The organism is Nostoc sp. (assembly GCF_036917755.1).
Classification (GTDB): Bacteria; Cyanobacteriota; Cyanobacteriia; order Cyanobacteriales; family Nostocaceae; genus Nostoc.
Genome location: NZ_JBALFC010000001.1, coordinates 115,343 through 169,050 on the forward strand (window position 1 = coordinate 115,343; position 53,708 = coordinate 169,050).

At 42.0% G+C, this 53,708-nt stretch carries 45 protein-coding genes and 2 pseudogenes; 26 read left to right on the forward strand and 21 right to left on the reverse strand.

Annotated elements, in window-relative coordinates:
- Nucleotides 1-453: 453 nt before the first annotated feature.
- The 3 genes from V7L05_RS00600 to V7L05_RS00610 form a co-directional block, all read right to left on the reverse strand.
- On the reverse strand, nucleotides 454-1,422 hold the full coding sequence (locus V7L05_RS00600) for a glycosyltransferase family 10 domain-containing protein (protein WP_335160814.1): 969 nt from the start codon (nucleotides 1,420-1,422) through the stop codon (nucleotides 454-456).
- A gap of 1,219 nt (nucleotides 1,423-2,641) precedes the next feature.
- Nucleotides 2,642-3,241 (reverse strand): MBL fold metallo-hydrolase, encoded by a 600-nt coding sequence (locus V7L05_RS00605; protein WP_335160816.1) that lies wholly within the window; start codon nucleotides 3,239-3,241, stop codon nucleotides 2,642-2,644.
- Nucleotides 3,210-3,419 (reverse strand): hypothetical protein, encoded by a 210-nt coding sequence (locus V7L05_RS00610; protein WP_335160818.1) that lies wholly within the window; start codon nucleotides 3,417-3,419, stop codon nucleotides 3,210-3,212. Before V7L05_RS00610 ends, V7L05_RS00605 begins: the two co-directional genes overlap by 32 nt.
- A gap of 187 nt (nucleotides 3,420-3,606) precedes the next feature.
- Between V7L05_RS00610 and V7L05_RS00615 the strand changes: the two genes are divergently transcribed.
- From V7L05_RS00615 to V7L05_RS00630, 4 genes are all read left to right on the forward strand, one after another.
- Nucleotides 3,607-4,797: a pyridoxal phosphate-dependent aminotransferase gene (locus V7L05_RS00615; protein ID WP_335160820.1), complete on the forward strand. Its 1,191-nt coding sequence runs from the start codon at nucleotides 3,607-3,609 to the stop codon at nucleotides 4,795-4,797.
- Between the two features lie 120 nt (nucleotides 4,798-4,917).
- The gene (locus V7L05_RS00620; protein WP_335160822.1) at nucleotides 4,918-6,279 is read left to right on the forward strand and encodes a cystathionine beta-synthase; all 1,362 of its coding nucleotides are present in this window, start codon (nucleotides 4,918-4,920) and stop codon (nucleotides 6,277-6,279) included.
- 13 nt (nucleotides 6,280-6,292) lie between these two features.
- Nucleotides 6,293-7,429 carry a cystathionine gamma-synthase gene (locus V7L05_RS00625; protein WP_335160824.1) on the forward strand — a complete coding sequence of 379 codons (1,137 nt, stop codon included), beginning with the start codon at nucleotides 6,293-6,295 and terminating at the stop codon, nucleotides 7,427-7,429.
- A 332-nt stretch (nucleotides 7,430-7,761) separates the two neighbouring features.
- Entirely contained in the window at nucleotides 7,762-8,133 is a 372-nt protein-coding gene (locus tag V7L05_RS00630) for a four-helix bundle copper-binding protein (RefSeq protein ID WP_335160912.1), read from the forward strand.
- Nucleotides 8,134-8,231: 98 nt separating this feature from the next.
- On the opposite strand, the gene V7L05_RS00635 is transcribed toward V7L05_RS00630, so the two are convergent.
- The 3 genes from V7L05_RS00635 to rplU all read right to left on the reverse strand — a co-directional run bounded on the left by V7L05_RS00635 (nucleotide 8,232) and on the right by rplU (nucleotide 9,281).
- Entirely contained in the window at nucleotides 8,232-8,387 is a 156-nt protein-coding gene (locus V7L05_RS00635) for a hypothetical protein (protein WP_335160826.1), read from the reverse strand.
- Between the two features lie 159 nt (nucleotides 8,388-8,546).
- Nucleotides 8,547-8,843 (reverse strand): 50S ribosomal protein L27, encoded by a 297-nt coding sequence (gene rpmA / locus V7L05_RS00640; RefSeq protein ID WP_335160828.1) that lies wholly within the window; start codon nucleotides 8,841-8,843, stop codon nucleotides 8,547-8,549.
- 30 nt (nucleotides 8,844-8,873) lie between these two features.
- Nucleotides 8,874-9,281, reverse strand: a complete 408-nt coding sequence (rplU, locus tag V7L05_RS00645) for a 50S ribosomal protein L21 (protein ID WP_335160830.1) — start codon at nucleotides 9,279-9,281, stop codon at nucleotides 8,874-8,876.
- Nucleotides 9,282-9,782: 501 nt separating this feature from the next.
- On the opposite strand from rplU, the gene V7L05_RS00650 reads away from it, so the two are divergent.
- A complete protein-coding gene (locus V7L05_RS00650) occupies nucleotides 9,783-10,016 on the forward strand; it encodes a Nif11-like leader peptide family natural product precursor (protein ID WP_335160832.1) in 234 nt (77 codons plus the stop codon).
- Between the two features lie 315 nt (nucleotides 10,017-10,331).
- The gene (locus V7L05_RS00655; protein WP_335160835.1) at nucleotides 10,332-11,420 is read left to right on the forward strand and encodes a nucleotidyltransferase domain-containing protein; all 1,089 of its coding nucleotides are present in this window, start codon (nucleotides 10,332-10,334) and stop codon (nucleotides 11,418-11,420) included.
- 76 nt (nucleotides 11,421-11,496) lie between these two features.
- On the opposite strand, the gene V7L05_RS00660 is transcribed toward V7L05_RS00655, so the two are convergent.
- Nucleotides 11,497-11,793, reverse strand: a complete 297-nt coding sequence (locus tag V7L05_RS00660; RefSeq protein WP_335160837.1) for a hypothetical protein — start codon at nucleotides 11,791-11,793, stop codon at nucleotides 11,497-11,499.
- Between the two features lie 165 nt (nucleotides 11,794-11,958).
- On the reverse strand, nucleotides 11,959-13,083 hold the full coding sequence (gene bchI / locus V7L05_RS00665; RefSeq protein WP_335160839.1) for a magnesium chelatase ATPase subunit I: 1,125 nt from the start codon (nucleotides 13,081-13,083) through the stop codon (nucleotides 11,959-11,961).
- A 231-nt stretch (nucleotides 13,084-13,314) separates the two neighbouring features.
- On the opposite strand from bchI, the gene V7L05_RS00670 reads away from it, so the two are divergent.
- From V7L05_RS00670 to V7L05_RS00690, 6 genes are all read left to right on the forward strand, one after another.
- Entirely contained in the window at nucleotides 13,315-14,415 is a 1,101-nt protein-coding gene (locus V7L05_RS00670; protein ID WP_335160841.1) for a HindVP family restriction endonuclease, read from the forward strand.
- 6 nt (nucleotides 14,416-14,421) lie between these two features.
- Nucleotides 14,422-15,423, forward strand: coding sequence for a DNA cytosine methyltransferase (locus V7L05_RS00675; RefSeq protein WP_335160843.1), 1,002 nt, complete (start codon nucleotides 14,422-14,424; stop codon nucleotides 15,421-15,423).
- Between the two features lie 536 nt (nucleotides 15,424-15,959).
- Complete coding sequence (locus V7L05_RS00680; protein WP_442937045.1) at nucleotides 15,960-17,210, forward strand: glycoside hydrolase family 10 protein; 1,251 nt, start codon at nucleotides 15,960-15,962, stop codon at nucleotides 17,208-17,210.
- 123 nt (nucleotides 17,211-17,333) lie between these two features.
- Nucleotides 17,334-17,615, forward strand: a complete 282-nt coding sequence (locus tag V7L05_RS34580; RefSeq protein ID WP_442937822.1) for a tetratricopeptide repeat protein — start codon at nucleotides 17,334-17,336, stop codon at nucleotides 17,613-17,615.
- 102 nt (nucleotides 17,616-17,717) lie between these two features.
- On the forward strand, nucleotides 17,718-18,002 hold the full coding sequence (locus V7L05_RS00685; RefSeq protein ID WP_335160844.1) for a hypothetical protein: 285 nt from the start codon (nucleotides 17,718-17,720) through the stop codon (nucleotides 18,000-18,002).
- Nucleotides 17,999-18,379, forward strand: coding sequence for a nuclease (locus tag V7L05_RS00690; protein ID WP_335160846.1), 381 nt, complete (start codon nucleotides 17,999-18,001; stop codon nucleotides 18,377-18,379). Before V7L05_RS00685 ends, V7L05_RS00690 begins: the two co-directional genes overlap by 4 nt.
- A 135-nt stretch (nucleotides 18,380-18,514) precedes the next feature.
- Here V7L05_RS00690 and V7L05_RS00695 read toward each other — a convergent pair whose 3' ends face one another.
- The gene (locus V7L05_RS00695; RefSeq protein WP_335160848.1) at nucleotides 18,515-19,252 is read right to left on the reverse strand and encodes a Ycf66 family protein; all 738 of its coding nucleotides are present in this window, start codon (nucleotides 19,250-19,252) and stop codon (nucleotides 18,515-18,517) included.
- A 217-nt stretch (nucleotides 19,253-19,469) separates the two neighbouring features.
- Here V7L05_RS00695 and gndA point away from each other — a divergent pair, with 217 nt between their 5' ends.
- Nucleotides 19,470-20,900 (forward strand): NADP-dependent phosphogluconate dehydrogenase, encoded by a 1,431-nt coding sequence (gene gndA / locus V7L05_RS00700; protein ID WP_335160850.1) that lies wholly within the window; start codon nucleotides 19,470-19,472, stop codon nucleotides 20,898-20,900.
- 166 nt (nucleotides 20,901-21,066) lie between these two features.
- On the opposite strand, the gene V7L05_RS00705 is transcribed toward gndA, so the two are convergent.
- Together V7L05_RS00705 and cax are read right to left on the reverse strand one after the other, a co-directional pair.
- Complete coding sequence (locus tag V7L05_RS00705) at nucleotides 21,067-22,206, reverse strand: serine/threonine-protein kinase (RefSeq protein WP_335160852.1); 1,140 nt, start codon at nucleotides 22,204-22,206, stop codon at nucleotides 21,067-21,069.
- A 225-nt stretch (nucleotides 22,207-22,431) separates the two neighbouring features.
- Nucleotides 22,432-23,526, reverse strand: a pseudogene (gene cax / locus V7L05_RS00710) (calcium/proton exchanger); the annotation flags it as partial.
- A 574-nt stretch (nucleotides 23,527-24,100) separates the two neighbouring features.
- Between cax and V7L05_RS00715 the strand changes: the two are divergent.
- Entirely contained in the window at nucleotides 24,101-26,818 is a 2,718-nt protein-coding gene (locus tag V7L05_RS00715) for a DUF3536 domain-containing protein (RefSeq protein WP_335160854.1), read from the forward strand.
- A 169-nt stretch (nucleotides 26,819-26,987) separates the two neighbouring features.
- Here the strand turns inward: V7L05_RS00715 and V7L05_RS00720 are convergent, their stop codons facing one another.
- From V7L05_RS00720 to V7L05_RS00730, 3 genes are read right to left on the reverse strand one after another with little or no spacing between them, the layout of a single operon-like run.
- Entirely contained in the window at nucleotides 26,988-27,233 is a 246-nt protein-coding gene (locus V7L05_RS00720) for an HNH endonuclease (RefSeq protein WP_335160856.1), read from the reverse strand.
- 4 nt (nucleotides 27,234-27,237) lie between these two features.
- Nucleotides 27,238-28,353: a Gfo/Idh/MocA family protein gene (locus V7L05_RS00725; RefSeq protein WP_442937821.1), complete on the reverse strand. Its 1,116-nt coding sequence runs from the start codon at nucleotides 28,351-28,353 to the stop codon at nucleotides 27,238-27,240.
- A 13-nt stretch (nucleotides 28,354-28,366) separates the two neighbouring features.
- Entirely contained in the window at nucleotides 28,367-28,834 is a 468-nt protein-coding gene (locus V7L05_RS00730) for a DUF4870 domain-containing protein (protein ID WP_335160858.1), read from the reverse strand.
- A 173-nt stretch (nucleotides 28,835-29,007) separates the two neighbouring features.
- On the opposite strand from V7L05_RS00730, the gene V7L05_RS00735 reads away from it, so the two are divergent.
- Both V7L05_RS00735 and V7L05_RS00740 read left to right on the forward strand, forming a co-directional pair.
- Entirely contained in the window at nucleotides 29,008-30,519 is a 1,512-nt protein-coding gene (locus V7L05_RS00735; protein WP_335160860.1) for a BamA/TamA family outer membrane protein, read from the forward strand.
- Nucleotides 30,520-30,643: 124 nt separating this feature from the next.
- A complete protein-coding gene (locus tag V7L05_RS00740; protein ID WP_335160862.1) occupies nucleotides 30,644-31,666 on the forward strand; it encodes an isopenicillin N synthase family dioxygenase in 1,023 nt (340 codons plus the stop codon).
- 241 nt (nucleotides 31,667-31,907) lie between these two features.
- Here the strand turns inward: V7L05_RS00740 and V7L05_RS00745 are convergent, their stop codons facing one another.
- Nucleotides 31,908-32,435, reverse strand: a complete 528-nt coding sequence (locus tag V7L05_RS00745) for a hypothetical protein (RefSeq protein ID WP_335160864.1) — start codon at nucleotides 32,433-32,435, stop codon at nucleotides 31,908-31,910.
- A 793-nt stretch (nucleotides 32,436-33,228) separates the two neighbouring features.
- Here V7L05_RS00745 and V7L05_RS00750 point away from each other — a divergent pair.
- Together V7L05_RS00750 and V7L05_RS00755 are read left to right on the forward strand one after the other, a co-directional pair.
- Nucleotides 33,229-34,116, forward strand: coding sequence for an NAD(P)-dependent oxidoreductase (locus tag V7L05_RS00750; protein WP_335160866.1), 888 nt, complete (start codon nucleotides 33,229-33,231; stop codon nucleotides 34,114-34,116).
- Between the two features lie 199 nt (nucleotides 34,117-34,315).
- Nucleotides 34,316-34,990 (forward strand): O-methyltransferase, encoded by a 675-nt coding sequence (locus tag V7L05_RS00755; protein ID WP_335160868.1) that lies wholly within the window; start codon nucleotides 34,316-34,318, stop codon nucleotides 34,988-34,990.
- A gap of 376 nt (nucleotides 34,991-35,366) precedes the next feature.
- On the opposite strand, the gene V7L05_RS00760 is transcribed toward V7L05_RS00755, so the two are convergent.
- The 3 genes from V7L05_RS00760 to V7L05_RS00770 form a co-directional block, all read right to left on the reverse strand.
- Nucleotides 35,367-35,564, reverse strand: a complete 198-nt coding sequence (locus V7L05_RS00760) for a hypothetical protein (RefSeq protein WP_335160870.1) — start codon at nucleotides 35,562-35,564, stop codon at nucleotides 35,367-35,369.
- 85 nt (nucleotides 35,565-35,649) lie between these two features.
- On the reverse strand, nucleotides 35,650-36,258 hold the full coding sequence (locus V7L05_RS00765) for a hypothetical protein (RefSeq protein WP_335160872.1): 609 nt from the start codon (nucleotides 36,256-36,258) through the stop codon (nucleotides 35,650-35,652).
- 225 nt (nucleotides 36,259-36,483) lie between these two features.
- Nucleotides 36,484-37,071, reverse strand: coding sequence for a thylakoid membrane photosystem I accumulation factor (locus V7L05_RS00770; protein WP_335160874.1), 588 nt, complete (start codon nucleotides 37,069-37,071; stop codon nucleotides 36,484-36,486).
- A gap of 417 nt (nucleotides 37,072-37,488) precedes the next feature.
- Here V7L05_RS00770 and V7L05_RS00775 point away from each other — a divergent pair, with 417 nt between their 5' ends.
- The 4 genes and pseudogenes from V7L05_RS00775 to V7L05_RS00790 all read left to right on the forward strand — a co-directional run bounded on the left by V7L05_RS00775 (nucleotide 37,489) and on the right by V7L05_RS00790 (nucleotide 40,958).
- Nucleotides 37,489-38,826 carry a Mur ligase family protein gene (locus tag V7L05_RS00775; protein WP_335160876.1) on the forward strand — a complete coding sequence of 446 codons (1,338 nt, stop codon included), beginning with the start codon at nucleotides 37,489-37,491 and terminating at the stop codon, nucleotides 38,824-38,826.
- A 116-nt stretch (nucleotides 38,827-38,942) separates the two neighbouring features.
- Nucleotides 38,943-39,413 (forward strand): annotated as a pseudogene (locus tag V7L05_RS00780) (DinB family protein).
- A gap of 38 nt (nucleotides 39,414-39,451) precedes the next feature.
- On the forward strand, nucleotides 39,452-40,270 hold the full coding sequence (locus tag V7L05_RS00785) for a type 1 glutamine amidotransferase (protein ID WP_335160878.1): 819 nt from the start codon (nucleotides 39,452-39,454) through the stop codon (nucleotides 40,268-40,270).
- A gap of 85 nt (nucleotides 40,271-40,355) precedes the next feature.
- On the forward strand, nucleotides 40,356-40,958 hold the full coding sequence (locus tag V7L05_RS00790) for a Uma2 family endonuclease (RefSeq protein WP_335160880.1): 603 nt from the start codon (nucleotides 40,356-40,358) through the stop codon (nucleotides 40,956-40,958).
- A gap of 130 nt (nucleotides 40,959-41,088) precedes the next feature.
- On the opposite strand, the gene V7L05_RS00795 is transcribed toward V7L05_RS00790, so the two are convergent.
- On the reverse strand, nucleotides 41,089-41,301 hold the full coding sequence (locus V7L05_RS00795) for a hypothetical protein (protein WP_335160882.1): 213 nt from the start codon (nucleotides 41,299-41,301) through the stop codon (nucleotides 41,089-41,091).
- 432 nt (nucleotides 41,302-41,733) lie between these two features.
- On the opposite strand from V7L05_RS00795, the gene V7L05_RS00800 reads away from it, so the two are divergent.
- Complete coding sequence (locus V7L05_RS00800) at nucleotides 41,734-44,361, forward strand: COR domain-containing protein (RefSeq protein WP_335160884.1); 2,628 nt, start codon at nucleotides 41,734-41,736, stop codon at nucleotides 44,359-44,361.
- 128 nt (nucleotides 44,362-44,489) lie between these two features.
- Here V7L05_RS00800 and hetF read toward each other — a convergent pair whose 3' ends face one another.
- On the reverse strand, nucleotides 44,490-46,982 hold the full coding sequence (gene hetF, locus V7L05_RS00805; RefSeq protein WP_335160886.1) for a cell division protein HetF: 2,493 nt from the start codon (nucleotides 46,980-46,982) through the stop codon (nucleotides 44,490-44,492).
- 1,894 nt (nucleotides 46,983-48,876) lie between these two features.
- On the opposite strand from hetF, the gene leuS reads away from it, so the two are divergent.
- The 3 genes from leuS to V7L05_RS00820 all read left to right on the forward strand — a co-directional run bounded on the left by leuS (nucleotide 48,877) and on the right by V7L05_RS00820 (nucleotide 52,569).
- Nucleotides 48,877-51,522: a leucine--tRNA ligase gene (gene leuS / locus V7L05_RS00810; RefSeq protein ID WP_335160888.1), complete on the forward strand. Its 2,646-nt coding sequence runs from the start codon at nucleotides 48,877-48,879 to the stop codon at nucleotides 51,520-51,522.
- Between the two features lie 375 nt (nucleotides 51,523-51,897).
- Nucleotides 51,898-52,224: a DUF433 domain-containing protein gene (locus V7L05_RS00815; protein WP_335160890.1), complete on the forward strand. Its 327-nt coding sequence runs from the start codon at nucleotides 51,898-51,900 to the stop codon at nucleotides 52,222-52,224.
- Nucleotides 52,225-52,227: 3 nt separating this feature from the next.
- Complete coding sequence (locus tag V7L05_RS00820; protein WP_335160892.1) at nucleotides 52,228-52,569, forward strand: DUF5615 family PIN-like protein; 342 nt, start codon at nucleotides 52,228-52,230, stop codon at nucleotides 52,567-52,569.
- Between the two features lie 786 nt (nucleotides 52,570-53,355).
- Here V7L05_RS00820 and V7L05_RS00825 read toward each other — a convergent pair.
- A complete protein-coding gene (locus V7L05_RS00825) occupies nucleotides 53,356-53,520 on the reverse strand; it encodes a hypothetical protein (RefSeq protein WP_335160894.1) in 165 nt (54 codons plus the stop codon).
- Nucleotides 53,521-53,708 lie beyond the last annotated feature (188 nt).

Consider the following 53,708-nt stretch of genomic DNA (forward strand, 5'->3'; position numbering starts at 1 on the left):
TTTGCTAGCTACCAGCTAGAACTTACGCATTGACAGATAATTGATACTATGCGATCAAGCCCAACTTTTGTGATAGGTGTTCTAAAATAAAGTCACGAGCTACTTTAAGAGATAAAATTTTTTGGAGTTCATACCACTATTTTTTGGCATAAAAAGTTAATCTCAAGCAGAAAAATTAGGTGAATAAAATTTTTCTCGCTGGGATTTTTCAAAAATATCAATAAGAGAACTCCACAGAATGATTGATCCTATAATCAGAGAAAAATAATTTCAGAGTTTACTCCACAGGAGTTAAACTCACAACTTCAGCTATGGAAGAAATTGAAACACAGATTAACCGCCTCCCCAATCTCAAAAAATGGTTTGTGGAAATTTTAGCTAAACCAGCATAGCTATTGGATCATCTTTTTTGTGGAGTTCTCTAATCTGAGTAACATCTGCGGAATGTGGGTCTTAAGATGCCATTATTTCTTTTATTCTACGAACAGTCCTCAAAAGAAATTCTTCATATCTATTAACAGATTTCAGCTGTTCATGAACTTTATTGTAAGTATTAATACATAGATTCATGCGAGTCAGGAATTCTTGCTCAGTCATAGTATCGACGTAATCAAAGAGATCCTTTGGACTGACAAACTCACTATAATCTATGAAACTATTTTTAGGAAAATCTTCATATATTTTATTTCCCTGCCCAAAGTAAATTGGCAGACAATAGCAGCGAATACTATCCCAAATTTTTTCAGTGCAGTAATAATCAAAGTTTGTATTTTCAAAGCACAGATTAAAGTTATATGGTTTTAAAATCTCAACTTTTCTGGATATATAGTCTCCTTGTCTTGAACTTTCTAAGGATATATTATCAGGCCAGCCTGGTCCATAAACATCTACCTTCCCTAGTTGATATCCTGCCAATGCTATCTGGGTTTTAAGATACAATAGATCCAATTCCTTATCTGCTCTTTTCAGACTTGTAGTTTTCTGATTATTCCTATATCCTGCAACTATGACAATCTGGCGATTATCTAATCCAGTAAAATTAAATTTATCTAGTGGCTTTAAGGATTCTTTCCAATATTCTCTATAAAAATCATCAAAAAATGGAAGAGTGAAATTATTTACAAATATGTCACCTGTATAAATGTTCATGATGTGGGCATCACCCATTAAGAAGAATCCTCGGTCTATTTTTTTGAATGTGACATCAAATCTAGGTTCACTTGTCCAAACGAGATACTTTTTCTTTTTTCTATAAGCTATTCTTAAAGGTCTGAGAACACGCAGATTATAAGCTAGTATAATGTCGGCTAAACCTATATCTTCTGTCATTTCAATCCCCTGATTTTTAAGGAATTCTAATTCATCTTTCAAAACAAAGGGGGTATATTGCATTGGTAGAACTTTAAATATTTTAATTGTCACTTTTAACTCCTTAAAAATTTTATGGTACACCCCTTAAAAGAAATTCAAAATTTGGATAATCTAGGATACCAAATATTTCTTAAAGGAAACTTGTCGGAGGGAAAAGGTTTAGCGTAGATTCAGAGTATGTCGAGAATAACGCGGTATGTTAGGAATACTGAGGTGCAGGGTAAGCGCATCTTGTCAATAAGAAAGCCCTAATATCAATAAAGACCCAAACAATCGCATTAAGCCCTAGTTATTGATCATAGATTAGGCATCGCTATTAGCCTCTAGAAATAAACCGAACCATAAATTCCTGTTCTATCCTTAACACATAAAATGTATTTTTTGTCAATCCCATTTGAGATGCGCTTACCCTGCTGCTGGCGGGAATAGCTCAAGTAGCCAAAGTTATACCCAAAGTCAAAGTTACAAAGAAAAGGGTGTGGGGTGTGGGGTATAGAAATAAAAAACTTTAGTTCTGGGTTATTGCAAGCGTAAAAAAAAAGATGTATAACGAGTGGCGCAGCGCCGGAGCCGCTCCGCCGAGGTGTCCAAGTATTCAATCTCACGTTTTTAAACGTGGGTTCCCAAACCTGCAACCCTACCCCCTACACCCTCTGAACTCACATAATATGGAGGGAGCAACAGCAAGCGATTACAGATATTACACCTGCTTCAATAGTTACCTTTGCATGAATAGCGATCGCATCATTTCCGGATTTCTTTAAGCGCTCGCTATTCATCCAGAGTCTGTAAGGGAGTGATCGCGTCCATTCCCAAAAACAGGACAACCATCTCCTATCCCCTGGGTAGCAACCTTTGCTTAAGTAAGTAACTTGATAGGTGAATCAATCAGTTTTAACAGAGTATGTTCAGTTTAATTCCCCTGCCTAAGAATGGCAGCACGTTTTGGGTCGGGGTCTGTCTTGAGAAATCGCTCCACTTGGGCAAAGCCCAAGACCGCGTTTCTCGCTAAATCCCCGTCACAAAACTGACTTGCGACTTGCGACTTGTTTAGCGGTTCTCGGTTTAGTGAGGTACAAAAACCCCACCCCCAACCCCCTCCCCGCTCTTCGAGAGGGGGCTAAGATATACCTCATGTGATTAGGAAACGCTATATCTTCTTTACCTCTTAACTTCGCGTTCTTTGCGTCCTTTGCGGTTCGTTTCTCAACCCCCTGAAAATTAATGGGACAGACCACTAGCCCTTAAAGTAGGCATCCCCCCCACGCATTTACAGCGTCGCTGCAAGTTCCTGTAAGCGATCGCTTCCATCGCGGAAGACGGGCCAACCATCCCCCACCAACACTGCTTCTACCCGACTCAGTTGAGCCAACCTGCGAACAGAAGCAACAGCCTCCTCTCGATTTAGCAGCTTGTCATCTGGCAAAATCGTTAAGCTACCGGCTTTGCGTGCCCTGACTAAATCTCCTGTAATCAAAGTCGTCTTCTCCAGTAACAGAGCCAATTCACCGGGAGTTTTCGAGCCTTGGAGTTCAATCACCTCCAGTCCTGGGACAAATTCTTCACCATCAGACAGCCAGCGATCGCAATGTATGGGGAAAGTGTCTTTTTCTGCCAGAGGGCCAGCAATCTTAGCATAGGTTTGATCGGCAATTTCTTTACTCGCCCTGACATGCTCAGAATTCGTCAGCACAATCCAAACTACACCACCGAGGGATTTCAGATGATTCCAATCATGGTTTGATAGGGCTACTGGGTCAATCAAGATGTTGCCATCTGGGCGAATCCAGGCAATCCCATTGAAATCAATATTTCTTGCCGGATTGAAATTAGACCAGCTATAAAGATCGGGACGGTGCAAAGATTTCATGATGATTCTGGATCAGTACCTTCAATAATTGACTATTAATCTCAATAATTAAGTATATAGATAATAAGTCCATTAGGTATTGGGCATTGGGCATTGGGCATTGGGCATTGGGCATTGGGCATGGGGCATTGGGCATGGGGCATGGGGCATTGGGCATTGGGCATTGGGCATTGGGCATTGGGCATTGGACAACTAACTGTCAACTGTCAACTATCAACTGTCCACTCCCTACTCCCTCATCTCCCTAATCCTTCCTCTGGATCTCGAATTTGAGTATACTACGATGAATCTATCGATATTATGGACTTTATCGGGTTTATAAAAATTCCTGCATAACCGCAATAGAGATCAATGGAGGTATAGAGGTGAGTGAGATTGTGCGCCAAAAAATATCAGCGAAGGCAGACCAGTTTACAGAGTCGGTGATTCGAGAAATGTCAAGGGTAGCACTGCAATACGGTGCAGTGAATCTGGCTCAGGGGTTCCCTGATTTTCCCTGTCCCTTGGAGTTGAAACAGGCAGCTTATGAGGCAATAGAGGCAGATGTCAACCAGTATGCGATTACTTGGGGCGATCGCCCATTTCGTCAGGCGATCGCCAACAAAGTCCGTTGGTATCTGGGCTTAGATATCGACCCCGAAACCCAAATCACCGTTACCTGTGGTTCCACAGAAGCAATGGCAGCTGTGATGTTGGCAACCGTCGATCCCGGTGAGGAAGTAATTGTATTTGAGCCATATTACGAAAATTACGGCCCCGATGCGATTTTAGCTGGTGCTACGCCTCGTTACGTAACCCTACATCCCCCCAACTGGACATTTGATGAAGCACAGTTGCGTCAAGCTTTCAATGCCAATACCAAAGCGATTATTATCAACACACCCCACAACCCCACAGGTAAAGTCTTCACCCGTGAAGAACTCACCCTAATTGCTGAACTTTGTCAAAAGTGGGATGTGTTAGCGTTCACTGATGAAATCTATGAACATATTCTCTATGATGGCACTCAACATATTGCCCTAGCGACCCTTCCCGGTATGGAAGAACGCACAATTACCATCAATGGTCTATCCAAAACTTACAGTGTCACTGGATGGCGAGTCGGCTACATTTTGGCTAACCCCGAATTGACAGGAGCCATTCGCAAAGTCCATGATTTTCTCACCGTTGGCGCTCCTGCACCATTGCAACGAGCCGGAGTTGCCGCCATGCAACTGCCACCATCCTATTATGAAGAACTAGCTAAACTTTATCACCAGAAGCGAGACAGTATTTTACAGATTCTAGATCAAGTTGGCATTCCCTATTTCGTTCCCCAAGGAGCCTATTACGTACTTGCAGATATTTCCAAATTCGGCTATAAAACAGATGTTGAATTCATTTACCATCTAATTAAAGAGATTGGTGTTGCTGTAGTTCCTGGTTCCAGCTTTTTCAGCCAACCAGAAAAAGGACATTCATTGATCAGATTTTGCTTCAGCAAAAGACCTGAGACATTACAAACAGCCAGCGATCGCTTACTCAAATTGAAATCAACTCTACAACCCACATCCTAACATTCATTTCTTCTCTCTGCGCCCCTCTGCGCCTCTGCGGTTCGTTTCTCTTCAACATCCCAACTTATCCAACATGGAAAGCCCATAACACTAATTTCTCAACACTGACAAGGAGTAACTATGGCTACTTACAACAACATTTTGCAAGCAATTGGTAGAACTCCATTAGTCAGACTTAACAAAATTACCGAAGACATTCACTCAAGTATTTATGCCAAAGTAGAATATCTCAATCCTGGCGGGAGTACCAAAGATAGAATTGCCCTCACGATGATTGAAGCCGCAGAAAAAACAGGTCAACTGCAACTGGGCGGCACTATTATTGAAGCTACCGCAGGTAATACTGGTGTGGGACTGGCACTAATTGCAGCAGTGAAAAAGTATCGCTGTATTTTCGTCATGCCTGATAAAATGAGCCAGGATAAAATCAACCTACTCAAAGCTTATGGTGCAGAAGTAGTTGTTACTCCCACATCTGTACCGCCTGACTCGCCAGAAAGTTATAACGGTGTAGCGGAAAGACTCGCCAAAGAAATACCAGGAGCTTACAGACCAAATCAATTTGAAAACCCGAATAATCCTTTAGGACATTACTTAACTACCGGCCCAGAAATCTGGTCAGATAGTAATGGTAAAGTTGATGTTTTTGTTGCAGGGATGGGAACATGTGGTACAATTTCAGGAGTTGCTAAATATCTAAAAGAGCAAAATCCAAATATAGTAATTGTTGGTGCAGATCCAGAGGGTTCAATTCTTTCTGGCGACACCCCCAAATCTTACAAAGTTGAAGGAATTGGTGAAGATTTTATTCCCAAGACATTTAATCGTCAATTAGTCGATGAAATGGTTAGGGTTAGCGATAAAGAATCTTTTAATATGGCTCGTCGTTTAGCACGAGAAGAAGGTTTATTAGTAGGAGGTTACTTTGGTACAGCAGTAGCCGCAGCGCTCAACTATGCAGCCAGATTAACAGAGCCGAAGTATATTTTAGCGCTATTACCAGATACGGGAAGAAACTACATTAATAAAATATACTCCGATGCCTGGATGCAGGAAAATGGTTTTTGGGAAGGTACAACAGTAAAAAGTATCAAAGTTGGCGAAATTCTGGCTCAAAAAACAGATTTTCCTTCTCTAATTGCCGTCAGTCCCCGTGATACCTTAAGCAAAGCGACAAACTACCTACAAAAGCTGAATATTTCGCAGCTACCTGTGATTGATAATAATCATGTAGTCGGTAGCGTCAATGAAGCCTCTTTAATGAAATTTCTCCATGATGGCATCAACTTTTCTAACCAGGAAGTTTCCGCAGTCATGGGTAAACCTCTGCCGATGCTTGATGAAGAAGTTGATGTTTCCGAAGCTTATCGAGTATTATTATCAGGAACAACAGGAATTATTATTAAGCGAAATGATATTCCTATAGGATTAATTACCAGAGCCGATTTAATTAGATATTGGATTAGTCAAACCCAAGAATAATCAAGGAAAAATCATGAAATTTGAGACAAGAGCAATTCATGAAGGTCAAAAATCAGACCCACAAACAGGCGCTGTAATTGTTCCCATTTATTTGACTTCTACTTATGAACAAGAAGCCATAGGTAAACATAAAGGATATGAATATTCTCGCACGGGAAACCCCACCCGCACCGCTTTAGAATCGGCTTTAGCTTCTCTTGAAAATGGGAAATTTGGTTTAGCATTTGCCTCTGGCTTGGCTGCAACCACAACAGTATTAAGTCTGCTAAAAAGTGGCGACCATATTGTTGCTGGTGATGATTTGTATGGGGGAACTTATCGTTTGTTAGAAAAGGTTGTGAAAAATTGGGGTGTGACAACTAGCTATGTAGATATTGATAACATCGCTGATTTTGAAACTGCCATTCAACCAAATACTAAGCTGATTTGGATTGAAACTCCTACCAACCCGTTGTTAAAAATTATTGATATTGGCGCACTGGCAAATACTGCCCGTAAACATAATATCATTTTAGTAGTTGATAACACCTTTGCTAGTCCTTATTTTCAAACACCGTTAGATTTAGGTGCTGACATTGTGGTTCACAGCACTACCAAATATCTAGGGGGACACAGCGATATTATTGGTGGCGCAGTCATCACATCTAACGAGCAACTATACACCGAACTGAAGTTTTATCAAAATGCGATCGGGGCAATTCCTAGTCCTTTTGATAGCTGGTTAGTGCTGCGAGGAATTAAAACTCTGGCTGTGAGAATGCGAGAACATGAAAAAAACGCTTTGTTTTTGGCTGAATTTTTAGAAAAGCATCCGAAAATTGAGCGCATTTATTATCCAGGGTTATCCAGTCATGAACAACATCAACTAGCAAAAGAGCAAATGTCTGGCTTTGGGGGGATGATTAGTTTGGAATTAAAAGGTGGTTTTGCTGAGGTTGAAAGATTCGCTTCCCGACTCAAGTTATTTTTGCTAGCTGAAAGTTTGGGTGGTGTGGAATCGCTGCTTTGCTATCCTACCAAAATGACTCACGGTTCTTTACCAGAAGCGGAACGACTTAAGCGGGGAATAAAGGATAATTTAGTCCGCCTTTCAGTAGGAATTGAACATCAGCAAGATTTGCAAGCTGATTTAGAAAATGCTCTAGGTTAAATGCTTTGTTTAGGCGTTTGTTAAAAAAAATAACATTATTTTCTATCCAGATTTAACTGTAACTTTTGATCCCTGACGGAAACTTGATTTGCTCAATAAAACCCCACTCCGAAACGGGGGTTTCTAAGCCTTAATGCGTAGTAATCCCCAGAAAAACAACACCAAAGTAGTGTAGAATTAGTTAAAAATTCCGGTAATTATATCGGGATAGTAGGCTTATGAATTCTGGATTAAAAACCCCATTGACTCTTTAAAAGGATAGGACTAATGTTATGAGTAGTCCTTTGAAGGACACTATCTAGGCATCAAAAAACCAGGAGGTATTTCCGATGATGATGATGATGATGACTGAAACCATGACTTCCGAAATGCAAACCTGCATGGATGCTTGCATGGAATGTCACAAAATGTGCATGGAAACAATGACTTACTGCATGAGCAAAGGTGGTAAGCACATGGACAACAGTATGATGAGCATGATGAGCATGATGCGCGATTGCTCTGAAATGTGCATGATGTGCATGAATATGATGATGAGTGGTTCTGAGTTTATGGAACGCACTTGTATGCTTTGTGCCGAAATGTGCGATCGCACTGCAATGGCTTGTGAAATGATGAGCGATGATGCAAAAATGATGGAATGTGCTGCTGCTTGCCGTAAGTGTGCAGAGTCTTGCAGAAGTATGCATATGATGCCCGCATAATTACCCTACTTAGCAGAAGTTTCTCTGCAACCTAATATTCAAGCGCTCAGACTCTTTGGGTCTGGGCGCTTGAAGTAAAAACTTAACTAATCAAATAATTAGTCTAAATCGACACTTTGAAACTGATTAGGATTACTTAAATCAGTTTCGGGATGAGAAGCGATCGCGCTAACAATACCTTCGCCAAAAATAGAGCAACTTTCCGCAAAATCTAAAATTAAATCACAGAGCAAGTGACTTGATTGCTGGGTCAATCTAAAATCTGTCTTGAAAAGTTTGCTCAAACTCCTCCACCCCCGCACGCAACTTTTGTCTCCGACACGCTCTTCGCGTTCGCAAAATCCAAAATTGTTTGACCATCATATCAGCGCTAACTAGCGATTAGGGTGGACACTGTTATCCACCCCAAAACTCTAACTTGCTACTGCTTCAGCAGTGGCTGCTTCAACAGCAGCTACGGGTAAGTAAACACTAACTTTTTTACGGGTTTTGCCCTTTCTCTCAAAGGTTACAACCCCGTCGATTAAGGCAAACAGAGTATCATCGCTACCAATACCGACGTTGTTACCAGGGTGAAATTTGGTGCCACGCTGACGCACGAGAATGTTTCCTGCACGTACAACTTGACCGCCATAACGCTTGACACCCAGACGCTGGGCATTAGAATCACGACCGTTACGTGTACTACCTGTTCCTTTCTTATGAGCCATGATTTCCTCTTGTTTATCTACTTCTTTTTATTATTCAGCAGCGATTTCAACTTCTTCGGCAGGAGTGTCATCTAGAACGGGGACTTCTTCCTCCGTTGGTCCTTGGGTAGCAAACACTGCACCGTTAAGGGTAATGGAGTCAATCATAAGTCTGGTAATTTCCTGACGATGCCCCCGCTTTTTGCGGGTTTTCTTTTTCGGCTTCATTTTGTATACCAGAACTTTACGACCTCTGTAATGTCGCATTACAGTCCCTTCTACGGTCGCGCCTGTCACTAGTGGCTGTCCAATGGTGACTTCGCCATCGTGCTGCACGAGCAATACGGCATCTATTGTAACTTTTTCATCTGGTTCGTTCGTAAGCAGTTCAATGTCATAAAACCGCCCTGGCTCTACTCGTATTTGTTTGCCGCCAGTTTCAATAATTGCGTAGGTCATGGAATTGTCCTTGAGGTTGCCGTACAGGTAGCTGGTTTTTATCTCCTGTAGAGAAGCTTTTGCCAGCTTTTGTAATATGTCTACCTGATCCGAGCAGGAATTAGACAGACAATCTAATATACTATTTTATAAACAGGTGTCAAGTCAAGCTTTAACAGAATTTTTGGGTTTAGCATTGGCTTCTGGTCAGCCTGAAGATGAAAAATCAGCTAATTCACCCACCAGCACGAATGTCTATTGCATTTACAAATCCAAACTAGTACTTATTTAACTAAATATTGCTACTATCTTAGGGCTGAATTTTACAAAAAAGTAACGGGAGTATTAGTCTAAAAGTTATATTTTTTTTTCAAAATCAACACATTTTTCTTCTTTGTTTTAAGATCAAACTATAAATGACGAATGATGCTTAATCTAGAAATTATTTAGAGAAGTTAGTGAATCCCCAGGAGTTAAACTACCACATTCAAACCTGATATTTCAAACAGGAGATGGATTATTATGACACAGCAAAATGCTGCTCGACTTTTTGAAGCCGTAAAACAAGATCAAGCATTACAGGAAAGACTAAAAGTAACAGCTGATCCAGAAGCCTTCGTTAAGATTGCTCAAGAGCGTGGGTATGAATTCAGCGTCCAAGAACTAGACAATGAGATCAGCAAATTGTCTGAAGAAGATTTAGCCACCATTGTCAATCCAGGATGGGGGGCTAGACGCCACATTAATCCTAGATAACTCCTATTCTAGGAAACCGAAGTATAAGAACAACTGAATTGACAAGTTTTGCTCCTTAAGGCGATATCGTTGCATCATCTCCTTTAGGGGCATTCCTGTTAAACGCAAGGCTCAGATCCCCGACTTCTTAGAGAAGTCGGGGATCTCGTTGTTCACGAATGATTAAGTAGGGCTATATCTACCCATCCTTAGCTGTCTTTGTGCTGTGGAAGTATCTATGTAATATCTGAAGAGAGTTAAAAATCCTTTTTCTGTTTCCTATCTCGCCAGGTGCTTAACTCATAAGTTAGGATGACTATATTTTAATTAGGTGATATGAAAAGAATAGAAGTTGAGCAAAGAACTATTTTAATTGGTTTGGCAGGTAGCCACGGCTATGGTTTAAATCGTCCTGATTCAGATTTTGATTATCGGGGAGTATTTATCGCACCCAAAAGGTATTACTTGGGATTTGATAGCATAGAACAAAAAGATACTGGTTGGGATGAACCAGGAATATTTCCATTTCTGGATGGCAACAAAGACACAGTTATATATGAATTAAGAAAAATCCTCCAGTTGTTAGCAGGCGCGAATCCCAATGTTTTAGAATTGCTCTGGTTAAATAACTATCCTTTTTTAAACGCAGTCGGACAGCATTTAATTAATCATAAACAGTTATTTTTGAGCAAGAAGGTAAAACATACTTACACTGGTTATGCTTTTGCCCAAATCAAAAAGATGGAAACTCATCGTAAGTGGTTGTTAAAGCCACCGCAAAAAAAACCAATACCATCTGATTTTGCTATAGAAGACGAAGCACCTCTGGGCAAAGATGAGCTAAATGCTTTTCTGGAGTATCTTTATAACTTAATCAGAGGACGGATTGAGTTCTTGGAACAAGCGGAACAATTATACCAATTGCTGACGGCAGATATTGATTTTAAAGGAGTGTTAAAACAATATACTTTACCCGATGAAACTTTGGAATATACCCAACATTTAACTAATAGCCGTAAAGATTTTATCCGCCTGCTTCAGAAAAGCCAAAGTTATCAAATAGCTTTAAGAGAATGGAAGGCTTATTTATCTTGGCAGGAAAATAGAAATCCGGCTAGGGCAGAAATGGAAAGAAAGTCAGGTTTTGACCTCAAACATGGGATGCACTGCATTAGATTGTTACGCAGTGGAGTAGAAATATTGCGGCAAGGTGAAGTGATTGTAGATAGGAGATTAGCTGGTGATGTTGAGGATTTAAAAGCTATTTTAAAGGGTGATTATTCTTATGAGCAGGTGATGAAAATGGCAGAAGATTTGGTCGCCGAAATGGAAATTGTTTACGAAGAATCTACCCTACCTCACAAACCTGATTTGGAGCAAATTAATGAATTGTGTATGGAATTGGTGGAAATGCAGAATTGGTAAGTCATTGGGCATTGGGCATTGGGCATTGTTGATTAAGTTTCTTCCCCACTCCCCACTCCCTACTCCCTACTCCCTATTAAAGTGTATACATTAAGTCAGCAAAGCCATAGAGGCTGATGATGAGTAATAGAGATGCTGTTAGTTGGGTAATTTTGGTCTGAGGTGAAGGCGCGATCGCTTCCCGCACTAAGATAGAAATAGATGCCCCAACTACTAAGCTCAAACCTAAAATTAAATATGGTCTGTCGGGTAAAATACTGGCTATTGCCAACATTGCGATCGCTAATAAGAGCATCAATAATTCTACAAATCTGGGCGGGTTATATTGGCTAGATAGAATAAAGCTGTTGAACCAAAAAGACCAAAATCTCATAGTCAGTGTTGAATGCTTAGTTAGGAATTAGGAGTTAGGAGTTAGGAATTAGGAATTAGGAGTTATATAGTCAGTGCTGAATGTTTAGGTAGAAGTTAGAAGTTGTGAGTTATGAAACATCTTTTCATTCAAAACTCTTAACTCCTAACTCCTCACTCCTAACTTTTAACCCCTAGCCCCTAACTTTTGACCTGTGCCGTTTTTTTGTGCAGCATCACTTTCTGGTAGTTCGACGCCAAAGACGCGGCTAAAAACTTTGGCGACTTTGTAGCCAGAATCAATCGATTCTAAGGGGTCTTTCCGCAGTCTGTGACGCAAGCATAGCGTAATGACGCGATGGATATCATCAACTGTAACTTCAGTGCGTCCTTCATAAGCTGTTAAGGCTTTGGCGGCGCGGTTACTAACAATGTCACCCCGCAAACCATCTACATCCAGTTCTGAACAGACTTCAGAAATTTTCACCCGCAGATCATAGTCAATTTTTACTTCTGGCAAAAGCTGTTGAGCATTGACAATTTGCTCTTGCAATGCTTCCTGCTGGGGTTTGTAGTTTTCGAGAAATACTGGCGGATTTTGGTCAAAATCCGCCCGTTGTTCTACGATTTGCACCCGCAAGGCTGGTTCTTTTACTGTGTGAATTTCTGCGTGCATCCCAAAGCGATCGAGCAGTTGGGGGCGCAGTTCGCCTTCTTCGGGGTTTCCAGAACCTACAAGAACGAAACGCGCTGGATGACGGATAGAAATACCTTCCCGTTCTACAGTGTTCCATCCACTGGCAGCAGAGTCCAGTAGCACGTCTACGAGGTGGTCGTCTAGTAAGTTGACTTCATCCACATAGAGAATGCCTCGATTAGCCTTTGCCAGCAGTCCCGGTTCAAAGGCTTTGACACCTTCAGATAAAGCTTTCTCGATGTCGATTGTGCCACAAACTCGGTCTTCTGTAGCTCCTAGCGGCAGGTCTACCATTTGGACTTTTTTCTGAGTTACAGGAATTTCCGCCCCTTGTTCTAACTGTTGGCGGACTTCATCGCTCATCAAGTCGGGGTCGCTAGGATCACTACTGAAGGGGTCATTGGCAACCACAGAAATTTCTGGCAGCAGATCCGCCAGCGCCCGGATAGTTGTGGATTTCCCGGTGCCGCGATCGCCCATAATCATTACACCCCCAATTTTGGGGTCAATCACGTTCAATAGCAGCGCCAGTTTCATTTCTTCCTGGCCTACAATTGCCGTAAAAGGAAATACTACGCGACGCACACTTGCCGTGGATTGAGCAGTTGGACTCACTAAATTACCTTAACAATATTTTTCTTATTACAATTCTTTATTGTGACACAGGTAGGGCGTGGAATAGGTTACTAAATTTAAAAGTCTTATTGAACACATACTTTTATGTATATACACTAAAATAATAATCATTTATTTGATGACAGACACATAATATACGCATAATAGTGTCGCTGCAAAATCACTTATTGCAGAAGATGCTACTTAAATAAGTATATGTCCGAGAAACTAATGAATCAAAATACAGTACAACCTGGTCTTTTTGGATTAGCTAGATCCAATAGAGATTTCTCTCAGGCTAATAGTTGGGGAAAAAATCAATTTAATAATTCTTTCCCTGCTTCTTTGGCTTGCTATATGCATAGTCAAGGGCTACAGCTAATTTATTTAACTCTTGATAAAAACCTAAAAATTAAACATGAAAAAATTGATGTAACTGATGTTTTTGGTATTACACCACTATCTTCCAACTTATTTTTTGCATTTGAAAGCGATTATCTTCCTTATAGAAAACTAGTGATAGGAAGATTGCCAAGAGTAGATTTAGTTACATTAAATACTTTTAATGGTGATGCCTGCTTACGTAGCATAGAAATTAAATTAACAGCCTTACCAGATAATTCAACTTGTCGCTTACCTGATCATAAATATGGTTGTGAAATTGTTACTCGTCCAGATACCATAGTGTATCTAACATTAAGTATTGCTGACAAATTTAAAGATTCTAGAGAACAAATACTTAAATATCTTGATCCTGTTTGTAGTGAAATTAATGATTGGATTAGTATTCGTAATATCCTTCCTTATATTTCAAGATTGACGGAGAGTCTAGATAATTTACTTTATGATCATATAGAAATGCAATCTCCATTAGTAATGCAGCCAGTATGGAAAACTGTAGGTAAAACATCAAAGTTATATCAAAACTGTTTAGATATATTTATTTGGAGTGATTTTGGTTTTACTAGGTTATTTTTTGATGTTACAAAAAGATTACAAGTTGGGACAGAAAGTATTCAACGTCATACGCGAACTGTAATATGGCTGGCAAAAATGTTATATGAATTTGCCACAAATGGTAAAATACCATACGCATCAATAATTGACATCCTGACATATCATACTAAAAATGATAAAGCTTTTGCGTCAAGTGGATTAAATACTCACCCTTATATGATCTGTGATGAATTAATTAAACCTAGAATTAGGAAAGACGAGATTGAGAATATTATCTTAGGTGGAGGACAAAATTACTTAAGTCCTGAGAGAAGATTTGATGGTATTATTCTAAGTAATCCAGAAATATTTGATGAAAAATTAAAAGACATATAAAAAAGTATGAAAGAGAAATATAGAGATGAGATAAAAAGCTCTTCATTTAGAGTTTTAGACCTTTTCGCCGGTTGTGGAGGGTTATCTTTAGGCTTTGAAAATGCTGGATTTAATATTGTAGCAGCATTTGATAATTGGAAACCAGCTATAGATGTTTATCAAAAAAACTTTAGCCATGAAATTTTTGATTACGATCTTAGTAATTTGAGGAGAAACTATCAAACTTTTAGAGACATGCGTCCTGATATTATTATTGGTGGACCCCCATGCCAAGACTTTTCTAGTGCTGGTAAACGTGATGAAGATTTAGGAAGAGGGGATTTAAGTATTGTATTTTCTGAGATAGTTACAAGTGTTCTTCCTCAGTGGTTTGTGATAGAGAACGTAGAACTATTTCGTAAAAGCAATAAATATAAAGAGGCTAAACAAATCTTGAAAGCTGCTGGATATGGTTTAAGTGAAATAATTTTGGATGCTAGTCTGTGCGGTGTACCTCAAAAGCGAAAAAGATTTTTTTGCTTTGGAGAGTTACAAGGACAAGACGAAAGTCTAGAACCTTACCTGAAAAAAAGGTTAGCAGATAAACCAATGACCATTAGAGATTATCTGGGAAATAAATTAGAAATTGAATATTACTACAGACATCCCAGAAGTTACCAAAGAAGAGGAATTTTTAGTATTGATCAACCCAGCCCAACAGTAAGAGGAGTTAATCGTCCTATTCCTAAAACCTATAAAAAACACCCTAAAGATCCAGTCCCCGTTACAGAAAACTTGCGTCCATTGACTACAATTGAAAGAAGCTACTTGCAGACTTTCCCTGAAACATTTATTTTTGAAGGCACAAAAACAGACCTGGAACAAATGATCGGAAACGCTGTCCCAGTCAAGCTTGCAGAGTATGTTGCTCAAAGTATCCTTGAATATATTAAAGATAATTTAAATAAAGAAGAATTCAGAAGTCAGAAGTCAGGAGTCAGAATCAAGACGCTCACGGACTCGCTCTAAGCGAAGCTAAATTATACTTCAGAATTCAGTTGAAATAAACAAACTGAACAACTATATCTTTTATAATGGTTCATTGAAGGTGATATCTAATATGCTAAAAAAATTAGATATCAGTTATTAAAATAAAAAGGGAGATTCCATTAAGTAGTTTAAATCTCCCAAAGTGTTTTTACTTTAGTTATTAGTTTAACTCATATTTCTTAAAGTGTACATCTAGCTATTCGCGGAACTTGATGCTTGAATGATTATCATTACTATATACTGGTGATTTTATTTTTTGAAAGTCCAATGGAGTATAAAATGCCCAATACCAATGTCTATTGGGCACAAATGACTACTAACTACGTCAAGCATCTTATAGTTTGCTAGGTCTGCTTTAGTTTTTATGGTGCAAAAGTTCCATAAGCAGGGAACGAACAACTACCAACTGATTAATCCTGTAGTAAGCATAAATACTTGTAGACTATATGGTTAATAGATTCAATTAGAAAAACGAGCAATGGCGTGTGTGGGTAGCTAATGCATCATTCAAATCTATGAAATTATCTTTTATTGTTCAAAGTTGGCGGCGTAGATGTACAGTAGCTTGTCGTCAGATGTCGCTCAAGTATCTTTTTCCAATTCTCATTTTAATATCCTTTGTTACAGTATTGCTGGTAGACAGTTTCACCCCTGCGATCACCGAAGGTGGGCGCTTCAGCGCCATCGCACAGTTACCCCGTCAGGAAATTCGCGGGGTTTGGATGACCACTAATGATTTTGACACCCTCAAGAGTCGGGACAAAGTGCAGGATGCGGTGAGTCAACTGCGGCGGATGAACTTCAATACAATCTATCCTGTGGTGTGGAATTCTGGCTATGTGATGTATCCCAGCGCCTTAGCACAACGTGCAGGTATTCAACCTTTTGTCTACAAAGGTTTAGATGGACATGATATTTTTGCAGACCTGATTAACCAAGCCCATCGCCAAGGATTGCTGGTGATTCCCTGGTTTGAATTTGGTTTCATGGCTCCCCCAACCTCAGAACTCGCACTGAATTATCCAGATTGGTTCACACAAAAGCGGGATGGTAGTCAAACTTCGATCAGTGCAGGGGGTGAGGTTATGTGGCTTAATCCGTTCCATCCACAAGTGCAACAGTTCATTACTAATCTCGTGCTAGAAACTGTTAGCCAATATGATGCCGATGGCATTCAGTTTGACGATCACATGAGTTTGCCCTACGAATTTGGCTACGATCAATATACAGTTGCCTTGTACACCCAAGAAACCAATAATCCTCCCCCAAATAATCCCCAAGATGCAGCATGGGTAAAGTGGCGGGCAGATAAAATTACGGCGTTCATGGTACAACTTAACCAAGCGGTGAAGCAGAGAAAACCCCAGGCGATTTTCTCCGTTTCTCCCAATTACTATGATTTTGCTTACAAGTTTCATCTGCAAGATTGGCTGAGTTGGATGCGGCAAAATATTGTCGATGAGTTAATTGTGCAAGTTTATCGTCCGAATCTGCAAAGTTTTGTGGGATATATTTCCCGCCCAGAAATTCAAGAAGCGCAACAAACAATTCCAACAGGAATTGGCATTATGACAGGATTACGAAATAATCCAGTTTCCATGCAGCAAATTAAGTCTCAGGTGCGGGCTGTCCAAGAACGCGGTCTAGGCATAAGCTTCTTTTATTATGAAAGTCTTTGGAACGATGCCCCAGAACCTTTAAGCGAGCGACAAGCTGGATTTGAAACTCTCTTTCCATCTCCTGCACTCCGCGCCAGAAATGAATAACTTTTCTGTTGAAGATGGTGTTCCTGTAATATAAATTAAGGTTTTTATGGCTAATGGTGGTGCGATCGCCTGTTGTCCTGAAAGGCTCAGATTAATGAAGCTCTGAAAATTCAACCAGAACCAATATTATGGGCTAACAAGGGTATAGTACTAGCTCGTGCAGGACGTTACCAAGATTCACTAGCTAGTTGTGACAAAGCACTAATACTGAACCCAAATGATGAGAGTAGTTATTATGGCAAAAGTTGCTGTTATGTTTTGCAAGGAGATATTGAGCTAACCATTGAAAACTTACAACAGGCAATTAACCTTAATCCTTGTCGATGCCGTAGCGAAGCAAGAACAAACCCTGATTTTGATAGTATTCGGAATGATGCAAGATTTCAGGCATTGCTGCAAGGTTAAATGATCAGGTGACACTAAGGAGTAAGCCACTCCAAATAAAAAAGATCCAATTTGTAGTAGTGTGGCACAGCTAAAATATATGGTGTGACTCAAAAGAGACTTATGACCCTAACCCTGAACTTGCCACCAGAATTAGAACAGTATCTTGCACAACAAGCTAAACAGCAAGGGCTTTCTGTTGAAACATATACTTTGCAGATTTTGCAAGAATATATTCTGCCAAGAGATAAACAGTCTAAGTTAGTCAATACGCTTCAGTCTTGGATTGATGAAGGTGATGCTGATGAGCAGCAAAAAACAGGAGAGTACTTAATTCATGCCTTAGATGAGGATCGTTTATCTGATCGTAAATTATTCCCTGTTGAGTTAAAAGGTATAACTTGGTGAGTCAGGTTATTCTGTTAGATGCAGGCCCACTAGGTCTAGTCACAAATCCAAAGTTGTCTGCTGAAAGCTTTGCTTGCACCCAATGGTTGCAACTACTTGTTTCCTCTGGCAGTCGAGTTATAATTCCTGAAATCGCCGATTATGAAGTGCGACGAGAATTATTACGAGCAAACAAAGTTAAAGGTATTGCTCGTTTAGATGAGTTAAGTCAACTTCTAGAATATCTACCCATCACAACAACTGCAATGCGTCAAGCTGCATTATTTTGGGCACAAGCTCGTCAACAAGGACAACCAACAGCTGGTGATCAGACGATTGACGGTGACATCATTTTAGTAGCCCAGGCTATAACTCTTAATGTTGCAGATGTTGCGTAGCTTGCCGCCGTAGGCATCGCAACAACTAATGTTGGTCATTTATCTAGGTTTGTTGCAGCCGATTTGTGGCAGAACATTAAAACAAATTAAGTCAAACCCAACATCATGTGAGGTTAACATTGGGTTTCACAGAATTCAACTAGCTTGATTAGGCGGTATTTGTTCCGATGGCGTTTCTGCTGGGGGCGCAAGTACCACATCTGGAGCAATTTCTTCTACCGGAATCGGTTGCTTGTCCTCAATGTCAGCATCTGCTTGCGCTGCTTCCACCAACTCAGGAGATGGGGGATGAGGTGGAATCGCTTGCGGTACACTCTCGATTTTCGCTTGGGTGTCAGTAGTAACTGTCTCCTCTGCTGGTTTTTCTGGTATGACAGTAGTTTTGTCAATAATCTCAACAGCAGCTTGCTCAGTCAGAACAGAGGTAATGTCTTCAGGTTTGGGGGTTGTGGGTGTCTTTTTACTCACAGTCTGTTGCACCTTGTCTTTGACGCCACCGAAGGTGCTACCAAGACCTTTTTGCAACTGGCCCAGCCGTTCCTGAAGGGACAACTTATTCACCTGTTCCTGAATGCCAGTTTTCACCGTCTCAGAACTGGGTATTTGGGTTTGTTGTGCCTGCGGGGTCAGTTGCCGACGTAATGATAGAGTTTGCCAGCCAAACCTGACCAAAAGAGCCACACTAGCTACATGACCGAGCAACAAACCCCCAGAAATGCGTGGTGCAAATACCCATAAGACTAAAGCGTAGAACAGCCCTACACCACTCCAGATAAAATCATTCTTGCGGTGGATTTCTGGGAAAAAGAAAGCTGCTATGTAAATGGCTAAACTACCAACACCGACCACTAAAGCTAGGACATATGCCAGCATTATTTGGTTACTCCTTACTGCATCCTTTAATTATTTCAATTTTGCAAATTTTGCAAGTCAATTGTTGATTTAGATACAATTTAAAATTAATTATCCGTGTTACTTGTGGATTTTTGTCATTTATATCAACTCTTAAGGTCTTCTTTAGGAGTTCGGCGAAAATCTCGGACTACCCTTATAGGTAAAAGGATCTGCAAGAGTTAGCCAGAAATTTTTTATGACACTACAAAGCTTTGGTGTGATTGGATTAGCCGTTATGGGTGAGAACATCGCTCTCAACGTAGAGCGCAATGGCTTCCCAATTGCAGTTTACAACCGCTCCCGAGAAAAAACGGATGCGTTTATGGCGCAGCGTGCTACAGGACGGAACGTCAAAGCCGCCTTTACGTTGGAAGAATTCGTTGCCTTATTGGAACGTCCTCGCAAAATCCTAGTAATGGTACAAGCTGGTAAGCCAGTTGATGCGGTAATTGCTCAACTCAAACCCTTGTTAGAAGAAGGCGATATCATTATCGACGGTGGCAACTCTTGGTTTGAAGATACGGAACGACGCACTCAGGAATTAGAACCGGCTGGGCTTCGGTATCTTGGTATGGGTGTCAGTGGCGGTGAAGAAGGGGCGCTAAATGGCCCATCTCTGATGCCTGGAGGTACAACAAGCTCTTACGAGTTTCTATCACCAATTTTCAACAAAATTGCTGCCCAAGTCGATGATGGTCCTTGTGTAACCTACATTGGCCCTGGTGGTTCTGGTCACTATGTCAAAATGGTACACAACGGCATTGAGTACGGCGATATGCAGCTAATTGCTGAAGCCTACGATTTGCTGAAAAGTGCTGCTGGATTAGACCATAATCAGCTACACGAGGTGTTTGCTGAATGGAACACCACCGATGAACTCGATTCATTTTTGATTGAGATTACGAAGAATATCTTCCCATATATTGACCCAGAAACAAATCTACCCTTGGTGGACTTGATTGTTGACGCAGCAGGTCAAAAGGGAACTGGGCGCTGGACTGTGCAGACGGCGTTGGAATTGGGAGTCGCTATTCCCACAATTACAGCAGCAGTTAATGCCCGGATTATATCTTCGATTAAAGAGGAGCGGGTAGCAGCATCGAAAGTCCTCACAGGCCCCAGTGGCAAGTATGACGGGCAAACTAAGGACTTTATCAACAAAGTACGCGATGCACTTTATTGCTCAAAAATCTGTTCTTACTCTCAAGGGATGGCGCTGCTATCTACAGCTTCCAAGACATATAACTGGAATTTGAATCTGGGCGAAATGGCGCGGATTTGGAAAGGTGGCTGTATTATTCGCGCTCGCTTTTTGAATAAGATTAAGAAGGCTTTTAGCGAAAATCCAGCTTTGCCTAACCTGTTATTAGCTCCTGAATTTAAGCAGACAATTCTCGACAGACAAACAGCTTGGCGGGAAGTGATTGCGACAGCTGCAACACTGGGAATTCCAGTACCCGCATTTAGCGCATCCTTGGATTATTTTGACAGCTATCGCCGCGATCGCTTGCCCCAAAATCTGACTCAAGCACAACGCGACTACTTTGGCGCACATACTTACCTGCGTCTTGATAAGCCCGGAAGTTTCCACACTGAATGGGTGCCAATTGCTGAAGCTGAGAAGTAAATTTTCACATCTCTACATCAGGATATTGTGAAAGGTTAAAAAGTTTCAGAATACAGTTTTAAGGTGGCTCTGAGTTTCAGAGTCACTTTTTTTAACGAACCGCAGAGGCGCAGAGAACGCAGAGGAAGAGAGAAGGATAATAGCAATTCTCTACTGTTTATTGATTTTAGGGGTTATTTTTACCAAGATATTTAGCTTTTAATTCTTCTAATTCTTCATCTATTTTGCTTTTACTAGCAGGCTGAGATGTGGGGTTTGGTGGCTGTATTTTATTTGGTTGAGGTTTGCTGTTACCCAAAAATTGGGTTTTCATTTCCTCTAATTCTTTCTCAACTTGACTAGGAGATTTCGATACAAAATTGGGTGGATAATTGGGTGGTGATTGATGGATAGGTTTTGGCGCTATCGCTGGCGTGGCTGCAACTGGTGACTGTTGATTTAAGTCTTTGAGAACTTCATCTACTGTTTGATAACGCCGAATTGGGATACTTTCTAGCATTTTGTTGAGAATGCGACTTAACTGATTAGTAATGGGAGTTTGCAAGTATTGCTGCCAAACCCATGTACCGTTGTTAGTATCATAGGAATCGAAGGGCGATCGCACTGTTAATAAATTAATACAAGTAGCACCCAAACTATAAATATCGCTGGCGAAAACAGCCCTACCTCTCATTTGTTCAGGTGCAACATATTCTGGACTACCAATACTAGTCCCAGTTTGATTTAAGGCAGCGCCAATGGCAGATTTAGCAGCACCAAAATCTACTAATACTAGTTTGCGATCGCTCTGGCGTAAAATAATATTTTCTGGCTTAATATCGCGGTGAATTACGTGTCTAGCATGACAAAATTGTAATACTGATAATAAATCATTTAGTAATTGCCAGATTTGCATTTCACTAAAAGCACCTTGATGTACTAATTCCTGGGCTAAGTTTTGCCCGTCGATAAATTCTTGTACAAGATACTGTCGGTCTTCTTGGGTAAAATATGCCAGTAGTTCGGGAATTTGGGGATGTTTGCCCAATTCATCTAACTGCACCGCTTCTTGGTTAAATAATTCCACGGCTTTTGCAAGAGTGTTAGTGCCTTGGGCTTGAGGATAAAATTGCTTAATCACGCAGCGTGGTTTTGAGGGTTTATCCTCATCCACAGCTAAGAAGGTTTTGCCAAAACCACCTTGTCCGATTGGTTTGATAGCACGGTAACGTTCTTTGAGGAGTAACTTAGAACCGCAAGTCCGGCAAAACTTGACATCATTAGGATTTTCCGGCTTGGGACAATGGGGATTAAGGCAGTAGCTCATACAGGCGATCGCTCTTATATATCTCTATTTTCTCCTGTCCCAGGCAAAAGGGTGTAATCAACAGATTTTGGATTTTAAATTTTGGATTTTGGATTTGTGTCACCCACAATGGGTAAAAACGCGTAGCGGGACGTTAGTTTGGCATGAACCAAAACAATCTAAAATCTAAAATCTAAAATTAACCCAAAGCGATGTCTACGACGGGCGTAGCTGCGGCGCTGCTAACTACCCCACAGCATCCATAACTGGATGGAAGTAGAAGGCGAACCCCAACACTGTATAGGCAGCTAATAACAAAGTGCCTTCCAGCCAATTGGACTTACCATCGGAACTAATACTGTTTGCAATCAACACTGACACAACCACAGCTACTAATTCAAAGGGTTTGAAATCCAAATCCATTGGTTTACCCAATATCCGCCCTGCTATTACCAACACGGGCGCGACAAATAGGGCAATCTGCATACTCGATCCCACAGCTACCGAAACGGAAAGATCCATCTTATTTTTCATCGCCACGGTGACTGCTGTGGCGTGTTCAGCCGCGTTACCGACGATGGGAACCAAAATCACCCCTGTAAACAGCGCCGTCAAACCTAGCTGAGATGTCGCCACCTCCAGAGAATCGACTAGCATTTCTGACTCAATTGCCACCAGCAAGGTGCATACTAGCAGCACACCAACCCACAACGCCATATTTGGTTTACCGTGAGGGATTTCCTCTGCTTCTATCTCCGCTACACCCACATCATATAGATAGGAGTGGGTTTTCATCGAAAATATCAGTGTTAGGGCATAAACCAGGATTAAAACTACAGCAACAGCAATAGAAAGATTTTGCAGTGTTTCTTCGTTAATTCCTTGAGAAGTATAATTCATCGCTGTTGGCATCAAAATGGCAATCACCGCCAAATTCATCGAAGCAGCATTCACCCGCGCCACAATTGGCTGAAATGTCTGTTCTTTGTAGCGCAGTCCTCCCAAAAGCATGGAAAAACCCATCACCAGTAGTAAGTTGCTAATAATCGATCCCGTGATACTGGCTTTGACTACATCTATCAACCCAGCGTTCAGCGCTATTAGGGCGATGATTAGTTCTGTAGCATTGCCAAAGGTGGCGTTTAACAAGCCCCCCAATGATGGCCCCACTACGACAGCAATTTCTTCTGTGGCTGTACCCATCCAAGCTGCTAAGGGCAGAATTGCTAATCCAGCTGTAATGAAAACTATCAATTCTCCCCATTCCAGAAAGTGGGCTGCTAGGGAAACCGGGATAAACAGTAATAAAGTCAGAAGAATAATGTTTTTAGTTGACATTTGTTGTCTTGAGTTGAGGGTATCTTATCGGAGAGTTGTAGGGGCAATTCATGAATTGCCCCTACAACTCAGTACTCAGCACTTCCATAGGATACTCTCAAGCGTCTATAGACGACCAATTCAGAAATTTTACTGTTTTCAGTTCACTGCTGCGGATGTTGTGTAAAATAAGATTGCGATATAATGAGTTTTTGTAATCTTTTGTTGCAAAAGTATGAATTTGAGCCAAAATTTTAAACCAAAAATGGGGTTTAATAAATTAAAAGACAATTAAAATTTTGATTGGCGCCCAAGAAGAGAAAACCCCTAACTGAGGCTTTGGTGAATGGCTAATTACTTTGAGCTTTCAGGGAAAGGGCTGTCTTGCAAAGTTCCTTTAAGTCGGCAGAGCCGCCCAACGGACTTTGCGCTATGCGATAACGCAGATTTCCCCCTACAATAAAACCCCTTTGTCGAAAATTTGGTTGAATTCCATAGTTGTTGTTTATAGCGGATTGTGTGTGAAAACCATTGTAGAAAGGTTTACACACAGAATTTTCAGCGCAACTGCAAGTTTTTTGTTTTTGGATAAATATACATGACTTCTGCTGCCCAAATGCCAGCTGGCTCTGGCTCAACGTTAACATTACATTCAGATCCCAATAACACCAAAGAAACCGATCCCCTGAGAAAGGCTAATGGTGTTTATGTGACGGTGCATGGTCATTTTTACCAGCCACCAAGGGAAAACCCTTATCTGGACGCAATTGAACGCCAACCGAGCGCTGCACCTTTCCATGACTGGAATGAGCGGATTCATTGGGAATGCTATCGCCCAAATGCCTTTGCCAGAGTCTTAAATGACCAAGGCGAAGTGGTGGAGATCGTCAACAATTATGAGTATTTCAGTTTTAATATTGGGGCAACGCTGATGTCGTGGCTAGAACGCTACGATGTAGAGGTTTATCAGCGAATTTTAGAGGCGGATACGAAGAGTACCGATCGCTTGCATGGTCACGGCAATGCGATCGCGCAAGTATACAATCACATCATCATGCCTCTGGCGAACGAACGCGACAAATATACCCAAATTCGCTGGGGTAAAGAAGACTTCCGCTCCCGCTTTGGCCGCGATCCCGAAGGGATGTGGCTAGCAGAAACTGCTGTAGATTATGCCACCCTAGAAGCTCTTGTTGCCGAAGGTATTCGTTTCATTATCCTTGCACCGTCTCAGGCGCTGCGTTGTCGTCCCCTCCCCACTCAAGATCATTCCCATCCTGAATGGATCGAAGTCGGTGGTAGTCAAATTGATTCCACCCGTCCCTATCGTTGTTATTTGCAGCCCACACTAGACATATCATCTTCACCTCTGAGTGCGATCGCTACTAGCCCCAAGGATAGTAGTACAGAAGAATTACCCTACATTGATATCTTCTTCTACGATGGGCCGATATCGCGGGACATGGGTTTTAGTGATGTCGTTTATAATTCCAGTCGCTTTGCCGGACGTATCGGTTCAGCAGTGCGTGGGGATCATCGTCCAGCACAGTTGATTTCTGTGGCGACAGATGGGGAAACCTTTGGACACCACAAGAAGGGAACTGAGAAAACTTTAGCCTACGCCTTTACCAAAGAGTTTCCCCAACAAGGTTGGACGGTGACGAACTTCGCTCACTACCTCAGCCTAAATTCTCCCAGTTGGGAAGTGGAATTGAAGTCAGTCACAGCCTGGAGTTGCGCCCACGGTGTCGGCAGATGGGAAGATGATTGTGGTTGCGGTGGAGAGGGCGGTGTTTGGCATCAGAAATGGCGTCGTCCCTTGCGAGATGCCCTAAATTGGCTGCGGGATCAGCTAACTGAGGTGTATGAGGAACATGGTAGACAGTTATTTCGTGATCCCTGGCAAACACGAGATGAATATATCCAAGTGATGCGCGATCGCTCTGCTGCCAATGTTAACCGTTTTCTCTCCCGTCATCAAACCCACAAACTAACGGCAGCCGAACAAGTAGACGCTCTGCGCCTGTTGGAAATGCAGCGTCACGCTTTATTGATGTTCACTAGCTGCGGTTGGTTTTTTGAAGAAATTTCCCGTCCAGAGGGGACACAAATTCTGCGCTATGCCGCCCGTGCTTTGGAATTGGCAGGGGATGTGGCAGGTGTGCAGTTGGAAAAAGGCTTCGTCAAACGTCTTGGTTTAGCCCCTAGTAATGTGGATGAATTCAAACACGGTGCGGAAATTTATCGGCAACTCGTGTTAACTGCCCAGCTTGGTTTCAAGCAAGTAGCAGCCCATTACGCCATTACTTCGTTATTTAACAATCACAAACCAGCAGAGACGCACAATTCTTTGCCGAGAAAAGATGCTGCTGACAAACAGTCTGGGCGTTACCATAAGCGGGTTTATTGCTACGCTGCCAATGAGCTAGATTACCAACTGCAACGGATGGGATCGCTAACTCTGGCTGTGGGAAATTTAAAGCTGGTATCAGAAATTACTTGGGAAAGTGAGCATTTGGTATTTGCAGTTCTGCATTTGGGAGGCTGGGATTTCCACTGCTGCATTCAACAATTTACTGGGCGGCGTGACTACAGCCAATTCAAAGAAAAGCTGTTTCGGGCATTGCAACAAGCTAGTGCGGCTCATACTATCTTGGTGATGACACAGCTATTTGGAGAAGAAGCTTTCAGCTTGCAAAATCTATTTGCTGAAGAACGCCACCGGATTATGGGGCTGCTTAGTCAGGAAACACTGACACGTTTAGGACAGCTTTATACTCAAGCCTACCGCGATAATTATGGGGTGCTGATGGCGTTTCATCGAGATGAACTAGCAGTACCGCAAGAATTGCAGGTTGCAGCAGATATAGCTTTAGGGCATCGCTGCTTGATGACATTGCGATCGCTTGAGCAAGATATCGCTGATCCCCAAAAGAGTTGGAATCACATCTTAGAATTAGAGGCGATCGCTACTGAAGCAAAACATCTGCGTTGTCGGCTGAATATTCCCGACGGTAAGCAGATGTTAGAACAGTTAATTGCGCGATCGCTCTGGCAATTGTTACACGATGCCAATGGTAGTTTTAATGCAGATATCCAACTATTAGAGCGGTTGATTGATGTCGGGGATCAACTAAATATTGACATTTCCCTACAGCGATCGCAAGAACTATATTTTAGTTGTCTGCAAAGTGAGATAGAGCCGGTGTGTCTCACTAACCTTGACAATGAAGGAGATAATCAGTGTCTTCAGTTGCTCAAGTTGGGCAAAAAGTTAGCCGTTGATGTCAGCATGATTTCAAATCAATTGGGATAGCTGTAGGGAGGCACAGTTAAAAGGGCGGTTAGAAACCGCGTCTACACGAGACTTTACCCACCTCCGTGGGTTTCAAATCCTCAATTTTTCCTTAGTCCGCGGAGGCGGACTTTGTTTGTGTAGCCGCGAATTCTATTCGCCCGGCTTTATTGCATCCACACGAGAACCGTTATAAATCAAAATGGCGCCGGAAGCGGGGATCAAAGTTGTCTGTTTTCTGCTGATTGCAGCTTAAACACAGAGTTTGGAGATTGCTGATATCATTTTGACCGCCACGGGCAAGGGAAATGATATGGTCAACGCTGAGGTTAGTTTCTACAGTAGTTTTACCGCAGTTTTGACATTGGTATTTGTCACGTTGAAAAACATATTTCTTTACTTCTGGCGGCATACGAATGCGGGGAGTTTTGCTCATTTCCTTAGTTGCGAAGAAATTCTGACAAGCTAGGTACATCTACCCAAGTTGCTTTTGTATGAGATTCATGGGATAAATCCATCAACAACTGAGAATAAATTCCTTCTCGTAGCGATGGTATAATCTCCTGATTGCGGTCAATTCCTTGCAGCCATTGGTCTACGACGCGGATAAATGCACAAATGCGCCCATCGGCATAATTTTTGGGAAAAATTAACCGATTCGGTATTTCTATTTCCGTTAAGGGTTTACCTGGCTGGGAACCCCAAACACGAAAACCATGTATATAATCTTTTTGATTTTCACTACCCATAATTAATGTACCGCGAGCGCCATATACTTCTACCCAATGGGTTCTTGGTGCATGAACAACCGCACTGATCGAAAGTTGGCAAGGTGTACCATCTGCCAATTCCAGCGTTAATATACAGTTGTCATCGCTATCTACTGGCTTAGATTCCCCACTAACAGGGTCAACTCGCGTGGGAATAGCAGTAGTTAAATGAGCGTTTAATCTACTGACTGGCCCGAATAACCAGTGAATGTAATCGAAGGCGTGGGAACCTAAAGATCCCAAAGCACCGCCTCCTTTATCTTTGTCAGAATACCAATTCCAAGGGCGTGAAGTATCAGCACGAGAAGAACCTAACCAATCAATTTTAATTAAGCGTAACTTACCCACATAATCTTCTGACAATAATTCCGCAAACAACTGCCATGCTGGTACAAAGCGAAATTCAAAATCTACAGTCGCAATCACGCCTTTTGCTTTAGCTAACTGATAAAGTTCTTTAGCTTCAACTGCATTTAAGGTTATCGGTTTTTCTAGTAATAAATGTTTCCCAGCTTGCAGTACAGTTTTTGCCATTTCATAGTGCAAAAATGGCGGCGTAGAGATGCTAACTGCTTGCACTTCTGGTAATGCGAGAATATTTGTAAGTGAATCGTCAGCGTGGGGGATATTATGGGATTCTGCTATAGCTTTAGCTTTATTTATATCTCGGTGATAAACAGCAACTACCTCAGTTTGAGGATGTGCTTGGAATCCAGGGATGTGGACTTTTTGACCAAATCCAGTGCCAGCGATCGCAATTCCAATCATATCATTATTTTCTCCCATATTTAATTATTTTTTATCGCAAAACTCTAATGGTAAAAGGATAACGATAATGCTGACCATTGTAAGCTTTGATAGCAGCAAAAGTCCCTATAAATGATTGGACTATTAGGATTAATAATATTAATGACGTGAACACAATTATTAAGCTGTCTAGAGTTATTTCTACTTGATTAACTGAACTATTAGGAGTCAGTACCCAACTAAAACTAGTTAATACTAAAAATGAGGAGATTGCTATGAAAAGCAAGGTATATAATGTCGAAGTAATTTGAAAATTCAAGGATTCCTTTCCTTGAAAATCAATCCAGGGATATTGTGCTTTTTTAAATCGCCAAATCATCAGTGGAGCCAAAAGATTTAAAGGTAAATATAAAGGTATGTCAATAAATATCAAAAAAAACAATAACATCCACCCTAACAAAGCTGAAAAATGACACAACATCGCCCAGATACGCATTTGTTGTTTAGGTTTTTCTCTCATGGCTTTTTATATGTAAGTGGATTTAACAAATAAAAAAGCCAAACAAGAGCTTAAATCTGAGTATTTCTCGCTCATAATTTTCACGGATTGGTTCTATTTCCCAGACTATGCCTTTTCCTGGGTCTAAATCAACTTCTATGTCGTAAGCTTAATAAGACTAACGGATTTTCAATATGCTAGTTCAAATAACTGTAGTTGCGATCGCAGTAATCTTAGTGGGTATGGAAAATCGGGAAGCCCTTGCAGACTTGCAATCTCCTACTCCGGATGGGGCTAGTAGTATTGTGACACCGGAAGCTACGATCCAGAGAGAGGGAGGGTATGCCAAATATGGTGATTATATACGAGCCTCTTCAGTAGATACCCAGGCGATGGAATTTTCTCAGAAAGTTGTCAAAGATATCCAGATTCGCTTTATTAATCAAAAAGGTGGATTGCTCGATGATAAAGGTCAGCCGATCAAAGGGCGTACACAGAAGGATTTTATCATGGGTCTGCTCAGACTCAAACCCGGTCAGGTATTTCGTGAGGATTTACTTGCAGCAGACTTGCAACGATTGAGGAGATTAGAGTCATTTAATCAAGTCAATGTTTACCGAGAAGAAGATACCTCCAGCGTTAATATCATCTATGAAATCAAAGAGCGTAGCTTCCCTTCTCTAATCTTAGGAGGCGGTAATAACGATGATGTTGGGCTATACGGTCGGGTGGGTTATAAAGATGCAAATATCAGTGGTCTTAACGATAAATTAGATACAGTTGTGCAGATAAGCACTAAAGATGTCCAGTTTAATGGTCAATTCACTAGCCCTTATCGTCCTGGAGAACCAAACCGCTTAGGCTATAGCATTAGAGCTTTTCGGCATCGAGATATATCGGGAACCTTCAACGAAGATATCAGATTAGCTAACGGCGACAAAGTGCGGGAGGGAAGATTTGGCGGTTCTGTGGCAGTTTTAGGAGCTTTTGATAACTGGGATACATCAGTAGCACTCAACTATACCAGAATTAGCCTACGCGATCACGAATATAACGTTGCACAGGTCGATAGCTTAGGGAGTCCCCTATCTGTGAGCGGTACTGGCATTGATGACCTATTTACAGTATCATTTGCTGTATCCAGAGATCAACGCGATCGCAAAGACAATCCAACTCAAGGATCAATCCTCACTCTCAGCACAGAACAAGCGATTCCCATTGGATTGGGCAATATTTCCAGCAACCGCCTACGCGGAGACTATATTCAGTATTTACCAGTCAGTTGGATAGGTAAAGGTAGACCAAGCGATAATCCCGAAATGTTGGCGATTAATTTACAAATTGGTACAACTATTGGAGACTTTCCCCCAGCTGATGCCTTTAATATTGGTGGGCTAGATTCTGTCAGAGGTTACGGTTATGGTAAAGTTGCCAGTGGACGGAGTTATGGTTTAGCTTCGGTGGAATATCGGTTCCCAATTTTTCAGTCCATAGGAGGAGTTTTCTTTACTGACTTCGCCTCAGATTTCGGGTCTAGCGACACCGTGCTAGGAGAACCAGGAGTGCTGCGAGACAAACCTGGAAGTGGCTTTGGTTACGGCTTAGGATTGCGAGTCAAGTCATCCTTTGGGCTGATTCGAGGCGACTTAGGAATTAGCGACCAAGGAGAAGTTAGATTTGAAGTTACCACAGGTCAGCGATTTTAATCCCAACTGTAATTGATAATTAGTTTTTACTTTGCGTTCCTCTGCGTTTAAATCTTCTCTTCCCACAATCCATTTCAAGCCTCCTTGTGGGGATTAGTTGAGCGAAAAAAACTAAATCCATAACATGAAAAACTTGCAAGTTGTAGAAAAAGAGTTTTCATACGTCCCGATTATTGATATTCAGGCACTAGTTTCTGGAAAAGGCGATTACTATTCCCTCGCCTCTCAAATCAAACAAGCGTGTCGAGAATCGGGGTTTTTCTATATTATCGGGCATGGCGTAGACGAAAATTTGCAGCAGCGACTCGAAGAACTCAGCCGCCAGTTTTTCGCCCAGGATTTGGAAACTAAACTTAAAATCCGCATGGCTTTGGCTGGTATTGCATGGCGAGGTTATTTCCCCGTTGGTGGCGAACTGACATCCGGTAAACCCGACTTGAAAGAAGGTATTTACTTTGGCGCCGAACTGGGAGAAGAACACCCACTAGTACAAGCTGGTACTCCTATGCATGGTTCCAACCTCTTCCCCGCCAATATCCCCGAATTTGGCGAAACAGTGCTTGAATATATCGAGGCGATGACAAACTTGGGACACACTCTGATGATTGGTATAGCCCTGAGTTTGGGATTGGAAGAATCCTATTTTGCTGACCGTTATACCTCACATCCTTTAGTGCTGTTTCGCATCTTCAACTATCCTCCAAATTTATCACCGTCAGATGGTCAACCAATATGGGGCGTTGGCGAACATACTGATTATGGCGTTCTGACCATTCTCAAGCAAGACGACTCAGGTGGATTAGAGGTTAAATCCAAGTCAGGTTGGGTTGCTGCGCCTCCCGTTCCCGGTTCCTTTGTGTGCAACATTGGCGATATGTTAGAGAAGATGACCGCAGGTTTGTATCGTTCTACACCTCACCGTGTACAAAACCAGTCCCAAAATCATCGCCTTTCGTTCCCCTTCTTTTTCGATCCCAATTTCGATGTAGAAGTGAAGCCGATTGAATTAGATAATATAGTAGCGAATGATTATATAGGCGATCGCTGGGATCAAGCTAACGTTCATGATTTTCGTGGAACCTATGGTGATTATGTGTTGAGTAAGGTGTCTAAGGTTTTTCCAGAGTTGCGGCGATTGATATTATAGGGTTTCAATAAGTCATCTCGCTTTCTCACTTCTACCACGAGTAGCTACTATTGCAATCCATCACAATCCCTATCAAGACTTGAAACTCTCTCAGCAGATAGGTTGCTTGTTAAGCTGATCCGTGGTTTGATTTAAATACGGGATCTATATCAATTTATCAGAGTTTGTTGACTGTAATGCGATCGCACTCTTATAACAAGTGTACTGAGTTTTTTTCAAAAATCAAATATGAGTCCTATAGTTACCTAGAGTTTTCCAATATCCTTAACTCTTCAGCAGTAGGCTTAGGAAAACCAGACTCAAAGTTACCTTTAGGGCAACGTACTTCAAGCATTAGATTATCACCAGTCTCGGCATCCAGCACTTGAGTCAACTTGGCATTTGATTTACAACGCCCACTGTCAAAGTCGATGCCGCCTAGATAATCAGCTGTAACTTTCCAAACCTTACGGTTGCCGTCGATATTGGGATTATCTTCGTTTAGTGGTTTAGCATCTTTCCACTTTAGGAATTTAATTTCTTTAATTTTCCGATTGCCTAAAAGCTTGGTTACGTCATCTTGCGTTTTGAGCTTCAGTTCGCTATCAAGCTTATTTGAGTTATCGCTGTATTTACTAGGTAAAGGTGGCTTTGTTTCTGGTATTTGCTGCTCATTGTTTTGCGCCAGTCGAGTCATAGCAAAACTTATTTTTGAACCGAGTGCTACAGAGCCAATAACACCCAACACCATTAGAATAGCCAGAAAAGCCTGCTTCAATTCTTTCATCATCTTGACCACAGTAATTACTAGATTAGTTATGCGTTAAGGTAATACGATTGAGACTCGAATTGTAAGTGGAATTCATTCCGTTATCTTAGCACAATATTGAGGTAGCCAATATAACATACAAAATTATGCTTATCAGTAAATTAGATTTTTATCCTTCATTTATAAAGGCTTTGAGGTTAATTAGCGCTTATATAATGTAAAGTTTATACAATTAGCTGAAAGCGGTTTTTGAAGAAAATATATGTTTAATTTAACTCATCCCCCGGCTTGAAGCCGGGGGCAAATCGAAGTCATTAGTCATTAGTCATTAGTCATTAGTACCAATGACTAATGACTAATAACTAATGACTAAATCGGCGGGCGGCTATCCCTCCCACCCCTTGAAGGGATGGGATTCCCGCCGATTTTCGTTGATTAATGACTAACCCTGTTAGAGTCGATGGGTGGTATTATCCACCGCACCTCAAATCCTTATTTTGGCGTTGAAACTGAGTGAGGTTTGCAATTGGCGATCGCTTGTTGGAGTTCCCTCACAGAGTGGTATTGGCATTTTTTGGAGATGTCTATTAGGAATTAAAACGTAAAGTTTCAGAGGCTAAATATTTCCACACTGCGAATTGCAATCCATCAAAATCTCTATCAGGGCTTGAAACTCTCTCAGCAGGTAGCTTGCTTGTTAAGCTGATCCGTGGTTTGATTTAAATACGGCATCTATATCAATTTATCGGAGTTTGTTGACGACTCAATTACCACAAATTAACTTGTCAGCCACAAAGTAAATATAAAACTTTCCATGCCTATCCAAACTATTGGTATTTTAAGTCCAGGTGATATGGGACAAGCGATCGCAGCTGTTCTCAATCAACATGGATTGAAAACTATTGCGGCTCTAGACGATCGCAGTGAACGAACTCGGCAATTAGCAGCCGCAGCCAACATCCAAGATGTGGGTTCTCTCACACAACTGGTAATTGAATCTGATGTAATCTTATCAATTCTAGTCCCCGCAGCCGCCATCCAAGCAGCAAAGGAAGTAGCTGAGGTGATCAGCAATGTTGGTAAATCGATTCTCTACGTTGACTGTAATGCGATCGCACCCCAAAAAGTCATAAATATTGCTCAACTTATTGAATCAGTTGGGGGAACATTCGTAGATGCATCAATTATTGGCCCACCACCGCGAGTTCCCAATCGCACCCGCATTTATACTTCGGGAAAACAGGCCAATCAACTCCAACAACTGCGAGATCATGGCTTGGATGTGCGGGTGATTGGTGATGAAATTGGTCAAGCTTCCGGGTTGAAAATGTCCTATGCAGCCCTGACAAAAGGACTGACAGCAATCGGCACAGAATTACTAATTGCAGCCCATCGTTTAGGGTTGGATCAGGAACTATGGGATGAAGTGTCTAGTAGCCAACAGGAACTTGCTAGCATTTTAACGCGTTCCATTCCATCGATGACACCGAAAGCGCATCGTTGGATAGGAGAAATGGAAGAGATTGCAGAAACCTTTAAAGAGTTAGGTCTGACTGAGCGCATTTTTTACGGAGCAGCCGATGTTTATCGGTTGGTGAAAGAAACCTCCTTGGGTAAGGAAACACCAGAAGAATGCGATCGCGATCGCCCCTTGAATGAAATCATTACAATCCTTTCTAACCAAGCAAGCTCTGACACCTAATCTTGAGTATTTTATAGCGGTTCTCAGGTGTGTGCTTACATCATATCAAAACCTCACCCCCAACCCCTCTCCTTACTAAGGAGAGGGGAGATAAAGCAACACGGTTCAGATAAAGCACAGCTTTATCGGGGTGAGGTTAGCTGTATGTCACTAGATTAGGAAACACTATAGATGGATAGGGAAAAAAGCGAGGAATCTGATGACTCAAGAGCAATGGACTGCGGTTGATCGTTACTTTACCGATCTGCTTGTGCCGCCCGACCCCGCACTGGATGCGGCGCTCCAGACCAGCGCTGCGGCCGGACTGCCGCCACACAACGTTTCGCCAAACCAGGGCAAACTGCTGCTGCTGTTGGCGCAAATTCAAAGGGCGCGAACCATCCTGGAGATTGGCACGCTGGGCGGCTACAGTACTATCTGGCTGGCGCGGGCGCTACCCAGCGACGGTCGTCTGATCACGCTGGAGGCTGACCCAAAGCACGCCGAAGTCGCCCGCGCCAACATCGCCCACGCTGGTCTAGCCGACATTGTTGACCTCCGCCTCGGACAGGCACTCTCGACGCTGCCACAGATTGCCGCCGAGGGTAACAGCCCATTTGACCTGATCTTCATTGACGCTGACAAGCCAAACAATCCGCATTACTTCGCGTGGGCGCTCAAGCTTTCCCGTCGCGGCAGCCTGATCATTGCCGATAATGTCGTGCGTAACGGAGCGGTAATTGATCAAAGCAGCAGCGATCCTAGCGTCCAGGGAGTGCGCCGCTTTAACGAATTGCTTGCCTCTGAGCCGCGTGTGTGCGCCACCGCAATCCAAACCGTGGGCAGCAAAGGTTATGACGGTTTTGCGATCGCGATCGTCACCACTGACCAATAGGGCATTGAGCCGGGGAGAATCAGGGTAATCTAGCGCTTGTTGGAAAGCATTCATGGTTCTAGGATTAGCTAAATTGCCTAATCGAATTACTCAACAGGACTTACGCAAACAATAGCCGAAATCCTGATTTTCTTCTTAGGGATTTGCAAGAAATAAATTATTCAATCTTGTGGGGTGGGCATCTTGCCCGCCTTTGGCTATTGGGCGGGCAAGATGCCCACCCCACAATAAATAATTGGATATTTTTTTATTTGGAAGTCCCTTAGAAGCAATTAATGAATTGCTCTAAGCGCGTGTAGCTTTGCGTAAGTCCTAACCCAAAACAAAAACCTTACCCTGTCCTGACGGACATCCCTTTTTTTACTAAGGCTACAGTCTACACACAAGTTTTAACCTGCAATGCCATTGTATCGACTGACAATGCCATTGCATCGACTGACAATGCCATTGTATCGACTGACAATGCCATTGTATCGACTGACAATGCCATTGCATCGACTGACAATGCCATTGTATCGACTGACAATGCCATTGCATCGACTGATAGTGCCATTGCATCGACTGACAATGCCATTGCATGAGAATGAGCAAAGCCTTATCAAGCTAAGTTTTTAGGACTTGTATGTACACCGTAGCTTTACTAAGGAAAGGAATTCCGGTCAACCAATCGGGCGATTACCAGGATTGACTGCATGAATATATTCACTACCCGATCGCGGTCTTCCTCGTTTATAATAAGCTTCTTCTGGTTTACCCCATCCTAGCTGCAAAATCATTTCCAAAAAGCTAGAATTTTCCCACTTGCACAAACTTGCCCATTCTGTTCTTTGAACAATTCTCTTTACATCAGATGTGACAATTTGTTGGTATTGTTTACTATTATTGAAACTCAAGTATAAATCCATCCCCATAGAGACTTCATCCCAAAATTCTACGATGGAACTTTTAGCAGCTTTTAATATCTCTAAGTCACTGATGAGGGCTATTAACTCGGTGTCTAGTTGAGGATAGTTCAAGTTTTTACCTTTGACTGTTACCTCGCGCCAGATAATACCTGAAACTTGATTTTCCCTCTGATAGTCATGAATTGCAGTTTTGAAATCTTGATAGGCAGTGAACTGTTGCAGCCCATCAGTTCTGAGAAACTGGTCAATTAGAGGATTGCCAGAGACTGTTATTTCTAATTTTAGGCGTTTTCCATTCAGGCAAGCTTGGCGTTCAGCTGCCAAAATTTGAATTAGCTCCTGGGTCGTGTAAACCTTTGACATCAGAATACACTCTAGTTAGTCATTGGTCATTGGTCATTAGTCATTGGTCATTGGTCATTGGTCATTGGTCATTGGTCATTAGTCATTTGTTACGGACTATAGACTATGGATTAACTTTCTAATCTGTTAATACAGATATTTAAATATTATCCTTTGGCATGGGCAGAAATGTCGTAACAGATCGCACTAAAAATTAGGGCAGACCAATTTGGTCTACCCCATAAGTTACCTAGCTAACTCACTACTGAACTCATTGAAGGCTCGTCGCTTTAGCTGTGCTGTTTCCGTGCGTGGTAACAAATCAAAGATTTTGCGAAATTCATCGTCTATCTCTTCAAAAGCTACTTGACCTTTCTTATTCAAAACTACCTCACCTGATTTATTAAACACCACGACTTGAGGAACACTCCCAGAATAGTAATATCCTGGTTCTGTAGGGTCGTAGCTCTGTTTCGGTGGGATAGTATCTACATTAATCGGCATAATCTCTGCTACCCGACCATAGAATTCCTGTACCCGTGAAATGGAAATAGCGTATCTTTTAGAATCGCTGCTATCATCCAGATAAAAGGCCAAAAATACGGGTTTATGTTGCGCTAAAGACTGCGCTAGTGTCTGTCTGGGAGGAACCAATGAACCATTGCCAGCATAAACGACAAAGATGTTGCCATCATATAAATCATTATTAAGACCAGCATAGGCAGGTTGCATACTGAGAATGAACAGACTTGCAAGCAACAACAGGCATTTGGACAACCACTTTCGCCAGCTAGTAATTTGTTTATGTAAAAAAAGAAACTTTGTGCTATTCATCAAAAGGAACCTTGCAAGCTACTACTTGTCGTAAGTTTGTGCTGAATTCAGCAAACTGGGCTGCATATGTAATTACACCCGCGCACTATTTTTTAAGATAACGCCTACTGAGATTATCTCTCGCAAGTGGCTGGTATCGCTACGCGGAAGTCAAAACAGAGGTAAAGTAGCATAACTGTAAAGCTCAACAATCTAAAATCCGTCTTGGAAAGTTTGCTCAAGTCAAGCCACTCCGTTGCGGGGGTTCCCCCCGTTGTAGGAAGTGGCGCGGCAGAGCCGCCCACGCAACTTTCCGCAAAATCTCAAATCCAAAATTGCTATGGCTGGCTTTTTCAGCCAGGATTCGCTAAACTCACAAGATTAAATTTGCAACTTCAAGACTTCAATTAGCAACCGCCAGAAGACTAGGGTACAGATGTGGGAAACAAAATACAATTCATAGATAGGCTGCGATTGGGTTTCGCGGTGTCAGTGGCGAAAAGTGTGACGTTTATTGTGCAATTTTTGCGTCTGGGTGCTGCTAGTGTATTACCAGGCGCGATCGCTCGTGGCATTGAACCCCGACTTTTAGAGTTATTGAGTCAGCAAGTTAAAAATGGGGTGATTTTAATTGCTGGTACTAATGGCAAAACCACTACAGCCCTACTTTTATGCACGATACTAGAACGCAAGGGTTATCGCATCGCTCATAATTCTACAGGTGCAAATCTGGAAAATGGCTTGATGAGTGCGTTGTTAGAAAGCACCAACTTACTAGGTACACTAGATGTTGATTACGCCATTTTGGAAGTTGATGAAAATATTGTACCAAGAGTGTTAACGCCACTCCAACCGCGAATCATTCTCTGTTTAAACTTGTTCCGCGACCAACTCGATAGGTACGGCGAAGTAGACACAATTAGTAAGCGTTGGACAAAAGTTATTTCTACGCTACCAGTAGAAACGGTGGTAATTTCCAATGCTGATGACCCAACTTTATCTAACCTCGGTCAGCAGTTACCCCAACGGGTGTTATTCTTTGGCTTGAATGAACCAGAACATTATCTAGAAGCTATTCCTCACGCTGTTGATTCTATCTATTGTCCCAGATGTGGACATTCTCTAGATTATAAGGGTGTTTATTTGTCTCATTTGGGAGATTTTACTTGTCCCAAATGTGGTTTCACTAAAAGTAAACCGACTCTCGAAAGTAGTGAATGGTCGCAAATTCTGGTTGGTTTGTACAACAAATATAATACTTTAGCTGCTGCTACGGCGGCTATTGAGTTGGGAGTTGATGAAGTAACAATCAGAGATACTATTAACAATTTCCAAGCGGCGTTTGGTCGGGCTGAAGATTTAGTAATTAACGGTAAACGGGTGCGGATATTATTATCAAAAAATCCTGTGGGAACCAATGAAACCATTCGCGTAGTTACTCAAAGCACAGATAAAACCACACTACTAGTATTGAACGATCGCACGCCCGATGGTACTGATGTATCCTGGATTTGGGACGTGGATACCGAGAAATTAGTCGAACGGGGAGGGACTTTAGTAGTGAGTGGCGATCGCGTCTACGATTTGGCTCTACGTCTACGTTACAGTGAAAAGTCCCCTCAGAGTACGTTAAATTTAATTGTGGAAGAAGATTTGCGACAGGCGATCGCTACTGCATTAGAGCATACACCAGAGAATGAAACTTTGCATATTCTGCCTACCTATTCAGCGATGTTAGAAGTCCGAGAAGTTTTGACTGGTCGGAAAATTCTTTAAATTCGGAAGTTAGGAGTTAGGAGTTAGGTATTGGAAAAAATTCATGCCCAATGCCCAATGCCCAAAGACATAAATAAATCACTTAAATTTGCGATATGCTCATTCAACACTTCCAGATGCTCTCACGCTACAATTCTCTGGCAAATCGTCGGTTATATGACGTTTGTTCACTACTTTCAGATGTAGAACTCAAGCAAACTCGACCAGCATTTTTCAAAAGTATTTATGGGACGCTGAATCATATTATGATCGGCGATCGCATTTGGATGGGACGCTTTACAGGTCAAGAGATGTCATCTCAAAGACTTGATGCTATCCTCTATGATAAATTTGAGGAATTGCGTGCAGTCCGTGTTTTATAAGATGAGCGCATCACAGCATTTATTGATCATTTAGATGATGACTTCTTGAAGGGAATAATTACTTATACAAATAGTCAAGATAAAATTTATAGCGATCCGGTGAATCTATTGCTAGCACATTTTTTCAACCACCAGACACATCACCGAGGACAAATTCACGATATGCTAACCCAAACAGAAATTGCTCCTCCAAGTCTGGATATGCACAGAGTGATTTCACCATAAGTTGATAAAAACTATTAGTTATTAATCAAGAGTTATTTATGAGTTCTCAAAATTTGGAATTAACAATTGGTTGGTTGTACCCGACGCTGATGAGTACTTATGGCGATCGCGGTAATGTAATTACTATAGAACGTCGCGCTCAGTGGCGAGGATACGATGTTAAAGTGTTACCCCTAGATCAAAATGCTACAGCCGCAGATATTAAAACTGTAGATGTCATAGTTGGTGGTGGCGCACAAGATCGTCAGCAAGAAATTGTCATGCGTGATTTGCAAGGTGCAAAAGCCGACGCCATGCGCGAGAAAATCGAAAATGGTACACCGGGAGTCTTTACCTGTGGTTCACCCCAATTACTGGGACACTATTATGAACCCGGCTTAGGACAACGAATTGAAGGCTTGGGAATACTCGATTTAGTTTCCGTTCATCCTGGTGAAAATACTAAGCGCTGTATTGGCAACTTAGTAATTGAAGTTACAGCTTCTCGTTTAGCGCGAGATTTACAAGAAATGACGGGTAGCACACCATATTTGGTAGGCTTTGAAAATCACGGTGGACGTACCAAACTAGGGAAAGTGGAAGCATTGGGGCGAGTGGTGTATGGTTTGGGAAATAATGGTGAAGATGGGACAGAAGGAGCATTTTATCAGAATGCGATCGCTACTTATTCCCACGGGCCATTGTTACCGAAAAATCCTTTTGTCGCCGACTGGTTAATTCAAACAGCATTGCGGCTAAAGTATCAGCAGGAAATTACCTTGCAACCTTTAGATGATAATCTTGCTGTCCAAGCACGGGAAGCGATGTTTAAGCGGTTAAAAGTCAGTTTACCAAATGCTGCTGCGGCAAAAGTTTAACCTCAGTTCGCTTATTAAGCCTCTCCCCGTGTCGGGCAGAGGTTTGGAGAGGGGTCAAATTTGACATAAAGCAAGGGGGCAAAGTATGACTCAAGCCTTAACCAAACAAGTAACATTTGATGAGTTTATCGCCTGGTATGCCGAATCTTCAGACAGGCATTATGAACTACATGATGGGGTAATTGTTGAAATGCCTAAGCCAAGAGGGAAGCACTCAGAGATAGCTGGGTTTATTAATGGTTCTTTGTTTATTGAAATCACCCGTTTGTCCATTCCTTGTTTTATCCCTAAAGAATGCATCATCAAGTCAGTTAACACTGATTCAGGTTATGAACCAGATGTAATCGTTCTTGATAGAAAAGCTGTTAGGAATGAACCTCGCTGGAATAAAGAATCTATCATTACGCGGGGTAGTTCCGTCAAGTTGGTTGTAGAAGTTGTTTCTACCAATTGGAGTGATGATTATGCTTTGAAGCTAGAAGATTACGAGTCTTTAGGCATTCCAGAATATTGGATTGTAGACTATCTAGGTTTAGGTGGTAGGCGCTTTATTGGTAATCCTAAACAACCAACCATCTCGATTTACCAACTAATTGAAGGTGAGTATCAAGTTAGGCAATTTAGGGGAAATGACCGCATTCAGTCGCTAGCGTTCCCAGAGTTGAATTTAATTGCTGAACATCATTAATGAGTGACAAACACTCGTGCGCGAGTCTGAAATACTCATCCACAAAGCTAAAATACTCATTCACAAGTTCCAAGTGTTCGTGAGTGAGTCTCAAAGACTCGTCTATGAGTATTTGAGATTCATCGACGAATTACAAAGACTCGTGAACCGGCAAAATATCCTCGTGAACCGGCAAAATATCCTCGTGAACCGGCAAAATATCCTCGTGAACCGGCAAAATATCCTCGTGAACTAGCAAAATATCCTCGTGAACCGGCAAAATATCCTCGTGAACTAGCAAAATATCCTCGTGAACTAGCAAAATATCCTCGTGAACCGGCAAAATATCCTCATTAACCGGCAAAATATCCTCGTTCACGAGTATCAAAGGCTCATTAACGGAGTTCCGAGCCTCATTAATGAGTATAAAAGACTCGTTTACAAGCCAATCTGAACCATTGGTAATGATAAATTCTTTTGAGATTCAGTAAAAATTATTAGCACTCGTGTAATGTTACACAGGATAGTAGATTGCTTTGATATCTTGCAGCATCCTTAATTAGTAACTGCGATCGCCTGAAACTCGAAGTTCTAGGAACCAATAGCCAAAGCTACTCAAGTAGACTAAAACCTAAGCCTGGAAAGAATTTAGCCCTCTTAAGAGGACTTTCGCCATTAGCTATAGGTTTTTAACCTTTGGCGGGTGTTGAGAGTAGTACAAAATATTAGTGGTTGCGAGATTGTCCAGCGAACCAGGAGCATTACATATAACTTTCGTTGACAGGTGAACCTCAGTATGGCAAATACGCCTCAACGTTTCCTTGAAAAAATCCGAGAAGCGAACAAGAAACGGCTTAAAGAATTAGATTTAAGCCGTTTTGGGAACACTAATGACAAGAATAAATTAACAGAGATTCCTGCTAAAGTGTTTGACCTAGAATGGTTGGAAGTGTTGAATTTAAGCGGCAACCAAATTACAACGCTGCCAGAAGCACTCGCACACCTGCAAAATCTCACATCGCTGAATTTAAGCTTCAACCAAATTACAACGCTGCCAGAAGCCATCACCTGCCTGCAACAACTCACTTCCCTGGATTTAAGCTTCAACAAATTAACGACACTGCCAGAAGCGATCGCCCGCCTGCAACAACTCACTTCCCTGAATTTAAGCGTCAACAAATTAACGACACTGCCAGAAGCGATCGCCCGCCTGCAACAACTCACTTCCCTGAATTTAAGCGACAACCAATTAACGACACTGCCAGAAGCGATCGCCCGCCTGCAACAACTCACTTTCCTGGATTTAAGCTACAACCAATTAACGACACTGCCAGAAGCGATCGCTGATCTGCAACAACTCACTTCCCTGGATTTAAGGGGCAACCAATTAACGACACTGCCAGAAGCGATCGCTGATCTGCAACAACTCACTTCCCTGTATTTAAGCGGGAACCCCATCGACAAGCCACCACCAGAAATTGTTGCAAAAGGTATTAAGGCGATTAAGGATTATTTTCGACAACTGCAAGCAGAAGGTACAGATTATCTGTGTGAAGCAAAGTTACTAATAGTTGGCGAAGGAGGAGCAGGGAAGACAACACTGGCTAAGAAAATTGAAGACCAAAATTATCAACTCCGAGAGGAAAACTCTACGAAGGGAATTGAGGTTATCCAGTGGGCTTTCACAATGGAAAATGGGCGAGAATTTCGAGTCAATATTTGGGACTTTGGGGGGCAAGAGATTTACCATGCTACTCACCAATTTTTCCTCACCAAGCGTTCCCTCTATGCTTTAGTGGCAGATACCCGCAAGGAAGACACAGATTTTTATTACTGGTTGAATGTTGTAGAACTGTTGAGCGATAACAGTCCGCTGCTAATTATCAAAAATGAGAAGCAAAATCGCCACAGGGAAATTAATGAACCCCAGTTACGGGGGCAGTTTACTAATTTGAAGGAGACTTTACCAACAAACCTTGCTGACAACAGAGGTTTAGAACAAGTTTTAGAAAAAATCAAGCATTACATTAAAAACCTATCCCATATTGGCAGTCCGCTCCCAAAAACCTGGGTTAGAGTCCGGGAAGCTTTGGAGAGTGAAGCACGCAATTACATCGGCTTGGATGAATACCTGAACATCTGCCAACAAAATGGGTTCACTCAAAGAAATGACAAGTTGCAGTTGAGCAGCTATCTGCACGATTTGGGAGTATGCTTGCACTTCCAGGAAGACCCACTTTTGAACAAGACCGTCATCCTCAAACCCAAGTGGGGAACTGATGCAGTCTACAAAGTACTGGATAATGAAAAGGTGATTCGTAATCTGGGCAGTTTCACACGGTCTGACTTGGCAAACATCTGGTGTGAAGATGAATACGCCGCGATGCATGATGAACTATTGCGCCTGATGATCAACTTCAAGCTGTGCTATGAAATTCCTAGAAGCCAAGGAAAGTATATTGCCCCACAACTGCTATCTGCTAATCAACCCTCCTATAACTGGGATGAAACCGACAACCTGATTCTGCGTTACACTTACGAGTTCATGCCCAAAGGCATCATCACCCAGTTCATCGTCGCCATGCATGAGTTGATTAATCAACAACAATGTGTCTGGAAAAGCGGTGTCGTTCTCTACACAGACCAGACGAAGGCAGAGGTGATTGAATATTACGGCAAGCGGGAGATTAGGATTCGAGTTTCAGGTCGTTACCAAAGAGATTGGATGACCATAGTTACACATGAACTTGATAAAATTCATGCCTTCTACAAGCGACTGAAGTACAACAAGTTAATCCGCTGTAATTGCCACACCTGCAAAGATAGCCAAGAACCACACTTTTACTCCTTTGAGATATTGCGACAGTTTGTAGCCGATAAGCAAGAACGCATTCAATGTCAAAAAATCTATCAAATGGTTGAGGTTTTGAGCTTAATTGATAATGTGATAGATAGGGGGAAACAGAGGTTGTTTGTAGAGCAGTTAGGGGTTGAAGTGAATCCTCCTCAATCTCCGCAAATACCATCTAATATATATTTCAACCTAAATCAAGTTCAAGAACAAAATCAAACTCGTCAAAAGGAAAATAATTCGATGTCAACAGTAAATCAATACGGCTCTGGGGATAACGTTGGTGGTGATAAAGTCATGCGTGATAAAATTGGCACTCAAATCAACAACTCGCAAAACTTGGCACAAGCTGCAAAAGATATTAAAGAACTTTTAGATCAACTTTCACAGGAATATTCTAATACTGCGATTGTTGGCGTCAAAGCAGTAGAGGAAATAGAACGAAAGCCAAAATTGAAAGCTCGAATTGTCAATGCCCTGAAGGAAGCAGGATCAGAAGCTCTGGAAAAAGCAGTTGATCATCCTGCTGTCAGCATTGTCATAGCAGCCATCAAGGGCTTCATAGACGGTTGAGTATGTGGTAATTTAATCAGACTGAAAAGGAAAATTCACCGCTTAAATACTAGCTTGTTTTACTAGAAACTTGAATGGTAAATTTCTGTTTTCATTCAGAGTCACAAGCGATCGCACCACGCAACATATTACTGTTCTTCACCTTTTTCCTGAAGGAGCGATCGCCAATCTTCAATCGCCTTCTCTGTCCACAGCCAATTTTTAGCTAATTTATCTACCTGGAAATTTACTGGATCAGACTTGAGAACCAATTGCCGCAACTTGATCGCTTCATTTAAATATTGTGTCTGCTTACCATTAGGTTGACTAAGTGCAGATTTATACAGTCCAAGAGCTAAACCAGCATAGGAAGTTAAAGCATCTTGAGGTACTGTAGATGTTGAGTCTGTCTTCTGTTCTTTGAGAGCTAAATTCAAAGCCTTGAACCAAGAATCATTGGCTCGATTTAGATTGCCTTCTGTGTAATAGGCAAATCCCAAAGCATTATTATACAAAAGCGATTCTGGTTTAGCTTTTGCAGCACTTTCCCAGTAACGGCGGGCATCATCGATGCTATAGTTATTGTCTCCAATTTGGATAGATTGCCAAGCTAATCGTCCCTTGTAAAAGTTCACAGATGGCTGATCAGCTTGTTTATTTGGAATCAGTTTCAGGGCAGTATCAGCCGCAGGCAGTACGCCACGATTAAGTAGTTCTTCTACAGCTAACAACCCACCTTGCAAGTCGCCCTGGCTCAATTTTTCCGTAGCGGTGGCGGCGACAATTCCAGTTAGTGCTGTCTGTAAGTCGATATTTTGCTGCTTTTGAATCGGTAGAGACTGAGTGGGAATTACTGGGATATTAGGCAGAGTTACTTGGTGTCGATTTTGCCACCACCAATTTAAACCGATCGCAGATACGATCGCACTGATTCCGACAATACCCACAATCGGCCACAGCTTGCGGCGACGGGTACGAGGTCTTGGTGAGGCTGGTAGCGATGCCTGCGGCGGCGAAAAATCAGAATTTTGCCAATTTCCTGCCAAGTTCCCAGCAGCTTGAGGTGGTGGTGCTGGGGTTTGTCCCCACAAATCTGCTTCCTTTTGCAGAGAAGTTATTTCCTCTGAAACCTGCCTTTGCTGAAGACTATTTTCGTGAATTTGTTGATCCAGTTCAGTTGGAGCTTTTTGGTTATCTAGCTGACGAAACAAATCTGAAACTAGAGCAGAATCTTCTTCATAGCTTGGGTCATCATACTCAATTTCATCAACGAGATCGCCCCAAGTATCCTCACCTAGCCAGTCCAACCCAGAAGAGTCACGCGCCAAACCAGAAGGAATCATTTCCTCCATTCCTAAAGGCATCTCGGAATCATCTGCCATACCAGAGTACATCGTCGAAGTTGCCCCTAAAGGCGAATTATACTGGTTCAGCAACTCCGCACTTTCAGATAACTCAGCTTCCTGGCTCAAGAAACCGTCAAATTCTGGCTGGAGATATAAAATCGGTAATGCCCAGTACATCTGGTGAGAACCATAGGCAGAAATTAATCCTTGGCGCACCCGACTTACACACAAATCTACTGGATATCCCTGACTCAAGTTACGATAAAACAATTGTGTGAGCGTCAACGCCACTTCATCAGGAATCCGTTCTGACATCGCCAAAACGCTTCTAATTCCGCGCTTCACCAGACTTTCTGCCAAGTTCCGTTCACCAGTATCAGAAGAGGCATCAGACGCAGCTGTGTACGCCCCCAAGCAGGAGTTAAACACTGCCATTTGGATGTTATTGTTGACGAGCAAACCTGCCAGATCGTCTCCAGTCAAGATTTCCGTTAAGCCAGTTCTGCGACTAGCAAGATAAATTTCTCCGCCATTAGAGCCGAAGTTACTATGACCAGAGTAGTGTAGAACGTGGTATCTGCCTTGTTCTAAAGCTTGCGTCAGTTCTTCCCGTCCTGGTTGGTCTAAGACAGTGAGTTCAATTTCTGGGAACCGATTGCTACCTTCAGCAAGTCGTGGTACACGGTGAAGTTCTGCTTGCAGTTTGATCGCTTCCTGTTTGAGTAAATCAAGACGGACTTGATCGGAGGGAGAAGCAATTACCATCAATACTTTTACACCACCTTCTTCTCGTGGTGTGGGCATATTTCGTGATCGCATTGGGGAAGCCCCCAAAATTCCACTTTGGAAGCGAGAAAAAGCGACATAAGGCCCAGTAGCCAGAGGGCGATCGCCTGCGTGCATCACTTCCCAAGGCAGACGAGCTAACCTAGTATCTTTTAACCCCAACCGTAAGCGCAGTACTTGTTGGTGGTTCTGGGCAATACCTTGGGCAGTAATCCAACTATCTCTGAGAGTGCCTTGAAATAGGGCATTATAAAATTGTTGACCCAACGCCACCAAATTAACAGAGTTTCTGGCGATATCGCTTTCATTCCCGCCAGAAGCGAATATATCTCCCTGCAACACCGACTTCAACGGGTCATTCATCAAATGCCCAGCAGCCAACAACCAATCAGCTACAGGCCAAGTCACCAATTCTTCTGCCAACGGCACCCCAGGCGCGACTTGTTCCGTCCGCACCAAGTAGTCATTTTGCCCTACAGGAGTTACCGAAATGTGGAATTCCTGGGTCACAGTTTCTCCTGTCCGCCTCCTAAATCTGGTTGGAAACGCGAAAGTTTCAAGTCGATTTTTCGCTCCCTCTGATAATTAGATGCATCCCACCCCTGAATGTTTCTGATTCTAGTTGTTTTGCTTTTTCTGCCTTTACAACTTTATCCGGATCGGATTACTTAAGACTAGAACACTTAATTGGTAGATGCACCTTGATCTTCAACTCCCCTAGTTGGCTAACACCGACTGGGGGTTTTTTTCAATTTTGGCAAACAACAGCAACTTCTGACGCAGATATTCTCTACCAGAAAATAGTGCTTAACCCTAGAATACTTGATTAGTAGATGGATGTACCTTGATCTTTAACTCCCCTAATTCAGTTAATATCCACTCTTGTTTTCTTTGACACACGACGACAATCAATTTTCTAATAAATTTATCCGGAGCATGGTGGTTAAACCTAGAACATTTAATTGGTAGATGCACCCTGATAACTAGCTCCCCTGGTTGGCTAACACCCACTGGGGGGTTTTTTATTACTCAATAACTACAACGCTTACGCACTGAAAACCTGAAATCTATATCTGAATAAGTCCACGCCAGTTGCTTCTGGTGTTCAAAGACGCTCTTGCTAGCAGGCTTTAAGAGTCGGGGAACCCTTTCAGTAGTTCCTACCCTGCGCGTTCCTATCTTGCTACCGCTACACTAACAGCAAGGCACTGGCTCCCCTGAAAAGTTCGCTCTTAGAGTTCCCTTTTTCAGGGGTTTGGGGGATTTCTTGTGCATAAGTCCGAAAGCAGTAATCATCTCTGACACACCAATTTGTTAAGGCAACGCACCGGTCATTTGATTGGTAGGTCTGTCCTGATAACTAACCCCTCTGGGGTTTTTCTCTGATAAACAATAACAACTTCAACCTTTGCTAGTTTATCCGGTAGCTACCCATTTGCCTGAGAACATTTAATTGGTAGATGCACCCTGATAACTCACTCCCCTGGTTGGCTAACACCCACTGGGGTTTTTTATTTAAAAAAATAACTGACGATTGTACAAATTTATCCGGATTATGGTGTTCAACCTGAGAACATTTAATTGGTAGATGCACCCTGATAACTAGCTCCCCTGGTTGGCTAACAGCCACTGGGGGTTTTTTTATGCGTAGATGCGTAGTGGCTTGTTGTTAGACATCGCCTAGATAACTGGAATGCACCACTACTATTCTTGCTACTGCTGGTAGACCTTGAGTATCCTCCTGTTGCCAGGATAGAGCATTGCTCACTCAATCTCTGAATCCCTTTCTTTTTATTGTGAGCTAGAGATGCCACTTCAAAATGATTGTTATGATATTTAATCACATTCTTAATTTTTTTTCTATATTTTGACCTTTAATTCTTTGTCTGCCAGCAATCCTGCTCTCAACCTCAGATCAGAGCTTCCTCGCCGACTACATCATATTTCTCGTTCTCAGGTTCAGAACATTGATGACAAGTTAAGATTACAAACTATTTTTTGTCAATAAGCAATAGTGCTTAAAAAATTTTCAACCATCGGGGTTAGAAGCACACTTTTTAAGTCAGCGATGCCTACGCGTCATATTTAATCGTTTACCCTTGTTCTCAAAATTCAGTACTAGGCTAAATTTAATACTTGATGTTCCAGTTGATTTATTGCTTAATGACTGTTGACAAAACTAACTTTTTTTATGTCTATATTTCACAGCGAGTATATAGTCAAGGTTCTTAGAGTATTAGTCTAAGAACTTTCGGGATATAAAATAGAGGATAAAGAGAGATAGTAAATTGATTTTAGAAATCAAATTAGAAAATTACTAGACAGATAATTCCTGAACATAGTAGTTTAAATGTACTAATAAGTACAAATACTAGAAATTTAGTAGAAGTAAAGTGTAACAGGCATGAAAGCATTGGAAATAGGTCATTCTGTTGATTCTCGATATAACCCAGCAGCGATTGAGGAAAAATGGCAAAAAACATGGGTAGAACTTGGCTTAGATAAGACACCTACAGCTAGCAACAAGCCAAAATTTTACGCTTTATCCATGTTCCCTTATCCATCGGGCAGCCTACATATGGGTCACGTCCGTAATTATACGATTACAGATGTGATTGCCCGCCTCAAGCGAATGCAAGGGTATCGGGTAATACACCCAATGGGTTGGGATGCCTTTGGTTTGCCAGCAGAAAACGCCGCCATTGACCGTGGTGTACCTCCAGCAAAGTGGACTTATCAAAATATTGCCCAGATGCGGCAGCAATTGCAGCGTCTTGGTTTATCCATCGATTGGGAATGCGAACTTGCTACCTGTTCACCTGATTATTACAAATGGACACAATGGATTTTCTTGCAGTTTTTGCAAGCGGGGTTAGCTTACCAAAAAGAAGCAGCTGTAAACTGGGACCCCATTGACCAAACTGTACTGGCAAATGAGCAAGTTGATAACGAAGGACGTTCTTGGCGCAGTGGGGCAATAGTTGAGCGCAAATTGTTGCGGCAGTGGTTTTTCAAAATTACCGACTACGCCGAAGAATTGCTCAATGACTTGAATAAGTTGACAGGTTGGCCGGAACGTGTGAAGCTGATGCAGGCAAACTGGATTGGTAAATCCACAGGCGCTTACTTAGAATTTGCGATCGCTGGGATAGATGAGAAAATCGGCGTATACACCACACGTCCAGATACCGTTTATGGTGTCAGCTACCTAGTGTTAGCACCAGAACATCCCTTAACAAAGCGCGTCACCACAAAAGAACAACAAGCAGCAGTAGAAACCTTTATTAAAGAAGTTTCCAATCAAAGTGAGTTGGAACGTACTTCTGAAGACAAACCTAAGCGCGGTATCTCCACAGGTGGGGTGGCAATTAACCCGTTTACACGCGAAGAAGTGCCGATTTGGATTGCTGACTATGTACTATACGAATATGGTACTGGGGCAGTGATGGGTGTACCAGCACACGATGTCCGGGATTTTAAGTTTGCTAAAAATTACGATTTGCCAGTTGATTTTGTCATCGCTTCCCCAGATGATGTTGCAGATTTTGACTTAACTCCAACATCAGAGATAGATGAAGTTACACAACTCATCCAAATTGAATATAACCAGGCATACACTGAACCAGGAATTTTAATTAATTCTGGGGCTTTTACTGGTATGGCTTCCACAGATGCCAAACAAGCAATAATTGAATACGCCGAAAAACAAGGTTTTGGTAAAGTGCGGGTGCAATATCGCTTGCGGGATTGGTTAATTTCGCGGCAGCGTTACTGGGGCGCACCGATACCTGTAATTCACTGTCCCAACTGTGGGATAGTGCCAGTTCCTGATAAAGATTTGCCAGTACAGTTGCCGGAAGAGGTGGAATTTACTGGACGTGGCGGCTCACCTTTAACTCAGTTAGAAAGCTGGGTAAATGTGTCTTGTCCAACTTGTGGCACTCCGGCGAAGCGAGAAACCGATACGATGGATACTTTTATTGATTCCTCGTGGTATTTCTTGCGCTTCCCTGACGCTAAAAATGAACAACAGGTTTTCGATTCCAGTAAAATCAATGACTGGATGCCAGTTAATCAGTATGTGGGTGGCATTGAACACGCGATTTTACATTTGTTGTATTCGCGGTTCTTTACTAAGGTGTTGCGGGACAGAGGGTTACTGAACTTTGATGAACCCTTTCAACGCCTGTTAACTCAAGGTATGGTACAGGGTTTAACTTACCTAAATCCCAACAAGGGCGGTAAAGATAAATGGATTCCTTCTAATTTAGTAAATTCAGCCGACCCCCGTGACCCCGATACAGGTGAACCATTGCAACGTCTCTACGCCACCATGTCTAAATCAAAAGGCAACGGTGTAGCGCCAGAAGATGTAATTTCCAAATACGGTATAGACACAGCGCGGATGTTCATTTTGTTCAAAGCGCCGCCAGAAAAAGACCTGGAATGGGATGAAGCCGATGTCGAAGGACAATTCCGCTTTCTAAATCGGGTTTGGCGTTTGGTGACAGATTATGTTGCGGCTGGGGTATCTCGTAAGAAAGCCCAATCTGATTTAACTAAAACAGAAAAAGAATTGCGACGGGCGATTCACACGGCTATTCAAGCGGTGACAGAAGACGTGGAAGACGAATATCAATTCAACACAGCTATTTCCGAATTGATGAAGTTGAGTAACGCCCTAACTGATGCTGACGGTAAAAATTCACCAATTTATGCAGAAGGTATTCGGACTTTAGTGGTGTTACTAGCACCCTTTGCACCACACATTGCTGATGAATTATGGCATTTATTGGGTGAAAGTGATTCAGTTCACACTCAAACTTGGCCATCATTTGACCCTGTTGCTTTGGTAGCTGATGAAATCACTTTAGTGATTCAAGTTATGGGTAAAACTCGCGGCGCGATTCAAGTACCAGCACAAGCAGATAAAGCAGCGTTGGAGAAATACGCCCGTGAATCAGAAATTGCTCAACGTTACATCGAAGGCAAAGAGATTAAAAAGGTAATTGTGGTGCCTGGAAAGTTGGTGAATTTTGTAGTCAGCTAAGTATAGCTTTGCGTAAAAGCGTAGCGTTTTTAATGCAAGCCGATGCATTAACAATGCAACCCGACGCATTAACAATGCAACCCGACGCATTAACAATGCAACCCGACGCATTAACAATGTAAGCCGATGCATTAACAATACAAGCCGATGCATTAGCATTGTCGGGTATTACCAAATTTAATTCGCTACGAATAAATGAAATGCTGTACTAAGTATAGCTTTGCGTAAAATCGTGGCGAATTGAGGGTTGAAATTTAAACGCAAAAGGAAGCGCGGAGGGACGCAGAGAATTTGCTATGAATTAATGAAATGTTGTACTTAGTAATCGATAAAATTGTCAATGTAGCCTGACAAAACATCAGAGGATTTACATCCGTGACACTCAAAGAGTTAGAACAACAACTTCTTGCCCTCAGTCCTGGTGAAAAATTGCAGGCTATACAGTTACTTGCTCAAAGTCTCGGCAACAATTGGCAAGGAGTTGAGAAAACTCCTAGAGTCTGTGGTGGAGAGGCTCGCATCGCTAAAACTCGTATTCCCGTCTGGGTACTTGTGGAAGCTCGCCGTCTTGGATATAGTGATGCTGACCTTTTGATGAGCTATCCAACTATTACAGCTACAGATTTAGCTAATGCTTGGGTATATGCAGAAGCTCATCCCGATGAAATCGAATTGGCAATTGAGCGTAATCAGGTAGCCTAGTCGATGGCACGGTTTTACGCAGATGAGCAGTTTCCGTTTCCAGTTGTGGAATTATTACGCGCTTTGGGGCATGATGTTTTGATAGTTCAACAAGCAGAAAATGCAGACCAAGGTATACCTGATGAGGAAGTACTAGCATTTGCCATAAGTCAAGAACGCTCAATATTAACTATCAACAGAGTTGATTTTATCCGTTTGCATCGTCGTGATTCTAACCACTTCGGTATTATTGTTTGCACGAACAATCGTAATTGGGAACAGTTTGCAGCACGGATAGATGAGGCTGTGACAGCAGAAGAACCGTTGCAAGGAAAACTAATTCGTGTGCTACGTCCAGTCACTTAAAGAGCTTTTGATGGAACGCGCAAGCTTGAGATATTAAGTGAGTGTAATTTATGTTCAAAAGCTATGTAGGCTATTTTTCCAAGGGCATTGCTGCAAAATGTTCTTGGAGTAACCTGTGGATGAAGCGATAACGTCCACCAACGCGCTGGAGAAGTAGAGGTTCGGTGCAGTAGTCGAAGAAGCAGGGACAGGAAACTGAGAGTAATATGCAAATCCTACGGAGATTACTCCGCGCAGGTAATGCTCAGAATTAAGTTTGGTGGGTAAGAATATTGTCAATATCTCTGAGGGTAGAGATATTTATATAGGCTGAGATTTATAGCCATCAAGTATATGTTGCAACAAGTGTTATAAAAGTAGTTCCCTTCTCTGGTATATGTGTATTTAAAAACATCTGTATGATCGTCCAGAGAGTAGAACTATTTTATTTATACACGAAAAAGCGCTTGAGGTTTTGCTCACTCAAGCGCTTTCCCGTAAAAGCTTATACCAACTCACTCGTTTGATGTAACATTTGAAATCTGCAACACTCCCTTAGGAGAGAGCATTGCCGGGATAACTTGTGACAAACATCTGGTGAAATGGTATCACTCCTTGCACTAACTAAGAATATCTCTTTTGCAAGAATACCGGGGATCTGGTGAGTGACAGTTTATGAACTGAACACTAGTTAAAAACGACTCATCGTGAATGGTAACTAACAAAACTAAGCACGATTGTAGCAATTTTGTAAGTATAGTATAAAAACTTATAGTTTATTAGCGTAGGCGTAGCCCGCCGTGGGCATCACCTACCTCTGAGTGTAGTTTCACAATGTGCAGCAATTAGTAGCATAAATATCTCAACTTCGGCGGCAAATCCACCGTAAACCATCAGTAGAGAATCGCCATCTAGTAAGCCAGAGAAGTCTTGGATATTAGCATCGAAGCGATTTTGACTGAAATAAATCATCACCCCCTCAATGGATGGAGGTATTCTTTAGAGAATGGCAACCCAATCATAAATCTTCGACCCAAACAGATTGAAAACTTTAGGTTGGGTATCTTCTATCGTACCTATGCTGAGAACCTCCGGCTTTTAGCCGGGGGATGAAAGCTATCCGCCTGATTTATCAGGCATTTTAGTTTTAATTATTTTTT

Excerpts from the sequence above, each read along its gene's own strand:
- rpmA (WP_335160828.1), bottom strand. The coding sequence starts at position 8,843 with ATGGCTCATAAGAAAGGAACAGGTAGTACACGTAACGGTCGTGATTCT.
- V7L05_RS00825 (WP_335160894.1), bottom strand. The coding sequence starts at position 53,520 with ATGATTTATTTCAGTCAAAATCGCTTCGATGCTAATATCCAAGACTTC.
- V7L05_RS00760 (WP_335160870.1), bottom strand. The coding sequence starts at position 35,564 with ATGGCATTGTCAGTCGATGCAATGGCACTATCAGTCGATGCAATGGCA.
- V7L05_RS00705 (WP_335160852.1), bottom strand. The coding sequence starts at position 22,206 with ATGAGCTACTGCCTTAATCCCCATTGTCCCAAGCCGGAAAATCCTAAT.
- V7L05_RS00695 (WP_335160848.1), bottom strand. The coding sequence starts at position 19,252 with ATGCTGGCATATGTCCTAGCTTTAGTGGTCGGTGTTGGTAGTTTAGCC.
- V7L05_RS00620 (WP_335160822.1), top strand. The coding sequence starts at position 4,918 with ATGGCTACTTACAACAACATTTTGCAAGCAATTGGTAGAACTCCATTA.
- V7L05_RS00730 (WP_335160858.1), bottom strand. The coding sequence starts at position 28,834 with ATGAGAGAAAAACCTAAACAACAAATGCGTATCTGGGCGATGTTGTGT.
- V7L05_RS00630 (WP_335160912.1), top strand. The coding sequence starts at position 7,762 with ATGATGATGATGATGACTGAAACCATGACTTCCGAAATGCAAACCTGC.
- V7L05_RS00670 (WP_335160841.1), top strand. The coding sequence starts at position 13,315 with ATGAATCAAAATACAGTACAACCTGGTCTTTTTGGATTAGCTAGATCC.
- V7L05_RS00735 (WP_335160860.1), top strand. The coding sequence starts at position 29,008 with ATGCTAGTTCAAATAACTGTAGTTGCGATCGCAGTAATCTTAGTGGGT.
- V7L05_RS00680 (WP_442937045.1), top strand. The coding sequence starts at position 15,960 with ATGAAATTATCTTTTATTGTTCAAAGTTGGCGGCGTAGATGTACAGTA.
- V7L05_RS00790 (WP_335160880.1), top strand. The coding sequence starts at position 40,356 with ATGACTCAAGCCTTAACCAAACAAGTAACATTTGATGAGTTTATCGCC.
- V7L05_RS00625 (WP_335160824.1), top strand. The coding sequence starts at position 6,293 with ATGAAATTTGAGACAAGAGCAATTCATGAAGGTCAAAAATCAGACCCA.
- V7L05_RS00720 (WP_335160856.1), bottom strand. The coding sequence starts at position 27,233 with ATGAGCAAAACTCCCCGCATTCGTATGCCGCCAGAAGTAAAGAAATAT.
- V7L05_RS00765 (WP_335160872.1), bottom strand. The coding sequence starts at position 36,258 with ATGTCAAAGGTTTACACGACCCAGGAGCTAATTCAAATTTTGGCAGCT.
- V7L05_RS00685 (WP_335160844.1), top strand. The coding sequence starts at position 17,718 with ATGACCCTAACCCTGAACTTGCCACCAGAATTAGAACAGTATCTTGCA.
- V7L05_RS00820 (WP_335160892.1), top strand. The coding sequence starts at position 52,228 with ATGGCACGGTTTTACGCAGATGAGCAGTTTCCGTTTCCAGTTGTGGAA.
- V7L05_RS00715 (WP_335160854.1), top strand. The coding sequence starts at position 24,101 with ATGACTTCTGCTGCCCAAATGCCAGCTGGCTCTGGCTCAACGTTAACA.
- V7L05_RS00675 (WP_335160843.1), top strand. The coding sequence starts at position 14,422 with ATGAAAGAGAAATATAGAGATGAGATAAAAAGCTCTTCATTTAGAGTT.
- V7L05_RS00725 (WP_442937821.1), bottom strand. The coding sequence starts at position 28,353 with ATGGGAGAAAATAATGATATGATTGGAATTGCGATCGCTGGCACTGGA.
- V7L05_RS00605 (WP_335160816.1), bottom strand. The coding sequence starts at position 3,241 with ATGAAATCTTTGCACCGTCCCGATCTTTATAGCTGGTCTAATTTCAAT.
- rplU (WP_335160830.1), bottom strand. The coding sequence starts at position 9,281 with ATGACCTACGCAATTATTGAAACTGGCGGCAAACAAATACGAGTAGAG.
- V7L05_RS00745 (WP_335160864.1), bottom strand. The coding sequence starts at position 32,435 with ATGATGAAAGAATTGAAGCAGGCTTTTCTGGCTATTCTAATGGTGTTG.
- V7L05_RS00655 (WP_335160835.1), top strand. The coding sequence starts at position 10,332 with ATGAAAAGAATAGAAGTTGAGCAAAGAACTATTTTAATTGGTTTGGCA.
- V7L05_RS00770 (WP_335160874.1), bottom strand. The coding sequence starts at position 37,071 with ATGAATAGCACAAAGTTTCTTTTTTTACATAAACAAATTACTAGCTGG.
- V7L05_RS00740 (WP_335160862.1), top strand. The coding sequence starts at position 30,644 with ATGAAAAACTTGCAAGTTGTAGAAAAAGAGTTTTCATACGTCCCGATT.
- V7L05_RS00660 (WP_335160837.1), bottom strand. The coding sequence starts at position 11,793 with ATGAGATTTTGGTCTTTTTGGTTCAACAGCTTTATTCTATCTAGCCAA.
- V7L05_RS00750 (WP_335160866.1), top strand. The coding sequence starts at position 33,229 with ATGCCTATCCAAACTATTGGTATTTTAAGTCCAGGTGATATGGGACAA.
- V7L05_RS00650 (WP_335160832.1), top strand. The coding sequence starts at position 9,783 with ATGACACAGCAAAATGCTGCTCGACTTTTTGAAGCCGTAAAACAAGAT.
- V7L05_RS00785 (WP_335160878.1), top strand. The coding sequence starts at position 39,452 with ATGAGTTCTCAAAATTTGGAATTAACAATTGGTTGGTTGTACCCGACG.
- V7L05_RS00755 (WP_335160868.1), top strand. The coding sequence starts at position 34,316 with ATGACTCAAGAGCAATGGACTGCGGTTGATCGTTACTTTACCGATCTG.
- leuS (WP_335160888.1), top strand. The coding sequence starts at position 48,877 with ATGAAAGCATTGGAAATAGGTCATTCTGTTGATTCTCGATATAACCCA.
- V7L05_RS00800 (WP_335160884.1), top strand. The coding sequence starts at position 41,734 with ATGGCAAATACGCCTCAACGTTTCCTTGAAAAAATCCGAGAAGCGAAC.
- V7L05_RS00610 (WP_335160818.1), bottom strand. The coding sequence starts at position 3,419 with ATGCCCAATGCCCAATGCCCAATGCCCAATGCCCCATGCCCCATGCCC.
- gndA (WP_335160850.1), top strand. The coding sequence starts at position 19,470 with ATGACACTACAAAGCTTTGGTGTGATTGGATTAGCCGTTATGGGTGAG.